This window comes from Alistipes intestinihominis, assembly GCF_040095975.1.
Taxonomy (GTDB): Bacteria; Bacteroidota; Bacteroidia; order Bacteroidales; family Rikenellaceae; genus Alistipes; species Alistipes senegalensis.
Map to the genome: position 1 here is coordinate 57,672 of NZ_JBBMFL010000005.1, position 57,671 is coordinate 115,342.

Below are 57,671 nucleotides of genomic sequence, written 5' to 3' on the forward strand. Positions count from 1 at the left end.
GCGCGGCAACACGACCATCCCCAAAGAGATCGCCTACGACCACTATTTCTTCGATCCGGAGAACCCCGCCGACCCGCGCACGAACCTCACGTCGAAGCACGGCCGCCTGACGATGAACTACGGCTCGGAGCAGAACGGCGGCTCGAACTACTCGACGCACTGGCTCTACAAGGGCGACTACCTGAAACTCAAGAACCTGACCGTCGGCTACACGCTGCCGAAAAAATGGCTGCGGAAAATCCGTCTGCAAGATGTCCGCATCTACCTCAGCGGCGAGAACCTCTGGACCATCACCGACTATCCGGGCATGGACCCCGAATTTTCGGACACGATGAACTACTACGCCAGCCTGAAACAATATTCGGTCGGCCTCAACATCAAATTCTAAATCCTCCAGTCCACTATGAAGCATTTACATAAGACACTCATCGGGTCGGCCCTGACACTCGCGCTCGCCGGTTGCAACGACTTCCTGGACCTCTCGTCCTACGACGAGGTCAGCTCCGGCACGGCGTTCTCGACCACCACGCTGGCCGAATCGGTCGTCGTCGGCGCTTACAGCAACATCCTCTACGACTATATCGACGGCACCCGCTCGCGCCTCAACTGGGACGCATTCTCGTCGGTCATGGACCCGTCGAACTCCATGATCTACCTCAACTACTCCTACCTCACGGGAACGATCCAGCCCAACGACGCTTCGTTCCTGACCTACTGGAAACGCTTCTACGAAGGCGTCAACCGCGCCAACGACGTGATCAACAACATCGCCTCGTGCCCCACGATGAGCGACGCCCTCAAACGCCAGCGCATCGCCGAGTGCAAGTTCCTGCGCGCCTTCCACTACTACCGTCTCAACTGTCTCTGGCGGGGCGTTCCGGTCTATCTGGAAAACCTCGCGCCCGGGGAGTACACCCGCGCCCGCTCGTCGGAGGAACAGGTGTGGGGCGTCATCATCGACGACCTGAACGACTGCATCGCCTGCGAGGAGCTGCCCGGCAAGTACAAGTCGAGCGACAGCGACTACGGCCGCGTGACCAAGGGAGCGGCCTACACGCTGCGCGGGAAAGTCTACCTGTGGCTGAAGAAATGGGAGGAGGCCGAAAAGGATTTTCTCGAAGTCGGCAAGCTGGGCTACGACCTCTATCGGGGCGACTATGCCGACCTCTTCAAGCTGGCCAACGAGAAGTGCGACGAGATGATTTTCAGCGCCCAGATGGAGGACATCGACGGTTTCGGCAACGTCTTCAGCTACACCTACGGCAACATGGTCACCAAAGGCAACGGCGACTCGAAGTTCTTCATGAACGCCCGCTTCGTTGACTCCTACGAGTGGGCCGACGGCAGGCCCTTCGATTGGGACGACGTGATCGAAGGCTACGACGCCATGCAGCCCAAGGCCCGCAGCGTCTATTTCCTGCGCGACAACATGACCGCAGCCGAGAGTTCGACGATGCAGACCTACGGAGCCGACCTCTCGAAATACCTCGAGACGGGCAACGAAGCGCGTATCCGCGCGGCCTACACCGGCCGCGATCCCCGTCTGGAGGCGACGGTCATCACCCCCTACTCGACCTACAAGGGCGGCGCGTCGGGCGCAGAGCTGACCTATACGCTGCGGTGGCCTTTCCGCTCCAGCGCGGCGCCGTCGCTCGACCTGGAGACCCGTGCGAACAGCTACATGCTCTACTCGATCCGCAAATTCGTGACCTCGGGCAACGAATATGCGCACATCCAGTACAACCCCGTCGATGTGCCGATCTTCCGTTATGCCGACGTGCTGCTGTGCCTCGCGGAGGCCGTCAACGAACAGGGACGCTACGGCGAAGCCGCAGGCTATGTGAACGAGGTCCGCAAGCGCGCGGGCGTCGCGGAACTCAACGCGCCGGGCAACTCCCACGTCGCCGTGACCAGCGCCGACGAACTGCGCCCGCGCATCCGCAACGAGAAGAAATGGGAGCTGGCCTGCGAAGAGCAGCTCTACTGCGACGAACTGCGCTGGGGAACGTGGCAGGCGGACAAGTTCGCCGCCGGAAACGGTCTGCAAGAGACCTGGGGCGCTCCCGTATACGAATACCGGTGGGGCGGACCGGCCTACCTCAAATGGCCCATCCCCTCGTCCGAACGGGAGAAGAATCCCGCCCTGGTCCAAAACGAAAACTGGCATTAGAAAACACCCAAACGAATATCCGATGAAACGAAAAATCCTGATGACGCTCTCCCTGCTCGCCGGCATTGCGGCCGGCGCCCGGGCCCAGCAAACCGCCGTCACGGCCCGGGAGGGAACGCTCGAACTCCCCACCTACGTCCTCAACGCAGCCGAAACGGCGCCCATCTTCGAACGCGACTGGTCCTACCAGCGGGCGCGCCGCTCGGTCTACCCCTATGCGCTCGACGACAACATGACGCGCGACAAAAAGACGGTGAGCTACAAGGCCCTCTACCTCGAAAACGAATACGTCGAACTGTGCGTCCTGCCGGAGATCGGCGGACGGCTGTTCTACGCCATCGACAAAACCAACGGCTACGACATCTTCTACCACCAGCACGTGGTCAAGCCGGCGAACGTCGGCATGACGGGAGCGTGGATTTCGGGCGGCGTCGAATGGAACGTCTTCCACCACCACCGCGCCACGTCGAACATCCCGTGCGACTACCGCATCGTCGAGAACGGGGACGGCAGCAAGACCATCTGGGTCGGCGAGACCGAACTCCGCCACCGCATGTCGTGGGCCATCGGCATCACGCTCCGTCCGGGCAAATCCTACATGGAGATCACCGGACGGCTGGTCAACTCGACCGAGAACGACAATTCGATGCTCTACTGGTCGAACGTCTCGACGCTCGTGGACGACAACTACCAGATCATCTTCCCCCAGAGCACCGAATTCGTGACCTTCCACTGCAAGAACTGGTTCGCGCACTGGCCCGTCACCCGCGAGCCGTTCAACGGCATCGACGAATACGCCGACGGCATCGACGCCTCGTGGTGGAAGAACCACTTCATGTCCAACTCGATGTTCGTGCACGACCTCAAGGAGGACTTCATCGCCGGATACGACCACGGCCGCAAGGCCGGCACGATGCTGGCGGGCAACCACCACATCGTCAAGGGCGGCAAATTCTGGCTCTGGGGCCCCAACTCGGAGTGGGACACCCGCATCCTGACCGACAGCGACGGCCACTACTGCGAACTGATGGTGGGCGCCTACTCGGACAACCAGCCCGACTACAACTGGAGCGCCCCCTACGAGGTGAAAGAGTTCACCCACTACTGGTACGGACTGCGCGACATCGGCGGCGTGAAGACCGGCAACCGTCAGGCGGCCCTGAACCTCGACCTCGTGGCCCCGGGCAAGGCGCTGATCGGCGTCAACGCCACGGAGAAACTCTCCGGAACGACCGTCGCGCTCACGGCCGGCGGGCGGACGCTCTTCACGCGGCGGACGGACCTCGCACCCGACGCGCCGTTCGTGGAGACCGTCGCCATCGACAAGACGATCCGGCCGACCGACCTGCGGATCACGCTCACCGACGCCGCAGGCAGGGAGCTGCTGGCCTACTCGCCCGTGGAGCGCGACCCGGACAAACCGCTGCCGGAGATCGTGAAGCGTCCGCTGCGTCCCGAACAGATCGAAAACACCGAGGAGTGCTATCTCGTCGGGATGCGCAACCTGCAATTCCACAACCCGTTCATCGACCCCACGGACTATTTCGAAGAGGTGCTGCGCCGCGATCCGGGCGACACGCGCGCCAACACGCAGATGGGCGTCTGGTGGCGTCAGCGCGGCGACAACGAGAAGGCCGCCCGCTACCTGCGCAAGGCGATCGAACGCCAGACCAAGGACTATACCCGTCCGAAGGACTGCGAGGCGATGTACAACCTGGGGCTGATCCTCAAACAGGAGGGCAAGGTCGAAGCGGCGATGGACACGCTCTACCGCGCCGTCTGGAACTACAACTACAATTCGGCGGGGAATTTCCAGCTGGCGCAGCTCTACGTGGCGCAGGGCGACATTCCGATGGCGCTCGAACGGCTGGACGAGGCCATCGCCCGCAACGCCGACAATTTCAGCGCCCTGAACCTGAAAGCCACCATCCTGCGCACACAGGGCGACAAGGCGGGCGCCTCGGCCTGCGTGAAGCGTGTATCGGAGACCGATCCCGTGAACGCCTACGCCGCCTATGAACAGCTGCTGCTGGGCGAGAGCGACTATTTCGAAACGCTGATGCGCGACGAACCGGAATCGTATCTCGAACTGGCCCTCGCCTACCTGCACAACGGATTTCCGGAAACGGCTGTGGAGCTGCTCGAACGGATCGACGCCCGAACGGCCTACCCCACCGTCAAGATGTGGCTGGGCTATCTGGCCGGCAAGGCCGGCGACAAGGCCGCGGAAAAGAAGTATTTCACGGCGGCGCTGGCGATCCCGACCGACCGCTGCAACCCGTTCCGGCTGGAAACGGTCGCCGTACTGGAACGGGCCAAGGAGCTCTGCCCGGAGAGTTACAAACCCTGCTACTACCTGGGAAACCTCTACTATAACAAACAGCCCGACCGCGCGATGGCCGAATGGGAGCAGTGCATCGCCAAAGAACCCTCGTTCGCCATGGCATGGCGCAACCTCGGATGGGCGCACTGGCTGCACACGAAGAACTACGGCGAGGCGGTGAAATACTACCGCAAGGCCATCGACCTGGCACCCGAAGAGGCGCTTTTCCTCGAAGAGATAGATCAGGTCTACGAAGCCAAGGGCGAGGACGTGCAGGTGCGCTACGACCTGCTGAAAAGCCGTCACGCCGTCTGCACGAAGCGCTACTCCCCGCTGGCCGGAGAGGTCACGGCGGGCATCTTCGTCGGGGATTACGACTATGTGCTCAAACTGCTGAAGGAGTGCTATTTCCCGACGCGCGAAGGCGTCGCCAATTTCCACGATGTCTATGTCGATGCCCTGCTGCTGGCCGGGGAGGAGAAATTCGCCGCAGGGCAGCGGAAAGAGGCCCTCGGGCTCTTCGAAAGCGCCTTCGACTATCCGGAGAACCACCAGGTGTTCCTCGTTGACAAACGCACGCCCCGCGACGCCCAGATCTACTGGTTCATCGGCAACGCTTACGAACGAATGGGCAACCGCTCCAAGGCCATGCTGAACTACAAAAAGGCCGCGGCGGTGAACGTCAAGAAGACCGACTACCGCTACTGGCAGGGCCTCGCGCTCGAAAAACTGGGCAAAAAGGCCGAGGCCGAAGCCCTGTTCGAAGCGCTCGTCGAGGCCGGAAAGGCCGCCGTCGTCGAGGACTACGTGAACTTCTACGGCGCCGAGGGCACCACGGGCAAGACCGTGGCGACGATCAACACCCGGGCCTGCTACACCCAGGGGCTCGGACAACTGGGACTCGGCAACCGGGACGAAGCCCGGAAATGCTTTGCGAAATCCGTGGAGCTGAAACCCGACAACCTCTGGTCGGCGGTGATGCTCCGGGAATTGAAACGATAAACGACTGCAAAAATGAATCTTCAACGAACACTGATGCTCGGAGGCTTCGCGGCCGCTGCCCTGACCGGGCAGCAGGCCGCAGCCCAGAAGCGGCCCAACATGGTCGTCATCCTCGCCGACGATTGCAGCTGGTATGACATCGGCTGCTACGGCGCGGTCAACAACCGCACGCCGCACATCGACTCGCTGGCCCGCGCAGGCATGCGCTTCACGAACACCTGGAACTCCGTATCGACGAGCGTGCCCACACGCCACTGCCTCTATACGGGCATGTACCCGATCCGCAACGGCGGGCACTACAACCTCAGCGCGATCCGCGAAGGGGTCGAGACCATGCCCGTACGCCTTGCGCGGCTCGGCTACCGGGTGGGGCTGGCGGGGAAATGGCACATCCACCCGAAAGAAGCCTTCCCGTTCGAACGGGTCCCCGGATTCGCGGTCAACTGCCTGACGAAAGACCCTTCGCACACGATGGAGGGGGTCGAGGAGTTCATTTCGCGCGACCGTGAAGAACCCTTCTGCCTGGTGGTGGCCTCGGTCAACCCGCACGTTCCGTGGACGGGCGGCGATCCTTCGAAATTCGACCTCGGGAAACTGGTTCTGCCGCCCCATTTCGTCGATACGCCGCAGACGCGCAAAAGCTATGCGGCCTATCTGGCCGAAATCGACCTGCTCGACCGGGAGGTGGGCGACGTAGTACGGGTACTGCGGGAACGGGAGCTGCTCGACGACACGCTGGTGATCTTCCTCTCGGAACAGGGGACGCAGCTCACGGGCGCCAAGTGGACCAACTGGAACGCCGGGGTGCACGCGGCGATGATCGCCCGCTGGGACGGCCGCATCCGCCCGGGCCGCACGACCGACGCCATCGTGCAGTACGAAGACATCCTGCCGACGCTCGTGGCGCTGGCAGGCGGAAGTCCCGACCGCGAGATGGACGGCCGCAGCATCGCGCCGCTCCTCGAAGGGCGCAGCGACCGCCACCGCAAATATGCCTTCCACCTCCACGACAACTACCCGTCGGGACCTCCCTATCCCATCCGCGCAGCGGGCGACGGCCGCTACCGGCTGATCTGGAACCTGACCCCCGATCAGAGGATGATCGCCAAAAACATGGAAAACGAGCTGTGGCTCAAATCGTGGAAAGCGACCGACACGGAACATGCGAAATTCATCGTCGGACGATGGTATCACCGTCCGGAGTTCGAGTTGTACGACACGGCGGCAGACCCCTGGGAACTGACCAACCTGGCCGGGAAAAAGGAGTATGCCCGCATACAGGCCCGGCTGTTCCGGGCACTGAAGAAATGGATGCGCGAGCAGGGCGATCCGGGCATCGGAGCCGATACAGAACAAAACAAACCGGCGAACCGCCCCGCACAAAAAACCGTTCAGCCATGAAACGAATCATCCTTGCGGCCGTTTGCGGCGCGACGGCGGTCCTGACCGCCTGCACCGCAGGCGCGCCCTCCGTGGAAACCGCCCCGTTCGGACGGCTCTCGTCCGGCGAGGAGGTCACCCTCTACCGGCTCCGTAGCGGCAACGGCGCCTCGATGGAGGTCATCGACTACGGCTGCCGCGTGGTACGGATCTGCGTTCCCGACCGCAACGGCGTAATCGCCGACATCGTGCCGGGATACGACGACATCCGCGACTTCGAGACCGGAAGCGAACGCTTCTTCGGGGCCCTGATCGGCCGCTACGGCAACCGCATCGCCAATGCCTCGTTCCCGCTCGACGGCGACACCGTGCGGCTCACCGCCAACGAGTGTCTGGCCGGATGTCCGGGCCACCTGCACGGCGGAACGAAGGGATTCGACCGCGTGATGTGGCAGGCCGAGCCGCTCGTGGAGGCGGACCGTGCGGGCGTACGCTTCACGCGCCTGAGCCCCGACGGCGAAGAAGGCTATCCGGGCAACCTCGCCTGCACGGTCACCTACTGGTTCACGAAGGACAATGTCTGGCGGGCCGAATACGAGGCCGCGACCGACCGTCCGACGATCGTCAACCTCTCGAACCACACCTATTTCAACCTCAAAGGCGTGGACGACGGCGGCTACGTGATGGATCACGTGATGCAGGTCGAGGCGGACCGCTACCTGCCCAACGACGCGCGCTTCGTGCCGCTGGGGCCGTCGGAACCCGTGGAGGGCACGCCCTTCGACCTGCGTGAGCCTCACCGCGTGGATTATGCCATCGACACCCCCAACGAACACCTGCGCACGATGCGCGGATTTTCGGTCTGCTGGATGCTCCGCAGCCAGACGGGCGAACTGGCCCGGGCCGCCGATCTCTGGGAGCCGCGCAGCGGCCGCGGGATCGAACTCTGGACCACGGAACCCGGCCTGCTGACCTACACCGGGCGGCTCTTCTCCCCGAAGGTCGTGGGCAAGGGCGGCCGGGCGGTCGAGAAGTTCGGCGGCATGCTGCTCGAAACACTCCGCTATCCCGACTCGCCGAACCACCCCGAATACCCGTCGGCCGTGCTCCGTCCCGGCGAAACCTATCATTCAACCACCGAGTTCCGGTTCTATGCCAGATAGCTCCGGACCCTCAATGAACCGAACGCCATGAAACAAACCATCACGAAATTCGCCCTGGCGGCGCTCAGCCTCGGCATCCTGGCCTGCAATGACCCGGACAACGCACCCGGACCGAACCGGGGAGGGGCCTCCGAATCGCAGGAACTGACCCTGACGCCCATCGGGCGGCTGAACCAGGGCGCGGACAAAATCAATTCCCACGCCGACATCACCGCACGGTCGTCGGTCAAGATGAACTACCGCAGCTACGTCAACCTCGGCCAAAGCGTCACGGGCAACGACAACCCGAACTACGCCCGCGTCAAAAAGCTGTCCGACGGTTCCTACATCCTGTTCAACCATTACGGCGGTCAGGGGAACGCGAACGGCTTCGACATCTATTATGCCACGAGTCCCGATCTGGAAAACTGGACCGGCCGGGGGCTGTTTCTCGAACGCTACGTCATCACCAATTCGCGCGGCAAGCAGGACAAGCGGGTCTTCACCAACCCCAATGCCCTCGTGCTGGCGAACGGCGACCTCGTGGCCTTCGCCTCCTACCGGGCCAACATGAGCGTCAAGTACGAAGAGTGCCAATACGACCACGGCATCGTCATGCTCCGCAGCACGGACAACGGCAGGACGTGGAGCGCCCCGCAGGAGATCTACCACGGCCTGAACTGGGAGCCGCACATGATCCAGCTCCCCTCGGGCGAACTGCAATGCTATTTCTCGGAGAGCCGGCAGTGGATTTCCGGCGGACACTCCGGCACCGCCATGATCGTATCGACGGACAACGGCGCGACCTGGAGCCCGGGGCTCGACCAAACCCCTTACCGGGTCATCCGCCAGCACTGGTACAACAGCGACAAGGACGCCACCCTCTACACCGACCAGATGCCGGTGGTCGTGCGCCTCAACGACGGCGACAGACTGGCCGCTGCGGTGGAGTCGTCCGTGAGCTGCGTCAACGGGAACACCTCCTACGCCATTTCGTTCGCCTATTCCGACAGCGAAGGGCAATGGCCCCGCCTCGAAGGGGACGAAACGGGCCCCGCCGACCGTCAGAACCACCTGTTCAACGGCGCGGGACCTTTCCTCGTGCAGTTTCCGTCGGGCGAAACCCTCGTGTCCTACGGACTTTCGAGCCATCTGAACATGCGTCTCGGCGACGCCGAGGCACGCACGTTCGGCGAACCGTTCGTCGCGCTGCCGGGCAGAGGCTCGTGGGGCTGCATGGAGCTGAACGGCAGCCACGAGGTGATCGCGGCGATGCGCAACAGCGAAAAGTCAGGCGACATCACGATCGCGCTGGCCCGTTTCGAACTCAACCACCGCATCACGGCGACCCGCCGCACGGTCAATATCGACGGCGACAACGCCGAGTGGGCGGCGACCGACGACGCGCTGTTCGTCGGAGAAAAGTCGCAGGCGCAAGCCACGCTCCGCTGCTCGTGCGACGACAGGAACGTCTATTTCCTCGTGGAGGTGCTCGACGAAGCCATCTCGCGCGACGACTACGTGAACATCCTGCTATCGCCCGCCAACGAAGGGAACAAACTCACCTCCGCGGCCCGGCGCATCAAGGTCTCGCACAGCGGACTGAAAAGCACGGATGTCTATGCCGGCGGCTGGCGCGAGACCGACATGGGCGTCACGGTGCAGGCCGCCTACGACGGCACGATCTCGGACAACGGCGACACGGACAACGGCTATCTGGTCGAGGTCGCCGTGCCGCGTTCGCAACTGGACCTCGCATCGGGGGAGATTCTCGTGAATCTCGTGCTGTTCGACAGCCAGGGCGGCGAGGACGCCATCAGCCCCACGTCATCGCGCAGCATCGCAGGCTGGGTGCCCGTTGCGGGACTGTAAAGACAACTGCGGGACAAAGGCGGCGCAGAACGGAAATCGTTCTGCGCCGCCGCCCTTTCGGAACGCCGCCGAACTATTTTTTACGATTTTCCTTCGTTATGTCTGAGGGAATTTCTACCTTTGCCCCGCAACTCGTTTCAAAAAGAGATGAAAGTATTTACAAGCGTCAAGGAGCTTCGCGCCGAGTTGGACCGGACGGAGCAATCGGGCATCGGATTCGTTCCCACGATGGGCGCCCTGCATGCGGGGCACCGTTCGCTCGTCGAGCACGCGCGGAAGGAGAACGCCACAGTCGTCGTGAGCGTCTTCGTGAATCCCACGCAGTTCAACGACAAGAACGACCTCCGTCACTACCCCCGCACCCCGGAGGCGGACCGGAAACTCCTGGAGGAGGCCGGCGCGGACCTCGTGCTGATGCCCTCGGTCGAGGAGATCTACCCCGAGGAGGACACCCGGGTCTTCGACTTCGGGCAGATCGACAAGGTGATGGAGGGCGCGACGCGTCCCGGCCATTTCAACGGCGTGGCGCAGGTCGTCAGCCGCCTGTTCGACATCGTGCGTCCGGCGCGCGCCTATTTCGGGGAAAAGGATTTCCAGCAGATCGCCGTCATCAAGGCGATGGTGGCCCAGCTGCGGCTGCCGGTCGAGATCGTGGAGTGCCCGATCGTCCGCGGCGACGACGGGCTGGCGCTCTCCTCGCGCAATCAGCTGCTCGACGCCCCGCACCGCGCCGCCGCACCGCACATCTACGCCGTGCTGCGCCGTGCCGCGGAGAAATCGCACGAACTGACGCCCGCCGGACTGAAAGCGTGGGTGACGGCCGAGGTGGAGAGCGATCCGCGGCTCAAAGTGATCTACTACCAGTCGGTCGATGCGCTGACGATGCAGGAGGTGCCGGCATGGGACGCCTCGGAACGCATTCAGGGCTGTATCGCCGTACAGGCGGGAGACATCCGTTTAATCGACAATATCCGAATCCGATAATGAAATTCCAGATTGAAGTCATCAAATCGAAGATCCACCGCGTAACGGTCACGCAGGCCGACCTGAACTACGTGGGGAGCATCACCATCGACGAGGCGCTCATGGAAGCCGCCAACATGATCGAAGGCGAGAAGGTCCAGATTATGGACATCAATAACGGAGAGCGTTTCGAGACCTACATCATCAAGGGCGAACGCGGCAGCGGCTGCATCTGCCTGAACGGCGCCGCAGCGCGCAAGGTACAGGTCGGCGATGTCATCATCATCGCCTCCTATGCGCTGATGGATTTCGAGGAGGCCAAGCAATTCCGGCCGTGGATCGTATTCCCCGACACGGCGACCAACCGGCTCGTCGAATAACGCCGCAGGCCGGCAGGCCCGGCCGCGGAAAAGCATGAAATCACCCGAAGCCTCTTCCGATGGACATCACGCTCTCCCTGCTCGCTTTCGCACTCTCGATACTGGGCATCATCGGTTGTATCGTGCCCGCCCTGCCGGGCGTGGTGCTGAGCTACGCGGGGCTTCTTTGCGCCTATTTCACCTCCTATTCCCAGATGAGCGCCTCGGCGCTGTGGCTGTGGCTCGGGGTGACCGTCGCCGTGAGCGTCGCCGACTATTTTCTCCCGGCGTGGATGACGCGCTGCTTCGGCGGTTCGCGCGCGGGCGCCATCGGCGCCACGGTGGGCGTCTTCGCAGGGTTCTTCCTTTTCCCGCCCGTGGGCATCTTTCTCGGTCCCTTTCTGGGCGCCGTGCTGGGCGAACTGCTCAACGACCGCAGCGACGTGCCGAAAGCCTTTCTGATAGGGTTCGGTTCGTTCCTCTCGTTCATCGTCGGCACGGGGATCAAGATCGCCGCCTCGGCGGGCATGCTGATCCACGTCGCGGCCGACACATGGCCCGCGCTGAGAGGCTGGTTCGCAGTGACCTTCTGAAAACAAAGAGGCGGCCCGACAAGAGCGCTTTCAACGATTTCACCCCTGTCGGAGCAAGCTCCGGCAGGGGTGATTTTCAATTCCGGGGACTTGAGAGTCCCTTTTCCCTACTCCGTAACGCCGTCAATAGCGGTAGTGCTCGGCCTTGTAGGGTCCCTCTTCGGGAACGCCGATGTAGGCGGCCTGCTTGGGAGTCAGGTGTGTCAGTTCGACGCCCAGATTGTCCAGATGCAGGCGTGCGACCTCCTCGTCGAGGTGCTTCGGCAGGCGGTAGACCCCCACTTCGAGATGCTTCTCCCACAACTCCATCTGCGCGAGGCACTGGTTGGTGAAGGAGTTCGACATCACGAACGAAGGGTGTCCCGTGGCGCATCCGAGGTTCACCAGACGCCCTTCCGCCAGAATGAAGATCGAATGTCCGTCGGGGAAGGTGAACTTATCGACCTGCGGCTTGATGTTCAGTTTCACGGCAGCCGATTTTTCGAGGCGCGCCATCTGAATCTCGTTGTCGAAATGGCCGATGTTGCAGACGATGGCCTGATCGCGCATCTTCTCCATGTGTTCCAGCGTGATGATGTCGCAGTTGCCGGTACAGGTGACGTAGATGTTGCCCTCGGCGAGCGCGCTCCCCACGGTCTTCACCTCGAAGCCCTCCATCGCAGCCTGCAAGGCGCAGATGGGGTCGATCTCCGTGACGATCACCCGGGCACCGTAGGAACGCATCGAGCGGGCGCATCCCTTGCCCACGTCGCCGTAACCGCACACGACGACCACCTTGCCGGCGATCATCACGTCCGTAGCGCGCTTGATGCCGTCGGCCAGCGACTCGCGGCAGCCGTAGAGGTTGTCGAACTTCGACTTGGTGCACGAATCGTTGACGTTGATGGCCGGAACGAGCAGCTCGCCGGCCTCCTGCATCTGGTAGAGGCGGTGTACGCCCGTGGTGGTCTCCTCGCTCACGCCCTTCCACTCGGCGACCGTGCGGTGCCATTTTTCGGGCTCCTCGGCCAAAATCCGCTTCAGCGTGTCGAGAATCACCTCCTCCTCGTAGGACGAAGGCTCGTAGTCGAGCGTCGAGGCGTCGTTTTCGGCCTTATAGCCCTTGTGAATCAGCAGCGTGGCGTCGCCGCCGTCGTCCACGATCAGCTGCGGCCCCTTGCCGCCGGGGAACGAGAGCGCCATGGCGGTGCACCACCAGTACTCGGGCAGCGTCTCGCCCTTCCACGCGAAGACCGGAACGCCCGCGGCGGCGATGGCCGCGGCGGCATGGTCCTGCGTCGAGAAGATGTTGCACGAGCACCAGCGCACGTCAGCGCCCAGCTCCACGAGGGTTTCGATCAGCACGGCGGTCTGGATGGTCATGTGCAGCGATCCCATCACGCGCACGCCCTTCAGCGGCTTCCGGGGCCCGTATTTGCGGCGCACGGCCATCAGTCCCGGCATTTCGTGCTCGGAGATCTCGATCTCCTTGCGGCCCCACTCGGCCAGCGACATATCGGCGACCTTGTAGGGAAGTGTCAAATCCAAATACATATTCCTATCTGTTTCTTAAAATATATTCCTTGTCCCGGGCGATCTGCTCCCGAAGCTCCTCCACCGTGGCGAACTTGCGTTCGTCGCGGATTTTTTCGAGCAGCTCGACGCGCAGCGGACGGCCGTACAGCTCGCCCCCGAAATCGAAAATATGGGTCTCCAGACGCCGTTCGACGCCTCCGACCGAGGGGTTGCGCCCCAAGTTCGACATCGCATCGTAAGTCCGTCCCCCGACCTCGGCCCGCGAACGGTAGACCCCGTCGTCGGCCGCGACCGTCTCCGGAACGGCCAGGTTGGCCGTCGGAAAACCCAACTCACGCCCCAACCGGCGTCCGTGCTCCACAACGCCCTCGATCAGAATCCGTTCCATCAGATTTTTTCAGTCAGTTTGCGCACCAGCCGGAACTGCGAGAAGAACTCCTTGGCAAAGACGCGGATCACCGTGTAGGACGGGATGGCCAGCAGCATGCCCAGAATCCCCGCCAGCGACCCGGCGATGAGGATCACGAGGAAAATCTCCAGCGGATGAGCCTTCACCCGCGCCGAATAGAGCGCCGGCTGGAGGATGAAATCGTCCATCCCCTTGATAATCAACAGCGACCCGACGATAATGAAGACCGTATGTCCCACGCCCATCCCCTCGATCGGCGAAACGATGCCCACGAAGACCGAGACGATGCCGCCGATCAGCGGCCCGGCATAGGGAACGACGTTCATCACCCCCATGATGAGGCCGATGAACGCAGCGTCGGCGGCCTTCATCCCGAAAGCCATCATCACCAGCGACACGGCGACCGTCAGCAACAGGCTCTCCGAGAGGATGCCCGTGAAATAGCGCGCCAGCAGCACCGTCACCGAATCCAGCGCCCGGGTGATGTTGTCGTGGTAGTGTTCCGGGAAGACCGCCGTGACCATCGCATAGAAGAGCCCCTCCTCCTTGAGGAAGAAGAAGGTGATGAATGAAATGGAGAAGACGGCGATCACCGACGACAGGACCACGTTGATGACCGACGAGAAGATCGTATTGAGCGAATTGATGTCGATGACCTGTTTGAGGGCCGAGGTCAGTTCATCCGAGAGCGAGAAGGTGCTTTCGGGCAGCGAAAAGAGCACCTGCAAATCGTGCTGCATCCGGGCGATGGGTTCGCCGATCCTCCCCACGACCGCGGCGAAATCGACATGGGCGAACTGGTTGATCTTGTTGAAGACCAGCGGCACGAACAGCGAGCACAACGTGGCCACCACCACCCAGATCACCGCGAGGGTCGCCAGCGCGGCCAGCCAGCGCGGCACCTGCCACCCTCTGAAATGCACGCCCGCAAGACGTTTGACCAACGGGCGCCCCATGACGGCCAGCACGGCCGAAACGAGGATGTAGACGACGATCGACGAGAAATACCAGACCAGAAAGAGCACGACCGCGGCGATTGCCGCGCCCGCGATGAACCGCAGGAAGGTCTGGGGCGTCGCCTTCATCGTCCTATGCGTTTTCTATGTTCTTGCGCAGCCGGGCGATCGGGGTCTGCGACCCCACGGTGGGATCGCCGATCTCCACCAGCAGTTCGCTGTCCTTCGGCACGAGCACATCGACGCGCGACCCGAACTTGATGAATCCGCAGACGCTGTTCTGCTCGACCTGATGGCCGACGGTCATGTACGAGATGATGCGCCGGGCGATCAGCCCCGCGATCTGGCGGAAGAGCACCTTTTGGCCCGAGGGCATCCGCACCACGGTGGTCGTGCGTTCGTTCTCGGTCGAGGACTTGGGGTGCCACGCCACCAGGAAACGCCCCGGATGGTATTTGAAATACTCCACCTCGCCGCCCACGGGAACCCAGTTCATGTGGACGTTGGTGATGGACATGAAGATCGAGATCTGCAACATCTCCTCTTTGAGGTATTCGTTCTCCGACACGACCTCCGTCACGACCACGCGGCCGTCGCAGGGGGCGAAGACCAGGTCGGCATCGTGGATGCGCACCCGGCGGGGCTCGCGGAAGAACGCCACGATGAAGAACCAGAACAGCAACAGCACGACGGCGCTGAACCACAGCAGCGAGATGTTCGCGTCGTGGACCAGCAGATGATAGAACAGCCACCACAGGAGCAGGCAGATAACTCCCGAAACGCCGATGATCTTATATCCTTCCTTATTGATTCTCATAAACGTTAAGGTTTGCAGTTACATCACAAAAAGCATATAGACGAAGACGAACGGCGCCGACAGCAGCATGGCGTCGAAACGGTCCAGCACTCCGCCGTGGCCGGGGATCAGCGCCCCGGAATCCTTCACGTCCGCGGCGCGCTTGAACATCGACTCCACCAGATCGCCCAGCACGCCCGAGACCGCCGCGACCAGCGCCAGCCCGGCCCACGCCACGTAGCCGCCGTCCAGCACCCGGGCTGCGACCAGCCCCATGACGACGGCCCCGGCGACGCCGCCGAAGAATCCCTCCCACGACTTTTTGGGCGAGAGGCGTTCGAACAGCCGGTGACGGCCGACCGACATGCCCACCAGATAGGCGAAAACGTCGTTGCACCAGATGATGAAGATGTAGAAAAGCATCACCCAAGGGTTCCAGACATCGCTGCCGATCATCGGGATATAGCACATCACCGAAAACGGCAGGGCCACGTAGACCACGCCCATCAGGGTCGTGCCGATATCGGCGGCGGGATTCCCCTGCCGGCGGTAGAGTTCGCAGATGAACATGGCGGGCAGCGACAGCAGCAGGAAGGCCAGTCCGCAGGCAAAAGCCTGCCGGGCGCTTTCGAGTATCTCGATGTCGTCCGAGACAAAGGCGAAATTGAGGGCGAACAACACCGCCCCGGCCACCAGTCCCACGATCCGCTGGGGATGGCTGCCCTGCTTCTCGGCCAGCGTGTAGAACTCCGACATGCCGACCACGAGCAACGCCATCAGCAGCAGGCCGAAGCTCCACTGCGACCAGATTACGGCCCCGAGCACCACCGCCGCGAGGACTGCCCCGCTCAGCGTGCGCACCCGGAGGTTCTTCATTTTTTCACTCATCTGTTTTCAAGGGTTGTAGAGGGTTCGACGGGGTTATTCGGCTTCGGGTGCAGCGACGGACGGGGCTGCGGGAGCCGCTTCGGGTTTGTCGGGCCCAGCCTCAGGGCCGGCGACCGCGGCAGCCTGCGTCCCGGCCCCGGGTTCCTCCCCGGCGGGAGTGCCGCCCCCGGCCTTGGCTTTCGCCTCGGCCTCCTTGCGCTCGCGCTCGATGTCCTTCTTGCGCTTGCCGAAGATGCGCTCGACATCCTCGGTGAAGACCACCTCGCGGGAGAGCAGCAGCTCGGCCAGCTCTTTCAGGCCGTCGGCGTGCTCGCGCAACACCTGCTCGGCCATCTTATAGGCTTGCTCGATCACCCGTTTGGCCTCGGTGTCGATCTGCTGGGCCGTCTGCTCCGAATAAGGCTTGGTGAAAGCCATGTCGCTCTGGCCCGTGGAATCGTAGTAGGAGAGCGTGCCGACGTTCTCGCTCATGCCGTAATAGGCCACCATAGCGTAAGCCTGCTTGGTGACGCGCTCCAGATCGTTCAGGGCGCCCGTCGAAACCTGCCCGAAGGTCAGCTGCTCCGACACGCGGCCGCCGAGCGTGGCGGCCAATTCGTCCATCATCTGCTCGCGCGTGGTGATCTGACGCTCCTCGGGCAGATACCAGGCGGCGCCCAGCGCCTTGCCGCGCGGGATGATCGTCACCTTGATCAGCGGGCTGGCGTTTTCGAGAATCCAGCTCACCGTGGCGTGTCCGGCCTCGTGGAAGGCGATCACGCGCTTCTCCTCGTCGGTGATGATCTTGTTCTTGCGCTCCAGACCGCCCACGATCCGGTCGATGGCGGCGAGGAAGTCCTCTTTCGAGATGAATTTCTTGTTGTGGCGGGCGGCGATCAGCGCAGCCTCATTGCAGACGTTGGCGATGTCGGCGCCCGAGAAACCCGGCGTCTGACGCGCCAGGAACGAACGGTCGAGCTGCGGATCGAGTTTCAGCGGACGCAGGTGGACGTTGAAAATCTCCTCGCGCTCCTTCACGTCGGGCAGCCCCACTTCGATCTGACGGTCGAAACGCCCGGCGCGCATCAGCGCCTTGTCGAGGATGTCGGCGCGGTTCGTGGCCGCGAGGACGATCACGCCCGTATTGGTCTGGAAACCGTCCATCTCCGTCAGCAGCTGGTTCAGCGTATTTTCACGCTCGTCGTTGCCCGAGAATCCGGCGTTCTTGCCGCGGGCCCGGCCGATGGCGTCGATCTCGTCGATGAAGACGATGCACGGAGCCTTCTGCTTGGCCTGCTCGAAGAGGTCGCGGACACGCGAGGCGCCCACGCCGACGAACATCTCCACGAAATCCGAACCCGAAATCGAGAGGAACGGCACGTTGGCCTCGCCCGCGACGGCCTTGGCCAGCAGGGTCTTGCCGGTTCCCGGAGGGCCTACCAGCAGCGCGCCCTTCGGAATCTTGGCGCCCAGCTCCTTGTATTTGTCGGCCTTTTTGAGGAAGTCCACGATCTCCATGATCTCGACCTTGGCCTCTTCCAGACCCGCCACGTCCTTGAACGTCACGCGCTTGGCGTTGTCCTTGTCGAAGACCTGCGCCTTGGCCTTGCCCACGTTCATAATGCCCCCGCCGCCTCCGGCGCCGGCGCCGCGCGACATGGAGCGCATGACGAAGAACCACGCCCCGATGATGACCACCCACGGCAGCAGGTTGATCAAAATGCTGGTCCAGTCATTGGCCTTGTTCTCATAGATCACCGGGACCGTCTGCCCCGAGGTCTCCTCGGCGACCTTCAGATCCTCGCGGAACGAATCGACCGACCCGATGGTGAAGATCAGCTGCACACCCGTATCGGGCAGGCGGCGGAAGCGTTTGTCCGTCGAGTCGCTGCGGTATTTTTCGGCGGCGTCCTTTTTCAGGAACACCTGCGCCTGGTCGCGGTTGACGACCTGAATCTTCTCCACGTCGCCTTTCTCGACCATCTCCCGGACGGTGGTCCAGTCGCTGGGCAGGGGCGTGTCGTTGACATCGCCGAAGACGTACCAGCCGATGATGAACGCGCCGATCAGGCCGTAGATCCACAGCATCGAGGGCCGCGGCATGTTCATATTCATTTTATTGTTGTTCTTGCGTTTCTGTGCCATAATGCCTTTCTACTCTTCGTATTCGTACTTCACCATCGGCGCGTCGGCCCACAGCTCCTCGAGCTTGTAGAAACCGCGCAGTTCGGTCTGGAAAATGTGGACCACGACATCCACATAGTCCATGGCGACCCACACGCCGTTCTGCTGGCCTTCGACGCGCCAGACCTTCTCGCCCAGCTTCTCGAGCACCCGTTCCTCGATTCCGTCGGCGATGGCGCACACCTGCGTCGTGGAATCCGCGTTGCAGACGATGAAATGTGAACAAATCGCCCCGTCGAATCCCGAGAGGTCCAACGATACAATATTCTTACCTTTTTTATCTTCAATCGCGCTGACGATCGTTTCGATCAGTTTATCCATAAATATGCAATAGGAGTCTATAACCTTGCAAAGGTACGAAAAGAGAATGAGATTTGAAAGCAACCGCCCAAAAATCGCGCGCCGTGCGGCATATTGCCCGGAGGGGTATTCATTATTTCGCTCTTTTTGTCGGCAGTTTCGTTTTTATCGTCCTATCCGGGCACTCGCCGGTCCGCCCGCCGCAGGGCTTTCCGACGAACAATACATCTCCGCCGGATGGAAAGGCGCGGCAAAAAAAGCGGAGATTTCCGAATAAACGCGGCCTGAAACAACGCGCCCGGCAGAAAAACTGCCGGGCGCGTTGTTATCGGTTGCGGAGGCTATGACTTCGCACCCGGGACATTGGCCAAAATGGTTTCGGTCAGGGCCCGGATGATCGAATTCTTGACGTAGGTGCGGCGCACGGCGACGGCGATCTTACGCGACGTAGCCCCCTTGGCGAGGGTTTTCAGCCGGTCGCGGCGGTCCGCAGGAATGTATTCGAGGGCCATCTCGGGAATGATCGTCAGACACGACGTGCAGTCCACGATGCGCATCAGCGTGTCCAGCGACCCCGATTCGAACGAATAACGCGAAGGCATGTTGCGGCGCGCCTGGCACAGCTCGATGATCTGGTCGCGCATGCAGTTGCCGGGGCTCAGGATCACGAGGTCCTTCAGGTCGATGTCCTCGATGCGGATGTTCTGCCGTTCGTAGAGCGGATTCTCAGGCGACACGTAGGCGTAGAAACGGTCGTTGAAAAGCTCCTGTTCGAGGATGCCCTCCCCGCAGGTGCCGCTGGCCACCAGCGCCGCGTCGATGCGGTCGCGCTTCAACGCATCGACGATGTCCGACGTGATCATCTCGGAGATCTCCAGCTCCACCTTCGGATAGTCGCGCACGAACGCCGGGATGAACTTGTGCAGCAGGTAGGGCGCGATGGTCGGAATGACCCCCAGCCGCAGTTTGCCCGCCGTCTCGCCCTTCAGCTCCGCGACGGCCTCCCGGATGTAATTGTAAGCCTTGATCGTCTCGCGCGCCTGCTCCAGCACCACTTCGCCCGCCTCGGTGGGGATGACGGGCTTTTTCGAGCGGTCGAGCAGCACCACGCCCAGCTCCTCTTCGAGCGACTTGACCTGCATGCTCAGCGAAGGCTGCGTCACGAAGCAATGTTCGGCAGCCAGCGAGAAACTGCCGCAGTTGGCCACGGCCAACAGATATTCGAGTTGGATTATCGTCATAGCAGAAGTCTATTTTACCCTGCGAATATATAAAAAAAATCTATATCGGACAACTTTTTCGCATTGCCGCATAGTTTTTCGTATCTTCGGGGTCGTAACGACCCTTTTAGGAAGTCGGAAAGTTTTGCCGCACCGGATGCAATTCGGTTTTGGCGTCGTCAGTTCTTTTTCGTATCTTCGCCCGCAAAATGTATTTTCTCTAAAAATATGGCAAAAATCATCCTCACCGGCGACCGTCCCACGGGCCGCCTTCATCTGGGTCATTTCGTAGGTTCGCTGCGCCGCCGCGTCGAACTGCAAAACTCGGGAGAATTCGACAAGATATTCATCATGATCGCCGACGCGCAGGCGCTCACCGACAACGCCGACAATCCGGAAAAGGTGCGTCAGAACATCATCGAAGTCGCGCTGGACTACCTCTCGGTGGGCCTCGACCCCGCACAATCGACGCTCTTCATCCAGTCGCAGGTCCCCGAACTGTGCGAGCTGGCGTTCTACTACATGAACCTGGTGACCGTGCAGCGTTTGCAGCGCAACCCGACCGTGAAGGCCGAAATCGCCCTGCGCGGATTCGCCGAGGGCGCCGCCGAGGGCGACACCGCGCAGCGTCAGGGCATCCCCGTCGGATTCTTCACCTACCCCATCTCGCAGGCGTCGGACATCACGGCCTTCAAGGCCACGACCGTCCCCGTCGGCGAGGATCAGGAGCCGATGATCGAGCAGACGCGCGAGATCGTCCACAAGTTCAACGCGGTCTACGGCGAAACGCTCGTCGAACCCGAAATCCTGTTGCCCGATAACGCCGCCTGCCTGCGTCTGCCGGGCACCGACGGCAAGGCCAAGATGTCCAAGTCGCTCAACAACTGCATCTATCTGTCGGACACGGCCGACGAGGTGAAAAAGAAGGTGATGGGCATGTACACCGATCCCGACCACCTGCGCGTGGAGGACCCGGGCAAGGTCGAGGGCAACACGGTCTTCACCTATCTCGACGCCTTCAGCCGTCCCGAACATTTTGCGAAATACCTGCCCGAATACTCCTCTTTGGAGGAGTTGAAAGCGCACTACCGCCGCGGCGGACTGGGCGACGTGAAGGTGAAAAAGCTGCTGATCGCCGTGCTCAACGAAACGCTCGATCCGATCCGCGAACGCCGCCGCTACTACGAGGGCCGCATCGGCGAGGTGTACGAAATCCTGCGCAAAGGCTCGGAAAAAGCCCGCGCAACGGCCGCCGCGACCCTCGCCGAAGTCCGCGCCGCCATGAAGATCGACTACTTCGACGACAAGGAGCTGATCGCCGGCCAGGCCGAACATTTTGCGAATACAGTTAAAAATTAAAGATCCCCATTCCGTCCGTTTTGCCGCACGCCCCGGACCTCAATGAAAATTCTTAATTTTTAGTTCTCAATCCTTAATTGCGCCGCATGTCTTTCCGCGCCGACCGCATCTACCTCGAATTCCTCCGGCTGACCCGGAGGCTGTCGAACAGCCAGATCATGATGCTTCTGGCCGTGGTGGTCGGCGTGCTCGCGGGGCTGGGGACCTATCTGTTCGAAATCCTGCTCCACTTCATCAAACAGGGGCTCATCAGCTGGTTCCCGGTGGACAGCGCCCATTTCCTGCTGCTGATCTACCCCGCCGTGGGCATCATTCTGGCGACGCTCTTCGTCAAATACATCGTCCGCGACAACATCTCCGAGGGCGTGACGCGCGTGCTGTACGCCATGTCGCGCCGCAACTCGCGCATCGCCGGCCACAACTGCTGGACCTCGGTCGTGGGCGGTGCCACGACCATCGGATTCGGCGGTTCGGTGGGTCCCGAGGCCCCGATCGTGCTGACGGGGGCCGCCATCGGGTCGAACATCGGACGGCTGGCGCGCCTCAACTACAAACACACGACGCTGCTGCTGTGCTGCGGCGCCGGAGCCGCCCTGGCGGCGATCTTCAAGGCCCCGATCACGGGCGTGGTCTTCGTGCTGGAGATCCTGATGCTCGACATCACCGCCGGCTCGGTCATCCCGCTGCTGATCGCCTCGATCACCGCCACGACGATGGCCTTCATGCTGCGCGGCTTCGACCCGATTCTGGCCATCACGCTGGCCCCCGAAGATGCGTTCGAACTGTGGCAGATACCGCTTTTCATCCTGCTGGGCGTGCTGAGCGGGCTGATGTCGTGGTATTTCACCTCGATGAACTCCCGCGTCGGGAACTTCTTCAAGGGCATCGACAAGCAGTACAAGAAGTGGATCTGGGGCGGCGTGGTCCTCGGCGTCCTGATCTTCATCTTCCCGCCGCTGTACGGCGAGGGCTACGAGGGCTTCACCTCGCTCATGCACGGCAACGCGCAGGAGCTGTTCAACAACTCGCTCTTCTACCGCTTCCGCGACATCGACTGGGTGGTCATCCTCTTCGTCATCGCCACGATGTTCTTCAAGGTCATCGCCATGGCTTCGACCAACGCCGCGGGCGGCGTGGGCGGAACTTTCGCCCCATCGCTTTTCGTCGGGGCGTTCACGGGCGCTTCGCTGGCGCTCGTCTGCAACACGCTGTTCGGCTGGGAGGTCTCGATCGTCTCGTTCACGCTGGTGGGCATGGCGGGCGTCATGTCGGGGGTGATGAAGGCCCCGCTCACGTCGATATTCCTCATCGCCGAACTCTCGAACGGCTACGGACTCTTCATCCCGCTGATGACCACGGCCTGCATCTCGTTCGCCGTGGGCTACTACCTCGACCCCGACTCGATCTACACCAAACAGCTGCGTCTGAACGGCGAACTGCTGACCCACGACAAGGACCAGTCGGTGTTCGTCTTCCTGAAGCTGGAGGAGCTGATGGAGACCGATTTCCTGCGCATCAAGGAGAACATGACCCTCGGGGACATCGTTCACATCATCTCGACGGCGCGCCGCAACATCTTCCCCGTGATCGACAACTTCGGACGGCTGATCGGCGTGGTCCAGCTCGACGACCTGCGCGAAGACATGTTCAAGCACGAACGCTACGGCCGTCCGATCTCGGACTACATGATCCCGCCCCCGGACAGGATCATCGAGCACGAAACGATCCTGAGCGTCATGGAGAAATTCGAGGACAAGCACACGTGGATGCTGCCCGTCGTGGACAAGCAGGGGCGCTACCTCGGGTTCATCTCCAAGTCGCGCATCCTGAACGCCTACCGCGAACAGTTAGTGAAAATCCAGCAATAGTCATGGAAAACCCCTACCCCTGGGCCGAGGAGGCCGGTTACGCCGTCACGGTGTGCGACACCGAGGGCACGATCCTCTACATGAACGAAAAGGCGCGGGCCGCTTTCGCCAAACACGGCGACCTGATCGGCCGGAACCTCTTCGACTGCCACAACGAACGTTCGCGCGGGATGATCCGCCGGATGCTCGCCACGGGAGGCACGAACGCCTACACGATCGAGAAGCAGGGCACGCGCAAGATGATCTACCAGACGGCCTGGAAAGAGCGCGGCGAGGTCCGCGGGCTGGTGGAAATCTCGATGGAGATACCCGCCGAGATGCCGCACTACATCCGGAAATAAAAAAGGAGGTTTTTCAAAACCTCCTTTCGTCTTACAGAAACGCCTCGAATCCGGGCAGGTGTTTCGTCGGCGAAAACTCGACGATCTCGTAGTCGGCGACGCCGTGGATGCGGAACGGATCGTCGCACGTCAGGGCCTCGACGGCCGCGCGGTCCGAGGCACGGCAGAGGATGATGCCTCCCGAGCGGGGATTCTGCGGCCCCGAGCAAAGGAACGCCCCGTCGGCATAGTGCCGGTCGAGGTATTCACGATGCGCCGCGAGGTGCCGCTCCACCTCGGCAAGCGGCTTCTTGTAGGTGAGTCGGACGATGAACATAAAGATGTTACAGTTTGATGTCGTAAATCTGAATCACGCCCGAGAGTTTGCCCGCATCGTCCGTCACGAGCAGCGAGGTGACCTTGTTGCGGGTCATCATCTTCTCGGCCTCGATCAGCTTCTCATCCGGCGCGATGGTCTTGGGATTGCGCGTGGCGATGTCTGCGGCTTTGATATTGAAGAACTCCCCGCGCAGGCGCTCCATCGCACGGCGCACGTCGCCGTCGGTGACGATGCCCTTGATGCGGTCGCCGTCGCAGATCACGATCAGCCCCAGCCCGCCTTTCGAAATGGCGTGGATCATCTCCGTCGCCGGGCAGTCGGGAGCCACCACCGGCAGGTCGTGGTCGCGCATGACGTTGCCCACGGTCATCAGCAGACGCCGCCCGAGGCTTCCGCCCGGATGCAGGCGCGCGAAATCGACGCTCGTGAACCCCCGCATCTGCATCAGCGACACGGCCAGCGCATCACCCATAGCGATCTGCGCCGTGGTTGACGAAGTGGGCGCGAGGTGCAGGATGCAAGCCTCCTCGCGGACCCCGACATCCAGATGCACGTCGGAATTCCGGGCCAGCGCCGACTCGGGATTGCCGGTCATCGAAATGAGCCGGTTGCCGTTGGAGTGGATGAAGGGAACGATTTTCAGAATCTCGTCCGTCTCGCCCGAATAAGAGAGCGCCACCACGATATCCTCCTTCGAAATCATGCCCAGGTCGCCGTGGAAAGCCTCTCCGGGATGCAGAAAAAAGCTCGGAGTGCCGGTCGAGGCGAGCGTCGCGGCGATCTTGCGCCCCACGAGGCCCGACTTGCCCATGCCCGTGATGATACACTTGCCGCGGCTTCCGAGAATCATCTCCACGGCCGCGGCGAACTCGTCGCCCAAAGTCTCTTCCAGATGTTTGAGCGTCAGCATCTCCGTATGGACCGCCTTGCGGGCCACCGCGAGAATCTGCGCCTTTGTCGTATCGGTCATTTACAGCAGGGATTTAATTAACGCTTCCAAATCATCGAGCCGCAGCATGTTCGCGGCGTCGCTCAGCCCCTTGTCGGGATCGGGATGCACCTCGAAGAAGAAGCCGTTGGCCCCGAACGCCTTGGCCGCAAGGGCCATAGCGGGCACGAACTCCCGGTTGCCGCCCGTCTTGCCGCCCGCCGCGCCGGGACGCTGCACCGAGTGGGTGCAGTCCATGACGACCGTGGGGGCGATCTTCAGCATGTCGGGGATGTTGCGGAAATCGACGACCAGATTGTTGTAACCGAACGAATTGCCGCGCTCGGTCAGCCAGATGTCGGAGGCTCCGGCCTCGCGGGCCTTTTCGTAGGGATATTGCATGTCGGGGCCCGAGAGGAACTGGGCCTTCTTGATGTTCACCGTCCGTCCGGTCTTCGCCGCGGCGACTACCAGATCGGTCTGGCGGCAGAGGAAAGCCGGAATCTGGATTACGTCGGCCACCTCGCCCACGGGCGCGGCCTGCGCCGGTTCGTGGATGTCCGTGAGGATTTTCAGCCCCCATTTGGCCCGCACGTCGGCAAGCATCTGCAACCCTTTTTCGAGCCCCGGGCCGCGGAACGACGCGATCGACGTGCGGTTGGCCTTGTCGAACGACGCCTTGAAGATGATGTCGGTGCCGAGCGTCCGGTTGATGGCCGTCAGCCGTTCGGCCACGGTGTCCAGCAGTTCGGCAGACTCGATCACGCACGGGCCCGCGATGAATTTTATTGCCATAAAATTTAATTAAAAATTAAGAATTAAGAATTAAGAATTTGCCGAACTCCCAATTTTTAATTCCATGCATAATATTTTGTCATTGCGAAGCCTCATCAGAGGCTGTTGCAATCCGCTTACGAATCCGTAACGTCGCAACGCTTCTCCGCAGATTGCCACGTCGCTTCGCTCCTCGCAATGACCTCGCTCATTAAGCGGAGGTTAAAGACAATTGCAGGATGTGAAACCCGAGTCCACACACCTAATTATTCATTTTTAATTGCAAAAAGCGTTCTGCTTTTTGCAGGTCTTCGGGGGTGTCGATACCGACGGTCTCGACCTCCGAAATCCCCACGCCGATCTTGTATCCGTTCTCCAGCCAGCGCAGCTGTTCGAGCGATTCGGCCTTTTCGAGCGCCGACTGCGGCAGGTCCGTCACCGCGCGCAGCACGTCGGTGCGGAAAGCGTAGAGCCCGATATGTTTATAAAAGGTGTGGCGCGCAAGCCACTCCTCGCGCGGAACGCCCCGCAGATAGGGGATCACCGAGCGAGAAAAATAGACGGCCCGCGACTGTGCGTCGAGGAGCACCTTGGGGGAGTTGGGATTTTCGAGGGCGGCGAGTCCGTCGGCCTCCGTGAAAGGTTTCACGAGCGTGGCGATGTCGGTCGCGGGGTCGTCGAAACACCGCTTCACGGCCTCCAGCTGCGAGGGCCGGATAAAAGGTTCGTCGCCCTGCACGTTCACGACCACGTCGTACTCCACGCCCAGCCGGTCATAGGCCTCCCGGCAGCGGTCGGTGCCGCTCCGATGATCCGGGGAGGTCATTTCGACCCGCCCTCCGAAAGCCCGCACGGCGTCGTAGATACGCTCGTCGTCGGTAGCCACCACGGCGTCGTCCAGCACGCCGGCGACCTGCTCGTAGACCCGCCGGATGACGGGTTTCCCGCCCAGCAGGGCCAGCGGCTTGCCGGGAAAGCGCGTCGAAGCGTAGCGCGCGGGAATGATCGCAATGAATTTCATAGCTGCTTATCTTTTTCGGCCAGTTCGGCCCGCTGCTTTTTCGTCAGATGCGCCGTCGCCAGTTCATACGACTGCCGGACCAGCTCCTTCAGAAGTTGCCCGGGCACGTCGCTGTCGAAGCGGACGCTGATCCAATGTTTTTTGTTCATGTGCCAGCCCGGGCCGATGCCCTCGTAACGCTCCCGCAGTTCCGGAATCCGCTCAGGAGCGCACCGCAGGTTGCAGAAATCCCACGCCACGGCGTTCACGAAGCAGAACCACTTGTCCAGCACGTAAAAGACGAGTATGTCCCGGTCGTAATCCGACGACGATTTGCCGAACGGGAAATCGTCGTGCGTCCCTGCGAACGAGAGGCAGTAGGTCCGGAACTCCTCGACATTCATCTACTCCAAAGCCAGTTTCAGCACCTCGTCGTTGGTCTTCACGTAGTGGAACGTCAGCCCGGCGATATAATCGGCCTTGATCTCGGCGATGTCCTTGCGGTTCTCCTCCGAGAGGATCAGCTCGGTGATGCCGGCGCGCTTGGCGGCCAAAATCTTCTCCTTCACGCCGCCCACGGGCATCACCCGTCCGCGGAGGGTCGTCTCGCCCGTCATGGCGATGCGCTCCTTCACCTTGCGGCCCGTGTAGGTCGAGACGATCGAGGTGACCATCGTGATGCCGGCCGAGGGACCGTCCTTCGGGATCGCACCCTCCGGCACGTGGATATTGATGTCGTTCTTCTCGAACATCTCCGGGTCGATGCCCAGCTCCTTGTGGTGGGCCATCACCCACTCGTGGGCGATCGTGGCCGACTCCTTCATCACCTCGCCCAGGTTGCCCGTGAGGCTCACCTTGCCCTTGCCGGGCGTCAGCACCGATTCGATGTAGAGGATGTCGCCGCCGACCTCGGTCCATGCGAGGCCCGTCACGACGCCCGTCATGCCGCCCACCTCGTACTCTTCGCGGAGGAATTTGGGCATGCCGAGGATCTTCTCGACCTCCCGGGCCGAAACCTCGGGCGCGAAAGCCTCGTCGAAGGCGATCTGCTTGGCGCGGGCTCGGGCGATCTTCGCCAGATTCTTGTCCAGCGAGCGGACGCCCGCCTCGCGCGTATAGCCCGAAACGATCCCTTCGACGGTCTCCGCCGACATCGTCATCTCCGGCTCCTTGATGCCGTGGGCCTCACGCTGCTTGGGCAGCAGGTGGTCCAGCGCGATGCGCACCTTCTCCTCCACGAGGTAGCCGGGGATGTTGATCATCTCCATGCGGTCGCGCAGTGCCGGGGCGATGTTGGCGATGTTGTTGGCCGTGGCGATGAACAGCACCTTCGACAGGTCGTATTCCATGTCGATGTAGTTGTCGTGGAAAGTGGTGTTCTGCTCCGGGTCGAGGACCTCCAGCAGGGCGCTCGACGGGTCGCCGTGGTTCGAGACCGTCACCTTGTCCACCTCGTCGAGAATAATCACGGGGTTGGACGATCCGCACCGTTTGATGGTCTGGATGATCCGGCCCGGCATGGCGCCGATGTAGGTGCGGCGGTGTCCGCGGATCTCCGACTCGTCGTGCAGTCCGCCCAGCGAGATGCGGCCGAACTTGCGGCCCAGCGCCGCGGCGACCGACTTGCCCAGCGAGGTTTTGCCCACGCCCGGAGGGCCGTAGAGGCAGAGGATCGGGGATTTGAGGTCGCCCTTGAGCTTGATGACCGCCAGGTGTTCCAGGATGCGTTCCTTCACCTCGTCGAGACCGAAGTGGTCGCGGTCGAGCTGTTCGCGGGCGCAGGTCAGGTCGAGATTGTCCTTCGTCACGTCGTTCCACGGCAGCTCCAGCAGCAGTTGCAGGTAGGTCATCTGCACCGAGTATTCGGCCACGGCGGGGTTCAGCCGCTCGACCTTCTGCAACTCCTTCTCGAAGGTTTCGCCCACCTCCTTGGGCCAGTTCTTCTTCTTGGCCGCCTCGCGCATCTTCTCGATGTCGGCGTCGGCGCCGTCGCCCAGCTCGTCCTGAATGGTGCGCATCTGCTGTTGCAGGTAGTAGTCGCGCTGCTGCTTGTCGATCTCCTGCTTGACGCGCTCCTGAATCTGGCTCTTCAGCTCGGCCAGCTGCTGTTCGCGGATGAGTATCTCCAGCAGCTTGCGGGCGCGGGCCAGCAGGCCGGGGGCCTCCAGCAGCGACTGGCGGTCTTCGTCCGTAAGCTCCATGTTGGAGCAGATGAAGTTGATGATGCCGCGCTTCGAGTCGATGTTCTTGATGGCGAAGGCCGCCTCCTTGGGCATCGACGGCGAAACGTTGATGATGTTCAGCGCCACGTCGCGGATCGAATCCACGAGGGCCTCGAACTCGATGCTCTTCAGATCGGGGGTCGAGTCGCGCAGGGCCGTCACCCGGGCCTTGAAATAGGGCTCGGTGGTGATGTACTCCGTGATCTCGATCTTCTCCAGACCGTTCAGGATCACCGTCAGGTTGCCGTTGGGCATCTCCAGTATCTTGATGATCCGCGCCGCGGTGCCGACCTTGTACATGTCGTCCGGCGCGGGGTCCTCGACATCGCTTTCGCGTTGCAGCACGGCACCCAGGATGCCGCCCTCGGCATTCACGGCGCGCACGAGGTTGATGCTCTTGTCGCGGCCCACCGTGATGGGGGTTATCGCTCCCGGGAAAAGCACCGAGGAGCGCAGCGTGAGGATGGGTATGATCTCGGGGACCTCGACCTCCTCCACGGGCTCGTCACCGCCGGTGACGATGGGAATCACGTGGTGTTTGCCGTCGAGCAGTTCGGGGACCAGGTTCATGTCGTCCACTTCGAAGGTTTCTATCTTTTTTTTGCTCATAGTATACAAATATATAATGTTGCAAAGGTAACGTTTTTTCAGGAATTTTATTTTATCTTTGACAGAATGTTAATAACTTTGCATCCCTGAAAACAAAGTAAAATCTACGCGCCATGCAAATCGCCGACAAATACGCACCGCAGCAGATCGAATCCAAGTGGTACGACTACTGGATCGACCGGGGCATCTTCCACTCGGAGCCCGACGAACGGGAACCCTACACGATCGTCATCCCGCCCCCCAACGTGACGGGCATGCTCCACATGGGGCACATGCTCAACAACACGCTGCAAGACGTGCTGGTGCGCCGCGCCCGCATGTCGGGAAAGAACGCCTGCTGGGTGCCGGGCATGGACCATGCGTCGATCGCCACCGAGGCCAAGGTGGTGGCGATGCTCCACGAAAAGGGCATCGAAAAGGCGTCACTCACGCGCGAGGAGTTCCTCCGCTACGCCTGGGAGTGGAAAGAGAAATACGGCGGCGTGATCCTCAAGCAGTTGCGCAAGCTGGGCGCCTCGTGCGACTGGGACCGCACGTGCTTCACGATGGACGAAGCCCGCACGGAGAGCGTCCTGCGCGTCTTCTGCGACCTCTATGAAAAGGGGAAAATCTACCGCGGCGTGCGGATGGTCAACTGGGACCCCGCGGCGCAGACGGCCCTTTCGGACGAGGAGGTGGTCTTCAAGGAGTCGCACGGCAAACTCTACTACCTGCGCTATGCGGTCGAGGGCACCGACCGGACGATCATCGTCGCCACGACGCGCCCCGAAACCATTCTGGGCGACACGGCGCTGTGCGTCAACCCCAACGACCCGCGCTACGAGTGGCTGGCCGAGGGGGCCCGCGTCATCGTGCCGCTGGTGGGCCGTTCGATCCCCGTGATCCGCGACGAATACGTGGACATCGAATTCGGAACGGGCGCCCTGAAGGTAACCCCGGCGCACGACGTGAACGACTACATGCTGGGCGAGAAATACGGGCTGGAGACCATCGACATCTTCAACGACGACGGCACGATCAACGACAAGGTGGGCCTCTACGTGGGTCAGGACCGTTTCGACGTGCGCCGGCAGATCGAGAAGGATCTCGACGCGGCGGGCCTGCTGGAAAAAACCGAGGAGTACACCAACAACGTGGGCTATTCGGAGCGCACGGGCGTGGCCATCGAACCGAAGCTCTCGATGCAATGGTTCCTCTCGATGCAGGAACTGGCCGTACCGGCGACGAAGGCCGTGATGGAGGACGCGATCCGCTTCGTGCCCGAGAAATACAAGAACACCTACCGTCACTGGATGGAGAACATCAAAGACTGGTGCATCTCGCGCCAGTTGTGGTGGGGCCAGCGCATTCCGGCCTACTACCTGCCCAAAGGCGGCTTCGTGGTGGCCCTGACGGCCGAAGAGGCGCTGGAAAAAGCCCGCGCGAAGAGCGGCGACGCATCTCTGCAACTGACGGACCTGCGACAGGACGAGGACGTGTTGGACACGTGGTTCTCGTCGTGGCTGTGGCCCATTTCGGTGTTCGACGGCATCCGTCACCCGGACAATAGGGAGATCAGTTACTACTACCCCACCGACGATCTGGTGACCGGCCCGGACATCATCTTCTTCTGGGTGGCCCGCATGATCATGGCCGGGTATGAATACCGCGGGGAAAAGCCCTTCGGAAACGTCTATTTCACGGGCATCGTGCGCGACAAGATCGGCCGCAAGATGTCGAAGCAGCTGGGCAACTCGCCCGACCCGCTGGACCTGATCGACAAGTTCGGCGCCGACGGCGTGCGCATGGCCATGCTCATCTCCTCGTCGGCCGGCAACGACGTGATGTTCGACGAGGCGCTGTGCGAGCAGGGCCGCAACTTCGGCAACAAGATATGGAATGCCTACCGGCTGGTGAACGGCTGGACGACGGACGCCGCGGCCGCGCAGAGCGAGAACAACCGGCTGGCCGTCGCATGGTTCGGGCAGGCTTTGGGCCGCTCGCTGCGGCAGATCGCCGAGGATTTCAGAAACTACCGCATCTCGGAAGCCTTCAAGGAGGCTTACCGGCTGTTCTGGGACGATTTCAGCGGCTTGTACCTCGAAATGGTGAAGCCCGCCTACGGACAGCCGATCGACGCCCCGACGATGGAGGCTACGAAGGGCTGGTTCGACGCCCTGATGCGCGTGCTGCACCCCTTCATGCCGTTCGTCACGGAGGAGATCTGGCAGGACCTCGCGCCGCGGGCCGAGGGAGCCTCGATCTGCGTGGCGCAGATGCCCGAACCCGCGGCCGAAGACGCCGCGATGCTGGCGCGCTTCGAACTCGCCCGGGAGATCATCACCTCAGTGCGCAGCATCCGCAACCAGAAGAACCTGCCCCAGAAAGAGGCGCTGACGCTGCGCGTGATCGCCGACGAGAACTATCCGGCGGAGTTCGCCCCCGTGATGATGAAGATGGCCAACCTCGCGGCCATCGAGCCCGTCGCGGAGAAGGACCCGGCAGCCGTGGCGTTCATCGTCAAGACGACGCAGTATTTCGTGCCGATGGCGGGCAAGATCGACGCCGAAGCCGAGCGCAAAAAACTCGCGGACGACCTGACTTACTACGAGGGATTCCTCGCCTCGGTGATGAAGAAGCTCTCGAACGAACGCTTCGTCGCCTCGGCGCCCGAAAAGGTCGTGGCCAACGAGCGCGCCAAGCAGGCCGACGCCGAAGCGAAGATCGCGGCGATCCGGGCACAGCTTTCCGCACTGAAATGAGTAAAAAGCGGAAAACTGAAAATCTGCTTCCCGTCATTGCGAGCGAACAAAAGTGAGCGTGGCAATCTGCGCCACAGCGTCGCCACTCCGGCGCAGATTGCCGCGTCGCTGCGCTCCTCGCAATGACATCGCCTGTCAATCTTACATTTTCGCTTTTTTAACCCTTCACCTCGAATTTGGCACAAATCACGATCTATACCGACGGTTCGGCCCTCGGAAACCCCGGCCCCGGGGGCTACGGCGCGGTGCTCCTCTCGGGGCATCACCGCAAGGAGCTGTCGCAGGGCTTCCGGCTGACGACCAACAACCGCATGGAGCTGATGGGCGTGTGCGTGGCGCTCGAAACCCTCAAATTCGAGGGTTCGGAGGTCGTGATCTACTCCGATTCGAAATACGTCGTCGATGCCGTCACCAAAGGCTGGGTCTTCGGCTGGGTGCGCAAGGGATTCGCGGGCAAGAAGAACCCCGACCTGTGGATGCGCTTCCTGCGCGCGTACAACCGCCACAACGTCCGGTTCGTCTGGGTCAAGGGCCACGCCGACACGGTGGAGAACAACCGCTGCGACAAGCTGGCCGTGGCGGCGGCCAACGACCGGACGCACTGGCTGGAAGATACGGGATACGATCCCACGGAGCGGTGACGGAAACGTCGCCGCTCTTTTTTTCTGCTCCTTCGGGCGCAAACTTTCGCCGAAATTTCCTGCGAGTCTCCCCCTGCCGGACCACCGTTTCCGGCCCCGGAGCCGCTGCGGCCGCCATACCCCGGACCGAGCCGCCCGCAGCCCGGTTTTGGTGCTGTCAATTCTTTTTCGTATCTTTGGCTGCGCCGAAGATACTTCCGCCCGGCAAAATGCAAGTAAACTTGCTTTTGCCCTCGCTTATTCGTATCTTTGTCCGATTATTGCGTAACCACCAAACCATACGCCCGGAATGTTCAAGACATACATGCGGCTGTTGGGCTTCGCCCGGCCGATCAAGAAATACGCGATCCCCTACTTTTTCTACTCCCTGTTCTACGCGCTGTTCAACTCGCTGACGTTCATGCTGATCATCCCGATCCTGAACACCATGTTCGACGCGAACTACTCGTTCGAATACGTCGAGAAACTGCCCCCCGTGGAGCTGAACAAGGAGTATCTGGCCACGCTCTTCAACTTCACCTATTCGCATATTTTCCAGGAATACTCCACGCAGAACGTCCTGATGCTGCTGGCCATAGTGGCCATCTGCATCAGCCTGCTGAGCAACCTGTTCCGCTATCTGGGCGCCTGGACCATGGAGAATATGCGCACCCGGACCCTGCAACGGATGCGCAACGAGATGTTCTCGCGCGTGATGGACATGAACGTGGGCTACTTCTCGGACCAGCGCAAGGGCGACATCATCTCGAAGATCACCTCCGACGTGGGCGTCGTGCAGTTCTGCATCACCAACACGCTCCAGGTGTCGTTCCGCGAACCGTTCCTCATCATCGGCTACATCGTGATGATGGTCTCCATTTCGTGGGAGCTGGCGATCTTCTCGGTGCTGTTCCTCCCGGTGGTCGCGCTGCTGATCGGCAGCATCGTCAAGAAACTCCGCCACCCGGCCCGCACCAACCAGCAGCGCATGGGCGAAATGGTCGCCACGCTCGACGAATCGCTCGCAGGCATCAAGGTCATCAAGAGCTACAACGCCGTCGAGTACATCAAGCAGAAATTCTACGCCATCAGCGCCGACCTCGCACGGCTGACCCTCTCGATGGCCCGCCGCCAGCAGCTGGCGTCGCCGATGAGCGAATTTCTCGGCATCACGGCCGTGGGCGTGATCCTCGTCTTCGGCGGATCGCTCGTCGCCAAGGGATCGCTCGACCCCGGCGGATTCATCGCCTTCGTGGCCATCTTCTCGCAGATCACGCGCCCCGTGCGCACCTTCATCGACCAGTTCGCCAACATCAACCAGGGCATCGCCGCCGGTGAACGCATCTTCTCGATCATCGACACGACGCCCGAAATCCAGGACGCCCCCGGCGCCAAGGAGCTGACGGGTCTGAAAGAGAAGATCGAGTTCCGCGACGTACACTTCTCCTACGACGGTTCGCGCGAGGTGATCGACGGCGTTTCGTTCGAGATCCTCCGCGGGCAGACCGTGGCGCTGGTGGGACCCTCGGGCGGCGGCAAATCGACCCTGAGCGAACTGCTGCCGCGGTTCTACGACCCCACGTCGGGCGACATCCGCATCGACGGCGTCTCGCTGCGCGACTACACGCAGGAGAGCCTGCGCGAACACATGAGCGTCGTGGCGCAGGACACCGTGCTATTCAACGACACCATCGAAGGCAATATCGCCATGGGCAAACGCGGCGCCACGCACGAAGAGGTGGTCGAGGCGGCGAAGGTCGCCAACGCCGACTGCTTCATCCGCGAGAGCCCCGAGGGTTACGAAACGAACATCGGCGACCGGGGCGTGAAGCTCTCCGGCGGACAGCGCCAGCGGCTCTCGATCGCCCGCGCGGTGCTGAAGAACCCCGACATCCTGATCCTCGACGAGGCGACCTCGGCCCTCGACACCGAGAGCGAGAAACTCGTTCAGGAAGCCCTCAACAACCTGCTCAAAGGCCGCACGTCGGTGGTCATCGCCCACCGGCTATCGACCATCCACAACGCCGACCAGATCATCGTCGTGGACCACGGACGCATCGCCGAGCAGGGTACGCACACCTCCCTGATGGAGCGCAACGGCATCTACGCCAAACTGATCGAAATGCAGTCTTTCGACTAAATGAAATTCGACTAAATATAAAAACGGCCGAATGGAAAAACAGTCCCTTTCCATGAACGCAAAAAATCCCGTATCCACTGAACTATTACAACAACTTCTCAACGCATCGGACATCGGATGGTGGCAGCTCGATTTCGGAAAACGCGAAATGACCTGCTCCCCGCTGGCAGCTGAACTCTTCGGCACGGATCGTACGCGCATCACGTTCGACGAAGTTTGCCTGCTTCCCAGAGAAGAACACCGCGCGCAGATCTACACCCGCTGCGCCGCACTCAAAGTCACCGACACGCTCGATGAGACATTCGTCACGACGAACGGCAACAAGTGTCTGCAAATCAAAGCCGTGAAAGTACGCACCGATCCGCGGACGAATACCTGCACGGCCTTCGGCAGCGTGCGCCGCGTCACGAGCGGCAACCCCGAGAGCGCGGAACTCGCCGCCATCAACCAGAACTACAAGGCGGCGCAGCGCAATTACAGCCATCTCGCGCAGCTGATCGAACATCTGCCGATCGGCTACCTGCGCATCAACATCCTGCGCGACAAAACCGACCGGGCCGTCGATTACCTGCTTTCGTACATCAACCAGCAGGCAGGCCGGATACTGGGCATCCGCACGCAGGACTTCACCGGAAAAACGGCCAGCGAAACGGGTGTGAATCCCCAAGAGAATATCCCGAAATTCATGCACATCCCCTCCGGAGACTCCCGGGAACACCTCTGGCAGGCTCCGGATTCGGGACGCTATTGCCGCAGCCTGATCTACAATACCCCGAACGACGACGACGAGCTGGTCATCCTGCTCGAAGACATCACCGAAGCCCGCCGCAGCGAGGAGCAGCTTCGGCGGGCCAAGGAGCGCGCCGAAGAGTCCAACCGCCTCAAATCGGCCTTCCTGGCCAACATGAGCCACGAGATACGCACGCCGCTGAACGCCATCGTCGGATTCTCGGAACTGCTCGCCAAAGAACCCAGGAGCAAGACCCGCAAGGAGTACAGCGACATCATCCGGCGCAACAACGAACTGCTGTTGCAGATCATCTCCGACGTGCTCGACCTCGCGCTCATCGAATCCGGACGGTCGGAGGTCGTCCGCACGACTTTCGACGCCCGGGAGTTCGTCCGCGAAACGGTCGAGGTGTTCCGGCCGCAGTGTCCCCCGGGCGTGGAGCTCCGCATGGAGGAGGAACTTCCGCCGCGCCCGATCCGGGCATACCGGCAGGGAGTCACCCGGATCATCGGCAACTACCTGCGCAACGCCCTGAAATTCACCAAGAAGGGGTCTATCACGGTGGGATTCTGCGAGATCCCCGGCTACGTCCGCTTCCACGTCCGGGACACGGGCATCGGCATCGCCCCCGAAGACCACGGGCGCATCTTCGAACGCTTCGTCAAACTCGACACCTTCACGCAGGGAACCGGACTCGGACTCTCGATCTGCAAATCGGTCGCCGAACAGCTGGGCGGCCGCGTCGGCGTCGATTCGGCCGTCGGACGGGGTTCGTGCTTCCGGCTCGACGTTCCCGTCCGGAAATAACGCCGGCGCGGTCCCGCTTCGCAACAATCGGGCTTGAAAAAGTCCGATTTATTAAATCTTTTTTATATCTTTGCTGCTTGTCAGAAAAACAGCGAAGAAATTTCTTACCGATATGAAGTTCAAGGAGTATAAAGGTCTCGATCTGGCCGGCGTAGCCGCCGAAGTGCTCGGCGAATGGGACGCCCGCGACACATTCCACAAAAGCATCGACACCCGCGAGGGACACCCCGCATTCGTATTCTACGAAGGCCCCCCCTCGGCAAACGGCATGCCGGGCATCCACCACGTCATGGCACGCACGATCAAGGACATCATCTGCCGCTACAAGACGCAGCAGGGCTATCTCGTGCACCGCAAGGCGGGATGGGACACCCACGGACTCCCCGTGGAGCTGGGCGTCGAGAAGAAACTCGGCATCACCAAGGAGGACATCGGCAAGAAGATCTCCATCGAGGAGTACAACCGCACGTGCCGCGAGGCGGTGATGGAGTTCACGGGCGTCTGGGAGAACCTCACGCGCAAGATGGGCTACTGGGTCAACATGGACGATCCGTACATCACCTACGACAACAAATACATCGAGACGCTGTGGTGGCTGCTGAAGCAGCTCTTCGACAAGGGCCTGCTCTACAAGGGCTACACCATCCAGCCCTACTCGCCGGCCGCCGGAACGGGCCTCTCGACCCACGAGCTGAACCAGCCGGGCTGCTACCGCGACGTGAAGGACACGACCTGCACGGCGCAGTTCCGGGTGATCCGCGACGCCAGGAGCGAGAAGCTCTTCGAAGGTGTCGAGGGCGACCTCTACTTCCTCGCCTGGACCACAACGCCGTGGACCCTGCCGTCGAACACCGCGCTGGCCGTGGGCCCCGCGATCGAATACGTGCAGGTCAAATGCCGCAATCCCTATACCGACCGGCCGCAGACGGTCATCCTGGCCAAGGAGCTGCTGGGTTCCTACTTCACCAAAAAGATGGAGGGTACCTACGAAATCATGGACAAGGTGTGGAAAGGCCCCGAACTGGAAGGCATCCGCTACGAGCAGCTGCTCCCGTGGGTGAAGCCGATGGGCGACGCATTCCGCGTGATCGTCGGCGACTACGTGACCACTTCGGACGGTACGGGCATCGTGCACATCGCCCCGACGTTCGGCGCCGACGACGACCGCGTGGCGAAAGCCGCAGGCATCGCGCCGCTCTTCATGGTTGACCGCGCCGGCAAGAACCAGCCGATGGTTGACAAGCAAGGCAAGTTCTTTCTCGTGGAGGACCTCGACCCGGAATTCGTGAAGACGAACATCGACGCCGAAAAATACGGGGAGTATGCGGGCCGCTACGTGAAGAACGCCTACGACGAACGGCTGAGCGACGCCGACACGACGCTCGACATCGACATCGCGGTGATGCTGAAAGCCGACAACAAGGCCTTCAAGATCGAGAAGCACACCCACTCCTACCCCCACTGCTGGCGCACGGACAAACCGGTGCTGTACTATCCGCTCGACTCGTGGTTCATCCGCACCACGGCGCTGCGCGACAAGATGATCGAACTGAACAAGACGATCCGCTGGAAACCCGAATCGACCGGCACGGGCCGCTTCGGCAAGTGGCTCGAAGGGCTGGTGGACTGGAACCTCTCGCGCTCACGCTTCTGGGGAACCCCGCTGCCGGTATGGGCCACGGAGGACTACTCGGAGGTGAAGTGCATCGGTTCGGTCGAGGAGCTGATGGCCGAGATCGAGAAGTCGATCGCCGCGGGCGTGATGAAGGAGAACCCCTACAAGAACTTCAAGGTCGGCGACATGTCGAAGGAGAACTATTCGACGGCGAACATCGACCTGCACCGCCCCTATGTGGATTCGATCGTGCTGGTTTCGTCGAAGGGCGAGCCGATGAAGCGCGAATCGGACCTGATCGACGTGTGGTTCGACTCGGGCGCCATGCCCTATGCGCAGGTGCACTATCCGTTCGAGAACAAGGAGGGCTTCGGCGAGGTCTACCCTGCCGACTTCATCGCCGAGGGCGTCGATCAGACGCGCGGCTGGTTCTTCACGCTGCACGCCATCGCCTCGATGCTGTTCGACTCGGTGGCGTTCAAGAACATCATTTCGAACGGACTGGTGCTCGACAAGAACGGCAACAAGATGTCCAAACGCCTGGGCAACGCCGTCGATCCGTTCGAGGTGCTCGACACCTACGGAGCCGACGCGACGCGCTGGTACATGATCTCCAACTCGCAGCCGTGGGACAACCTCAAATTCGACAGGGACGGCGTCGATGAAGTGCGCCGCAAGTTCTTCGGAACCCTCTACAACACCTATTCGTTCTTCGCCCTCTACGCCAACGTGGATTCGTTCACGGGCCGGGAGCCGGAGGTGCCGATGGAGAAGCGCCCCGAGATCGACCGCTGGATCATCTCGCTGCTGAATACGCTGGTCAAGAACGTGACCGAATCACTGGAAAACTACGACCCGACCCCGGCGGCCCGCGCCATCCAGGAGTTCGTGGGCGAGAACCTCTCGAACTGGTACGTGCGCCTCAACCGCAAGCGGTTCTGGGGCGGCGGCATGTCGGAGGACAAGCTGGCGGCCTATCAGACGTTATACACCTGTCTGGAAACCGTCTCGATGCTCGCGGCGCCCTTCGCGCCGTTCATCTCCGACCGCATCTTCACGGACCTCAACGCCGTGAGCGGCCGCCACACCGACGAGTCGGTGCACCTCTCGACCTTCCCGAAGGCCGACGAACGGCTGATCGACACGCGGCTGGAGGAGATGATGTCGCTGGCCCAGAAGGTCTCGTCGATGGTGCTGGCCCTGCGCCGCAAAGTCTCGATCAAGGTGCGCCAACCGCTGACCAAGATCCTGATTCCGGTGCTCGACCCGGCAACGGCGGAGCATATCTCGGCCGTGAAGAACCTCATCATGGGCGAAGTCAACGTCAAGGAGGTCGAATTGATCGAGAAGACGACCGGACTCATCACCAAGCGCATCAAACCCAACTTCAAGACCCTCGGGCCGCGCTACGGCAAGTACATGAAGCAGATCGCCGCGCTGGTGGCCGGATTCTCGCAGGAGCGCATCGCCGAAGTGGAGGCGGCGCCCGAGACGGTGCTCGACCTCGGCGGCGAGAAGATCGCCGTGACGCCGGCCGATTTCGAGATCACCTCGGAGGACATGCCCGGATGGCTGGTCGCCTCGGAGGGAAAACTCACCGTGGCGCTCGACATCACGGTCACCGAAGAGCTGAAAGCCGAAGGCGTGGCACGCGAGTTGATAAACCGCATCCAGAATATCCGCAAGGACTCCGGGTTCGAAGTCACGGACAAAATCCGCGTCGAAATCGAGTCGAAGCCCTGCGTGGCCGACGGCATCGCCCGCTTCGCCGACTACATCGCATCGCAGACCCTCGCCGTGGAGGTGAAAGCCGCGGCGGAGCCGGCCGGCGAGGCGGTCGTGGAGACCGATGTCGATGAAGAGCCCCTGCGCATCGCGGTAACGCGGATATAGCCCCGATATTCCTGTAAAATTTGGTAATATCGGAATTATTGCTTAATTTTACATGAAACCAAACAAGGAGGATACGACTATGGCAGACGAAAGAACACGGTACAGCGACGCGGAACTCGAAGAGTTCAAGCAGCTTATCCTGAAAAAGCTCGAAAACGCCCGTGCGGACTACGAGCTGCTGCGCGCCACGATCACCCATACGGCCGACAACGACACCGAGGATACGTCGCCGACGTTCAAGGTGCTGGAAGAGGGTGCCGCCACCCTCTCGAAAGAGGAAAGCGGCCGGCTGGCAGCCCATCAGATGAAGTTCATCCGCAACCTCGAAATGGCGCTCGTGCGCATCGAGAACAAGACCTACGGCATCTGCAAGACCACCGGCAAGCTCATCCCCAAGGAGCGCCTGATGAAGGTCCCCCACGCCACCGAATGTATCGAGGCCAAGGAAGGCCGCCGATAACCCGGGGGGGGGCAGGAGAGAGAGGAGGGCTGGGAAAAGCCCGGCGCCGAGTCCCCGTACGGTTCCGAAACACCCTGCCGAACGCCTCCGTCCGGCCGACGCAATAGAAAAAGGTTCACCTTCGGGTGGACCTTTTTTCGCATCCTGAGGGCCTCCGGATGCGATTTTCCATACTTAATACCGGAAAAAAACGTTATCTTTACCGAATGTATGCCCGGTTCTGCATATTGGTACTGACCCTGACTGCGGCGGCGACCGCCTCTTTCGCCCGCGTCGCAGGCCCCGGTGCGCATATGCCCGACCGTTTCACCCCCGACAGCGCCCGGGTGTCGAATCCCGACGCCTCGGCCCGCAACCAGCGTCTTTACGACAGCATCGAGTCGAAAACCAACCGCCGCGCCGTGCCGCGCATGCTCTACAAGATGCTTTTCGTGAAACCCGTCCTCGACACCACCATGAGCGGCCGCGTGACCGACGAAAGCCGCCTGCTGCAACCCTACTCCGGAAAAACCATCGGCGAAATCACCATCGACCGCCGGCAGGTCTTCGACCCCGGAGGCAACTGGCTCGAACGCACCGCCAACAAGACCCACCGCCTCACCCGCGAACGTGTCATCCGCCGCGACCTGCTCTTCGAACCGGGCGACACGCTCGATCCGGAACTGATAGTGCGCAACAAACAGCTGATCCGCTCACGCGGCTACATCGCCGACATCGACATCGCGGTGCTGCCCGACGCCTTCGACTCGACGCGCGTCAACCTGGCCATCACCACGCGCGACAGCTGGACCATCTCGGTTGACGGAGGATGGTATTCCGAAAGCCGGACGATGGTCGGGCTCTCCGACGCCAACATCCTCGGCTGGGGCAACAAGCTCAAACTCATGACCAACTTCAGCCGCAAGGACTTCTCCTACGGCGGCAACATGGTCGAATACGAAATCCCCAACGTACTGGGGAGCTTCTACACCGCGGAGTTCGCCGCCGGGCGCGACTTCTACAACTCGACGCTCGACATGGGGCTGCGCAAGGAGTTCATCAAGCCCACCGACTACGAGATCGGCCTCACGTACAGCGACATCAAATCCAAACGCTACATGGTCGAGCAGGACACCTCGCTGCTGGTCAAGGAGCGGAACCTCGACGCCTGGGGCGGCTACTCCCGCTACCTGCGGCGGATCGGTTCGAGCGTCTACCTCACGGGACGCTACAACTACCGCCGCGTCAGCCGGCGGCCCCTCGTGGGACCGCATTTCAACCCGGCGCTGCACGATCAGGACGCCCTGCTGGTCGGGGCGGGACTCTACCGCGAAAAATTCTACACGGCCAACATGATCTACGGATTCGGACGCCGCGAGTATCTGGCGACGGGCTACAAAGCCGAGCTGACGACGGGCTATTCGTGGGGCGAATTCAACGATGCCATGTACCTGGGAATGAGCTACGAGACCGGAGGCTTCCGCGGCGTGGGCTACATCATGGGCGGATTCACGCTGGGAAGCTACATCGACCTCAACGACGGCATGTGGCACCGCAGCGCCGTGGATGTCGATCTGCGGTGGTTCTCCAACCTGTTCCTCTTCCGGCGCAGCCGCATCCGCCAGTTCCTCGCCTTCAACTACACCCAAGGGTGGAACCGCGGCACGGGCAGCGACGAAAGCATCCGATTCACCCGCACCGACGGATTGCAGGCCCTCGAAGAGCATATCATCGGCACCAACCGCATGATCCTCAACACCGAAACGGTCGTTTTCACCCCCTATCAGCCGCTGGGATTCCGCATCGCCGTCTTCGGATTCGCCGACTTCGGGCTGATCGGCTATTCGCCCAACATCTTCAAAAACGACTTTTTCACCTCGCTCGGTCTGGGCGTGCGGCTGCGCAATGAACGGCTGGTATTCAACACGATCCAAATCCGGCTGGGCATCGCCTTCGGCAAAAACGGACTGGTCGAAAGCGAGTATTTCCGCCTCTCGAACTCCACGCGCATGGAGCAGTACCGCTATCGCCCGACACGTCCCGAGATCGTCGAATTCAAATAGGACGAAAAAGGGACGGAGTCCGAAACTCCGCCCCCGCTGAACTTTTTAATTTATCCGCTTACGGCACTTCCCCGAAGTGCTTTTACCTGCGGGCGCTGATCCCGGCCGCGCCGTCGCACCCCTTTTCGCCGCAGCGTCGCAAGAATCACGCCATTCCTGTTCTGCGGATAATTAGTCGGCGCGTTTTCTTCCGATTTTCCATATTAATACGTATATTTAACCCATGCTAATCATTGCCGACAGCGGATCGACCAAATGCACGTGGGTCGCGGACGACGGCGCGCGGACGACATCCGTACGCACGCGGGGAATCAACGCCGTGCAGCACTCCGCGGAACAAATCCGCGAAGCGCTCGCCGAACTGCCTCCGTACGGTGCGGTGACGGCCGTGCGGTTCTACGGCGCCGGAGGCGGCGCGAGTTTCCCCGAGGCGAGCGAAAAGCTGCGCCGGGAGCTGGCGGCGCATTTCGGAACGGAGGAGATCGTCGTCGAATCGGACCTGCTGGGTGCGGCGCGCGCCCTCTTCGGCCGCGGCGAAGGCATCGCCTGCATCCTCGGCACCGGCTCCAACTCGTGCTGGTGCCGCGGCGGCGAGATCCTGACAAACGTGCCCCCGCTGGGCTATGTGCTGGGCGACGAGGGCGGCGGCGTGCATCTGGGGCGCAATTTTCTGAACGGCATCTTCAAGGGGCACATTCCGCTGAAAGAGGAATTTTTGGCGGCGACCGGACTCAGCTACGAGGAGATCATCCGCCGCGTCTACCGTGAACCCTACGCCAACCGTTTCCTGGCGTCGTTCGCCCCCTTCATCCTCGCGCACACCGATTGTCCCGAGGTGCGCGAAATGGTCCGCCGCTCGTTCGGCGAATTCGCCTCCCGCAATCTGAGCCGCTATCCGCAGGGGCTTCCCGTTTCGTTCGTGGGCGGCATCGCGGCCCGCTTCGGGGAGCTGCTGCGCGAAACGCTGGAGGCGGAGGGCTACCGCATCGGAACCATCGTCGAATCCCCCGCCGAGGGGCTTTTGAAATACCATCATGGAAGATAGAATCACCGAACAGGCTTCGCACTACGACAATCTGCAACAGATGTCGGTGCACGACATACTAACGGGCATCAACCGCGAGGACGCCCGCGTGCACGAGGCCGTGCGGGCAACCATTCCCGTCATGGAACGGCTCGTCGAACGCATCGTCGAACGCATGCGGCGCGGCGGGCGGATGTTCTACATCGGCGCCGGGACGAGCGGCCGTCTGGGCGTCACCGACGCTTCGGAGCTGCCCCCGACCTACGGCGTGCCGCACGAGCTGGTGATCGGACTGATCGCCGGAGGCGACGGGGCCCTGCGCCGGGCCGTGGAACACGCCGAGGACGACACCAAGGGAGCCTGGCGCGACATGGCGCCCTACCGCCCCACGGCCAACGACACGCTGATCGGCATCGCGGCGTCGGGAACCACGCCCTATGTCGTCGGCGGACTGCGCACGGCACGCCGTCACGGACTGCTGACCGCCTCGATCACCTGCAACCCCGCGTCGCCCGTAGCGGCCGAAGCGGAGTATGCCCTCGAAGCCGTCGTGGGGCCCGAGTTCGTGACCGGATCGACGCGCATGAAGGCCGGAACGGCCCAGAAATTGATGCTCAACATGCTCTCCACGGCCGTGATGATCCGCCTGGGACGCGTCGAGGGCAACCGCATGGTCAACATGCAGCTCACCAACGACAAACTCGTGGCCCGCGGAACGCGCATGGTCGCCGAAGCGTCGGGACTCTCCGAAGCCGAAGCCCGGCAGTCGCTGCTGCGCTGGGGCTCGGTGAAACGGGCGCTGGAAGAGATCGAAAAACAGCGGAAAGATGGCTAAATTCTTTTCAGACCGCGAGATACGCGCCGTTGCGATATTCCTGCCGCTGGCCGGACTGCTCATCACGGCGCTGGTGCTGGTGCGCCCGTCGGCCGACCCCGAAGCGGCCCGGCGGGCCGAAGCCGCGATGGAGACACGCCGGGACAGCGTGGTGCTCAGACACTTCGACCCCAACACGGCGACGCTGGACGAACTGCTGGCGCTGGGGCTTTCGAAACACGAAGCCGTGAGCCTGCTGAAATACCGCGCCGCAGGCAAGGTATTCCGCATTCCCGAGGACCTGGCGCTCTGCTACGGCATCGGCGACTCGCTCTACCGCCGGCTGGCGCCGTGGGTCCGCATCGGCCGCAAATACGCCATCGCCCCGGAGGAGTACCGCACGGGGCGCATCCTCCCCGAACCGCTGGCGCCCCAGCCGTTCCGCATCGACACCGTGAGCGTCCGCTACCTGCGGGCCATCGGGGCCCTGTCGAAACGGCAGGCCGAGGCTTTCATCCGCTGGCGCGACCTGAGCGGCATCTACGACATGGAGGAACTGCGCGACTGCTACGTCGTGAGCGACTCGGTGGCCTCCGCGCTCGAACCCTACGTCATCTTCCCCGAGCGGAAGCCCCGTCCGATCGAGGAGCCCGTCGAGCTGAACACGGCCGATTCGGCCGCCCTGCGTTCGGTTTCGGGCATCGGCCCCAAGACCGTGGTGTCGATCCTCGTCTACCGCGAACGGCTCGGAGGATTCCTCCGCGCGGAGCAACTCGCAGAGGTTCCGGGAGTCACGGAACGCAATTATGAGAAAATTTTGAAACAAATTTACTGCGATAGTTGCAAAATTCGGAAAATTGATATTAACTTTGCAAGTCCGAAAGTGTTGGGGAGACATCCCTACATAGCACCGCGGACATTACGAAAATTACTGAAAGCAAGACAGTTGAAAGGAGGTTGGAGCACCGCTGAAGAATTAGTCGAAGAGAACATATTGACCCGCGAGGAGGCAGCACGGCTGGCTCCCTATCTGCGATTCGGGTCTGTCAGCGGACCTGCCGACGAGTAAACGGAGCATTTCCGGGGAGAGGGCATCGAGGATGCACGCCCCGCCAAAAAGGAGAGAGAACGAAATTAAAAAACAACAAAAAACTGAGAATATTATGATTATCATGCCGGTAAAAGAGGGCGAAAACATCGAGCGCGCCCTGAAAAAGTTCAAACGTAAATACGAGCGTACGGGCGTCCTGAAGGAGCTTCGCCGCCGCCAGTACTTCACCAAGCCTTCGATTGCGAAGCGCGAGGCGATGCAGCACGCCATCTACGTGGAACACATGTACCGCGACGAGGAATAGACCCTGCAAGGTCGAACGAAAACCGGGAACATCTTTCGAAGATGTTCCCGGTTTTGATTTGATGAAACCGGTTCATGCCTCCTCCGGACACAGGGGGGGGGCGTCAGCAACTGCCTGACACGGGGTATCGTAAAATAAGCCGGAGCAGGAAATACATCCGTATTACCCACTCCGGCTCGTTCGGAATGTACCGCAAAGCGGCTTATCACAGAGAATCAGCGGAGGAACAGCAGTTCGCGGTACTTCGGCAACGGCCAAATCTGGTCATCGACGATCTCCTCCAACTTGTCGATGTGGCGGCGGATCTCGTCGAAGCAGACGGCGACGGTGTCGTGGTAGGCGATCGCTTTCGCACGCGGCTCCTCGATCTTGTTGGCGACCTTGCGGGCGTCGATCATCTCGCCCGTGAGCCGCTGTATCTCGGCCGTATGGTTCTGGATCTTCTTGATGAGCCGGATGTCCGACGAAGCGTCCAGCCCCCCGATCTGCGACATCTTGTAAACCTTGTCGAGCAGCTGCGCTTCGTATTTCGATGCGATCGGCACGATGTGATTCATCGCCAGGTCGCCCAGCACGCGTCCCTCGATCTGGATCTTCTTGGTGTAGGTCTCCCACTTCACCTCGGTGCGGGCTTCGAGCTCGACCTTCGTAAAGACGCCCATATCGCTGAACAGCTTCACGCTCTCCTTGTCGATGTAACGGTCGAAGATCAGCGGCGTCGAAGTCTCGCAGTCCAGCCCGCGCCTCTTCGCCTCGGCCTTCCACTCTTCGGAATAACCGTTGCCGTCGAAGCGGATGGCCTTGCAAGCCTTGATCATCTGTTTGAGCACCTCGTAGATAGCCTTCTCCTTCTTGATTCCGCTCTCGATCTTGGCGTCCACGGCCTTCCGGAACTCCGTGAGCTCGCTGGCCATCGCCGTGTTGAGCGCGATCATCGCCTCGGCGCAGTTGTCCGACGAACCCACGGCGCGGAACTCGAAGCGGTTGCCCGTGAAGGCGAACGGCGAGGTGCGGTTGCGGTCGGTGTTGTCGAGCAGCAGCGTCGGGATGTGCGAGATGCCGCTCATCTTGAAGACGTTCTTGGCGTCGAAACGGATGGCGTCGTCGCCCTTCGAAGCGGCCAGTTTGTCCAGCACGGCCGACACCTGCGTACCGAGGAAGGTCGAGATGATGGCCGGGGGCGCCTCGTTGGCTCCCAGACGGTGAGCGTTCGTGGCGCTCATGATCGACGCTTTCAGCAGACCGTTGTGCTTGTACACGGCCGAAATGGCGTTGACCAGGAACGTGATGAACTGCAAGTTCTCCGAAGCGGTCTTGCCCGGACCCAGCAGGTTCACGCCCGTATCGGTGCCCAGCGACCAGTTGTTGTGCTTGCCCGAGCCGTTGATGCCCTTGAAAGGCTTCTCGTGGAGCAGCACCCGGAACTGATGGCGGCGGGCGATCTTGTCCATGACGGTCATCAGCAGCTGGTTGTGGTCGTTGGCCAGGTTGGCTTCTTCGTAGACCGGAGCCAGCTCGAACTGATTGGGCGCCACCTCGTTGTGGCGGGTCTTGACGGGAATGCCCAGTTTCAGACACTCGTATTCGAGGTCCTTCATGAAAGACATCACCCGGCTCGGAATGGCCCCGAAATAGTGGTCCTCCAGCTGCTGATTCTTGGCCGACTCGTGTCCCATGAGCGTACGGCCCGTGAGCATCAGGTCGGGACGCACGGCCCAAAGGCTCTCATCGACAAGGAAATACTCCTGCTCCCAGCCCAGGTAGCAGAAGACCTTCTGGACGTTCTTGTCGAAATAGCGGCACACCTCCGTGGCGGCCTTGTCCACGGCCGTCAGCGAGCGCAGCAGGGGCACCTTGTAATCGAGGGCCTCGCCCGTGTAGGCGATGAAGACGGTCGGGATGCAGAGCGTCGTATCGACGATGAAGGCCGGCGACGCGGGGTCCCAGGCCGAGTAACCGCGCGCCTCGAAGGTGTTGCGGATACCGCCGTTGGGGAACGACGAGGCGTCGGGCTCCTGCTGCACGAGCAGCTTGCCGGAGAACTCCTCCAAAACGCCCCCGAATCCGTCGGGTTCGGCAAAGGCGTCGTGCTTCTCGGCCGTGCCGCCCGTCAGGGGTTGGAACCAGTGGGTGTAGTGGTCGGCACCGTGCTCCAGCGCCCATTGGCGCATGCCCGCGGCAATGCTGTCGGCAACTTCGCGCGTGAGCGGCGTACGGTTGTCCATCGTGTCGAGCAGCGCCGCGTAAGTCTTCTTGTCGAGATACTTACGCATGGCGGCGCGTCCGAATACCTTCTCTCCGAAATAGTCCGAAGGACGACCTTCGGGAGCCTTGACCTCCACGGCGTTGTGATTTATCGCCGCATCGACCATCTTGAACCTGAGTAATGACATAGTTTAGAGGAATTTGTGGGGTTCGAAAAAAACCGCGCGGGGAAGTTTCCAAAAAATTGCAAACTAAAACCTAACCTAAAAATTCAAGCGGATGGCTGCCTCCCGGCAGGGGCCGCCGACCTAACTAACCCTGGGATCGCTTCCCCGCGTCGGCATGTTTTCTGTTCTGGTTGCAAATGTATGAATTTTATCGTTACGTTGTTTTTACAAAATCACTATTTTTTCGAAAAGCAGTCGATTTTTTCAGCATTTTCCCGAAAAGCAGGGTCATTTTTTCGAGAACACCCCGATTTTTTCAGCGTTTTTCCGAAAAATAGCCCCATTTTTTCACCGAATGCCGAAAAATCGCAAATTTCGATTTTCCCGAATTTTAAGGGTATTTCAGCCTAATTTTCAACCATAATTCCACAACCGACGGATTCCCGGCACCGGAGCGCCGAAAACGCCGCCGCCGGCAAAATCCACAAAATCCCCGGAATACTGTTATTTTTCTAACAATTTCTTGTTACAATTCGGTAATTAATTTGTACCTTTATGCGCTATTTCGAAACAAAAAGAAACATCACTCATACTAATCTCTAAATAATCATGGCAATTACCAAACGTGAAAAGCTGTTCACCGAATTCCCGCCGGTCCCGACCGAGAAGTGGGAGGAGGTCATAACAGCCGACCTGAAAGGTGCCGACTACGAGCGCAAACTGGTGTGGCGCACGGGCGAAGGCTTCAATGTCCGCCCCTACTACCGCGCCGAGAACCTCGAAGGCATTCAGTTCCTGGGCTCGCAGGCAGGCGAGTTCCCGTTCGTGAGAGGTACGCGCACCCACAACCGCTGGCACGTACATCAGACCGTAGCGGTCGAGTGCCCGAAGGAGGCCAACGCCGAGGCGTTGAAACTCCTCAACTCGGGCGTCGATTCGCTGGGCTTCTCGATCGCCAAGGAGGGCTTCACGGCCGCCGACCTCGACGAACTGCTCCGCGAAATCTCGATCCCGGCCGTCGAACTGACCTTCTGCGGCGTGCAGACGGGCAACGTCGCCGGACTGGTGCTCGACAAACTCGAAAAAGAGGGCCTCATGGCCGATGCGCACGTTGCGTTCTGCATCGACCCGCTGGTGAAGGGCCTCTCGCAGAAGGGCGACTTCTGCTCGCCCGACGGCGAAAAGTGCTTTGCGAAGATCGTGTCGCTGATCGAACGGACCCGCGAGTACAAACACATCCGCATCGTGACCGTCTCGGCCGGCATCTTCTCGAACGCCGGATCGACCATCGTCGAGGAGCTGGCATTCGCCCTCTCGGCCGGTAACGACTACCTCGCGCGCCTGACCGACGCCGGCGTCGATGCCGACACGGCAGCCCGCAAACTGCGCTTCTCGTTCTCGGTGACCTCCAACTACTTCATGGAGATCGCCAAGTTCCGCGCCGCGCGCATGCTCTGGGCCAACATCGTCAAGGGCTACGCCCCCGCGAAAAACTGCGCCTGCAAGATGATGATCCACGCCCGCACCGCGGACTGGAACCAGACCGTATACGACCCCTATGTGAACATGCTCCGCGGCACGACCGAGGCCATGTCGGCCACGATCGCCGGCGTGCACTCGTTGGAAGTGACGCCGTTCGACGCCGCATTCGAAAACCCCACGGAGTTCTCGAAGCGCATCGCCCGCAACGTCGAGCTGCTGCTCAAGAACGAGTCGCACTTCGACCAGGTGGTAGACCCCGCCGGCGGTTCGTACTACGTCGAAAACCTCACGCAGTCGATCGCCGCCGAGGCGTGGAAGCTCTTCCTCGAAATCGAGGAGAAAGGCGGCTACACCGCGGCTTACAAGGCCGGCTTCGTCAAGGAGCGCATCGCCGCGTCGGCCGCCGCCAAGGACAAAGCCATTGCGACGCGCCGCCAAACGCTGCTCGGCGCCAACCAATATCCCAACTTCACGGAAGTCGCCGACAAGGCGATCACCGCCGAGGCCGTGACGCGCAAGCAGGCCGAGGGCAACACGCTGGCACCCTACCGCGGCGCCATGGCCTTCGAAGAGATGCGTTTGCACGTGGATCGCTCGGGCAAGCAGCCCAAAGCGTTCATGCTCACCTGCGGAAGCCTGGCAATGGCCCGCGCCCGCGCCCAGTTCTCGTGCAACTTCTTCGGCTGCGCCGGCATCCGCGTGCAGGACAACACCTTCTTCAAGTCGATCGAGGAGGGTGCGAAAGCCGCCCTCGAATCGAAAGCCGAGATCGTGGTGGTATGCGCCGCCGACGACGACTACGCCGAGGCCGCTCCGAAGGTCAAGGAGCTGCTCGGAGGCAAGGCGATCCTCGTGGTCGCCGGAGCTCCCGCCTGCATGCCCGAACTGGAGGCACAGGGCATCACGAACTTCATCAACGTGAAATCGAATGTCCTGGAAACCCTGAAGTTTTACCTTAAAGAGATGGGAATCTAAGCACTGAGTGCTTTTTATGGGCATGAGCGTTATCCGATAGGGGAACTTTCCGAAGTGAGCTAATGCCCTAACAATCTTATCGCACTACAATTATGAGACCGAATTTTTCTGAATTGAAATACGAAGCGGGCGCACAGAAAAGCTGCTGCGCCTCGAAGGGCTGCGGCCAGGTAGAACCGTGGCTGACGGCCGAGGGAATTCCCGTCAAGGGCTCCTATACGGCCGAGGATCTCGAAGGCATGGAGCACCTGAACTATGCGGCGGGTATCGCCCCGTTCCTGCGCGGCCCCTATTCGACGATGTACGTGATGCGTCCGTGGACCATCCGCCAGTATGCCGGCTTCTCGACCGCCGAGGAGTCCAACGCCTTTTACCGCCGCAACCTCGCGGCCGGACAGAAGGGTCTGTCGGTGGCCTTCGACCTCGCCACACACCGCGGCTACGACGCCGACCACCCGCGCGTGGTGGGCGACGTGGGCAAGGCCGGCGTGTCGATCTGCTCGGTGGAGGACATGAAGGTCCTCTTCAACGGCATTCCCCTCGACAAGATGTCGGTGTCGATGACCATGAACGGAGCCGTGCTGCCCGTGCTGGCCTTCTACATCGTAGCCGGTCTGGAGCAGGGCTGCACGCTCGACCAGCTGGCAGGTACGATCCAGAACGACATCCTCAAGGAGTTCATGGTGCGCAACACCTATATCTATCCCCCCGAGTTCTCGATGCGCATCATCGCCGACATCTTCGAGTACACCTCGAAGAACATGCCCAAATTCAACTCGATCTCGATTTCGGGTTACCACATGCAGGAGGCGGGCGCCACGGCCGACATCGAGCTGGCCTACACGCTGGCCGACGGTCTGGAGTACCTGCGTGCGGGTATCAACGCCGGCATGTCGGTGGATGCTTTCGCGCCGCGTCTGTCGTTCTTCTGGGCGATCGGCATGAACCACTTCATGGAGATCGCCAAGATGCGCGCCGCGCGTATGCTGTGGGCCAAGATCGTGAAGCAGTTCGACCCCAAGAACCCCAAATCGCTGGCCCTGCGCACCCACTCGCAGACCTCGGGATGGTCGCTCACCGAGCAGGACCCGTTCAACAACGTGGCCCGCACGGCCATCGAGGCCATGGGCGCCGCCCTGGGACACACCCAGTCGCTGCACACCAACGCGCTGGACGAGGCTATCGCCCTGCCGACGGACTTCTCGGCGCGTATTGCGCGTAACACGCAGATCTACATTCAGGAGGAGACCAACGTCTGCCGCGAGGTCGATCCGTGGGCAGGCTCCTACTACGTGGAGACGCTGACCAACGAGATCGCACACAAAGCCTGGGAGCGTATTCAGGAGGTCGAGAAGCTGGGCGGTATGGCCAAGGCCATCGAGACCGGCATTCCGAAGATGCGTATCGAGGAGGCCGCGGCCCGCAAGCAGGCCCGCATCGACTCCGGCGAGGAGAAGATCATCGGCGTGAACGAATACCGTCTGGAAAAGGAGGCCCCGATCGACATCCTCGCCGTGGACAACACGGCCGTGCGCGAGAGCCAGATCAAGCGTCTGAAGGAGCTGCGCGCCAACCGCGACGAAGCAGCCGTGCAGAAAGCGCTGGCCGCCATCACCGAGTGCGTGAAGACCAAGCAGGGCAACCTGCTGGAGCTGGCCGTCGAGGCCGCCAAGGTCCGCGCATCGCTGGGTGAGATCTCCGACGCCTGCGAGGTCGTCGTAGGCCGCTACAAAGCAGTTATCCGTTCCATTTCAGGTGTATACTCTTCAGAAGTGAAAAACGACAAATCCTTCGAGCGCGCCAAGGAGCTGTGCGCCGAATTCGCCAAGAAAGAGGGCCGTCAGCCGCGGGTCATGATCGCCAAGCTGGGTCAGGACGGACACGACCGCGGTGCCAAGGTGGTCGCCACGGGTTACGCCGACATCGGCTTCGACGTTGATATGGGCCCGCTGTTCCAGACCCCCGAGGAGGCCGCCAAGCAGGCCGTCGAGAACGACGTGCACGTGGTCGGCGTATCGTCGCTGGCCGCCGGTCACCTGACGCTCGTGCCGCAGATCATCGCCGAGCTGAAAAAGCTCGGCCGCGAGGACATCATCGTCATCGTGGGCGGCGTGATTCCCCATCAGGACTACGACGAGTTGTACCGCGACGGCGCCGCCGCCATCTTCGGCCCCGGCACGCCGATCGCCACGGCAGCCATCAAGATCCTCGAAATCCTGCTCGCCGACTAATTTCCGGCGACAAATCGGAAAAGCCTCTGCAAATGCAGAGGCTTTTTTATTCCAAAAAGGCTCCGATCGGCGAAAAAATCCGTATATTTGGCAAAACCTCACCCCTCTCTTAAAAATCATTCGCATGAAAACATTTTTGAAGATCGCTTTATGCCTGCTGCTGGCCGCAGGATTTGCCGCCTGCGATAAAGATGAAACACCCGTTATCGGTCGACTGGAAGTCGAATATAAAGGGGCGAAAGCAAATTTGGTCAGCATTGATACAGAAGCCGGAAATGAAATCTATTCACAACTCAATCCCAGAAGTAAGTTTTCGATCGATCTGAATCCCGGCAACTACGCCATTTTTTCAGGGGGATTCAATAATAGCCGTAGCAAATATTTTCAGATTCAGGCCGGACGCATGACACACGTTACCTATGACAATTCCGGAGATCCAGCTATAAAATACGAATAACTTCATCCTCAAGGTCTCCTGGCCGGATAGCCGGGAGACTTTTTTTGCGTATTTAGTCCGAAAAATTGTCGAAAAAGTTGTCATAAAAACAGGCAATTTTTATATTTGCAAGACTAAACGCCTTTTTTATATGAAAAAACTTTTCTGCACGGCCCTTTTCGGGCTCTTCGTCGGCGGCGCTTTCGCGCAAACGCCTCAAATCCCCGAACCCGATTTCATCGGAGAGGTCGTCACCGTCCTGCCCGACGGCAAAACGTCCAAACTCGAAAAGGAGACCGTCCTGCTGCGTACGCGTGCAAACGCCAGCGCCCAAATCTTCGGCATCGGCAAGGCCAAGACGAAACTCATCATCGACACACCCGAAGCCGCCGTCCGCCTAAGGCGATGATGACATCCGCTTTATCGTCAAGGCCGTAGACAATGCCACCGACCCGATCTCAATCATCAACATTTTTCGGTTCGAAACCAACAAAAAGAAACGCCTTGCCGAACTCGCCTCGGTCAGCACTTTCGGCAGTGTAAAGTCCAACAAACTGGAACGTCTCCGCTTTTCGGCTGAGAAATACGGCGAGAAATCCTATCTGCTGACACTGATAGACAAACCCGCCGGGGAATACGGCATCACAGTCAGCAACCCGAACAGTCTCGACGAAAAAGGGACTATCGTCTCGACCTTCGCCATCGAATAAACATTCCGTCCCGCATAAGAAAATCCCCACGGCCTCATCGACCGCGGGGATTTTTCAGACAAAGCCGATCCCGTCAGAGGCAGGCTTCGAGAATCCGCCGGGCCATGACGCCATCGACATTCCCCTCCTCGCCGTATTTCCAGCCCCCGGCGTTGAAGCGCCGTTCGATCTCGGCAACGGTCTCCTCGCCGATGCCCTCCTCCGAAAGCCGCGTCGAAAGCCCCAGCGAACGGAAAAACGCCTCGTTGGCCGCGATCGTACGGTCGATGCGCTCCTCCTCCGTGCCCCCGGCGATGCCCCAGATACGCTCGCCGTATTGCAGCAGCTTGCCGCGCTTCTGCTCCCGCAGGACGCGCAGCGTACCGTTAATGACGATAGCCAGCGTCGCACCGTGCGTCAGCCCGTGCAATGCCGTGATTTCGTGACCGATCATGTGCGTCGCCCAGTCCTCCCGGACGCCCATGCGGATCATGTCGTTCAGCGCCAGCGTCGCCGAAAGCATATATTCCGACATCACGTCGTAATCGGGATTGTCGGAGAGCGCCTCGGGCGCGATCTCGCTCACCGTATGCAGGATGCCCTCGGCCCAGCGGTCCATCAGGCGCGACTGCCCGGGCGCGGTGAGGTACTGCTCCAGCACATGCACGAAGGTATCCGCAAGCCCGCAGGCGATCTGCCGCTTCGGAAGCGAATAGAGCACCCCGGGATCGAGGATCGAGAAGAGCGGGTAATCGCCCGAAAAGGGATATTTCTCCTTGGTTTCATAACGCGAGATCACAGCTCCGGAGTTCATCTCGGAGCCCGTCGCCGAAATGGTCAGCACCGTCGCCAGAGGCACGCTCTTTTCGGCACGTCCCCGAAGCACGATCTCCCAGGCGTCGCCGTCGTAGAGCAGTCCCGCAGCGATGAGTTTCGTGCCGTCGATCACCGAACCGCCGCCCACGGCCAGCAGGAAATCGACCTTCCGCTCCTTGCCCAGCGCGATGGCCTTGCGCAGGGTCTCGACCGAGGGATTCGCCTCGATGCCCCAGAACTCGATGAAATCGCGTCCTTCGAGCGCCCGGACCACCTGGTCGTAGACGCCGTTGCGTTTGACGCTGCCGCCGCCGAAAGTGACCATGATCCGCTTGTCGGCGGGAATGAGTTTCGGCAGGCGGGCGATCTGCCCCTTGCCGAAAACCAGCTCGGTAGGATTGTGATAGATGAAATTGTTCATGGCGAATATCTGTTTTATTCCATACAAAGATAATCAATAACCGGTTTCGGTTTCAGAAAAACAGGTTTTGTTCCAACGAAGTTCGCCCCGGATGGGATATACCGGCGTATTCCCATTCGGGGCGAACAAGGGGCAGAGCGAAAGCCCTGTAAAATCGGAAATTTAGAAATAACGGCCGCGCAGGTCCTGAATCTTGGCCATCTGCTGAATGGCCGGGATCGAGAACTGCTGGGCCATACCCTCGGCCATAGCCTGCGCACGGACCTTTTCGCCCTCGGAATTCTGCTTGTCGGCGGTCTGAACGTCCTCCACTTCGAAGACATAGACGCCCGACATGCCCTTCACGGGAGCGGAGAGCGCACCCTTCTCAGCCGATGCGATGGCACCGACCAGACGGGGTTCGACACCCACGCCGTTCACATAGAACGACCCGAAAGTCACATCGGAGAACTCCTCCACCTCCGAACCGAGGCTGGCGGCCTGCTCGGCAAGCGTTGCGCCCGAAAGTTCCTTGACGATATAGTCGTATTTCTTGTCGCGGAGCACCTGCGAGCGAACCTGCGCCGAAACCTTCTCCAGCGAAGCGTACTCGTTGTCGTCGATCTCGGTCACCATCGCAATCACATAGTCCTTGCCCACGTTGAAGATGTCCGAAACGTCGCCCTTCTCCGCACCGTAAGCCCAGCGGGCCACCTCGCGCGAATCGTCCAGACCGCGGACTGTGCGGTCCCCCTGCGCGATACCAGCCACACGAGGCGTCACGGCAGCAGCCGAAGCGGCGTCGGCAAAGGCGCCCGTCGAACCGCCCTTGGCAGCCACCATGAAGGAGCCGGCCTGGTTGTGCACATCGCGGCGCGTAGCGGCCGAAGCCTCCACGGGATAGGTGATCGAGGCGATCTGAATGTGCTTCGAGGGTTTGTCGGCACGGTACACCTGCATGAGCTGGATGGCGTCGCCTGCGGAGATCTTCACGATGTCGCCCTTCTTGGCGTCGGCAAGCGCTGCGGCGAACTCACCCGAGAAGGCCGAGAAAGGCATCACGCCCACCTCGCCGCCATTGGCAGCCGTAGCGTCGTAAACCGAGTAGTTGCGGGCGGTCTGTGCGAAATCGGCGCCGTTGCGCAGCGTCGTCAGCAGGCTGTCGGCCAGCGCCTCCTGCGTATAGGGCAGCACGATGTGACGAATGCCCACCGAGTCGGGAGCCATCTTCGAATCGAGCACACGGGCCATCGTCCACTCGTTGTTTTTCAGCACGGGACCGTACATCTCGCCGGCCATCAGCGCCTTGGCCTCCTCGTCGGGAAGCTGTGCGGCCGAAACGAAGCTGTCGGCGATCTTGCCGTTGCGGTTGCCGCGCACGAAGCTCTTCACCTCGCCGGCGGCAGCGAACTCGCGGCCCACCTCGGCGACGCTCTTTTCGAGCGCCAGCAGGTCGTCGTCCGTGGGAGCCACCTCGAACACGACATAGGAGATCGTGCGCGACGGGCTCTGCTTGAACATATCCTTGTGGCTGTTGTAATAGGCTTTCAGGTCGCTCGACGACACTTTGAAGAGCGAATCGGGAACGGCCGAATATTTCTTGCCGGCCCATTTGCCTGCGAAGGTGTTGTTGGCGGCCTTGACACCCTCGGCGACCTCCAGCGAGTTGACGTAGACGCCGCCCTTCACCAGACCGAGGTATTTCTGCACTTCACGTTCCAGACGGGCCTGTTCGTTGATCTGCGCCCAGGCGTCTGCGGCCTGGGGATTGGTCTCGGCATGCGCGAGGAACTGGCTGACGGCCGCCACGTCGTAGTGACCCGTGCGGGGATCGGCGAAAGCATTGTAGAAAGCCTGCGAGGGCGTCTGTCCGCTGACCATCGCCAGACGCTCGGGCTCCGTGACGCGGAGACCCATCCGGTCGAAACCGGGCGTCATCACGTACTTGGCGATCAGCGTCTGCCAGACGGCGTTGGCCAGCATGGCCGACTGCTGCTCGTCGTTCTCCTGCACGTTGTTCTGCTGCTTGATCTGCTCGTACTGGTCGTAGTATTCCGAATAGTTGATCTTCTTGCCGTCGATCACGCCGACACGGGGATCGTTGCCCGAAAAGCCCATTTCGGTCTTCAGAGAGAGGATGAATGCCAAGAGGGCCAGTGCGATAATGATCGAAAGCACGATGCCGAACTTGGTTCGTAAAGTGTTTAGACTTGCCATATAAATTGTTAATTATTCGTTTGTTTCGAATTATCAGCCAAAGGTAGTAAAATTATTGTAAAAATAACAGAATAATAATAAAAAATACTCACGGCGTGCCACCGTGTTTACACATCTGACCCACCCCCAAATCCCCGCCCCGGCAGGGACTTTCAGCGTGGAACCCGGAATGCCCCGAGGTCTGGCTGCCGCTATAATTTTTTCACCCGCGCCAGTTCGATGCGCGAGCGCGTCGTGCGGAGAATCCGGAGTTGCAGGCCGTCGATGAAAATCGTCTCCCCGGCGGTGGGGATGCCTTCGTAGTTGAAGATGATCAGCCCGGCCAGCGTGTCGTACTCCTT

General features: G+C 61.1%; 44 protein-coding genes and 1 pseudogene (2 of these 45 cut by a window edge). 27 read left to right on the plus strand and 18 right to left on the minus strand.

Translation table 11 applies throughout. The features are described 5' to 3' along the window. The 9 genes from WMO46_RS05870 to WMO46_RS05910 form a co-directional block, all read left to right on the plus strand. Positions 1-388 carry the 3' portion of a SusC/RagA family TonB-linked outer membrane protein gene (locus WMO46_RS05870; RefSeq protein ID WP_349093997.1) on the plus strand. The gene continues 2,882 nt to the left of window position 1, outside the view, so only the last 388 of its 3,270 coding nucleotides appear in the window; its start codon lies beyond the left edge, outside the window; its stop codon occupies positions 386-388. 15 nt (positions 389-403) lie between these two features. Then, complete coding sequence (locus WMO46_RS05875; protein WP_276761163.1) at positions 404-2,170, plus strand: RagB/SusD family nutrient uptake outer membrane protein; 1,767 nt, start codon at positions 404-406, stop codon at positions 2,168-2,170. A 22-nt stretch (positions 2,171-2,192) separates the two neighbouring features. After that, on the plus strand, positions 2,193-5,495 hold the full coding sequence (locus WMO46_RS05880; protein WP_349093998.1) for a DUF5107 domain-containing protein: 3,303 nt from the start codon (positions 2,193-2,195) through the stop codon (positions 5,493-5,495). 12 nt (positions 5,496-5,507) lie between these two features. Further along, positions 5,508-6,896, plus strand: a complete 1,389-nt coding sequence (locus WMO46_RS05885) for a sulfatase family protein (RefSeq protein WP_302589559.1) — start codon at positions 5,508-5,510, stop codon at positions 6,894-6,896. Further along, positions 6,893-8,038: an aldose epimerase family protein gene (locus WMO46_RS05890; protein WP_302589561.1), complete on the plus strand. Its 1,146-nt coding sequence runs from the start codon at positions 6,893-6,895 to the stop codon at positions 8,036-8,038. The genes WMO46_RS05885 and WMO46_RS05890 overlap by 4 nt, the downstream gene beginning before the upstream one ends. 27 nt (positions 8,039-8,065) lie before the next feature. Further along, entirely contained in the window at positions 8,066-9,889 is a 1,824-nt protein-coding gene (locus WMO46_RS05895; protein WP_349093999.1) for a hypothetical protein, read from the plus strand. A 147-nt stretch (positions 9,890-10,036) separates the two neighbouring features. Next, a complete protein-coding gene (panC, locus tag WMO46_RS05900; protein ID WP_019149714.1) occupies positions 10,037-10,873 on the plus strand; it encodes a pantoate--beta-alanine ligase in 837 nt (278 codons plus the stop codon). After that, positions 10,873-11,232: an aspartate 1-decarboxylase gene (gene panD, locus WMO46_RS05905; protein ID WP_019149713.1), complete on the plus strand. Its 360-nt coding sequence runs from the start codon at positions 10,873-10,875 to the stop codon at positions 11,230-11,232. The genes panC and panD overlap by 1 nt, the downstream gene beginning before the upstream one ends. Before the next feature lie 59 nt (positions 11,233-11,291). Further along, positions 11,292-11,804: a DUF456 domain-containing protein gene (locus tag WMO46_RS05910; protein ID WP_349094000.1), complete on the plus strand. Its 513-nt coding sequence runs from the start codon at positions 11,292-11,294 to the stop codon at positions 11,802-11,804. A 123-nt stretch (positions 11,805-11,927) separates the two neighbouring features. Here the strand turns inward: WMO46_RS05910 and ahcY are convergent, their stop codons facing one another. From ahcY to WMO46_RS05950, 8 genes are all read right to left on the minus strand, one after another. Continuing rightward, positions 11,928-13,337 (minus strand): adenosylhomocysteinase, encoded by a 1,410-nt coding sequence (gene ahcY / locus WMO46_RS05915; protein WP_349094001.1) that lies wholly within the window; start codon positions 13,335-13,337, stop codon positions 11,928-11,930. 4 nt (positions 13,338-13,341) lie between these two features. After that, positions 13,342-13,707, minus strand: a complete 366-nt coding sequence (locus WMO46_RS05920; protein WP_129650516.1) for a riboflavin kinase — start codon at positions 13,705-13,707, stop codon at positions 13,342-13,344. Beyond that, positions 13,707-14,813, minus strand: a complete 1,107-nt coding sequence (locus WMO46_RS05925; protein ID WP_196016548.1) for an AI-2E family transporter — start codon at positions 14,811-14,813, stop codon at positions 13,707-13,709. Before WMO46_RS05925 ends, WMO46_RS05920 begins: the two co-directional genes overlap by 1 nt. Positions 14,814-14,817: 4 nt before the next feature. After that, entirely contained in the window at positions 14,818-15,501 is a 684-nt protein-coding gene (locus tag WMO46_RS05930) for a phosphatidylserine decarboxylase family protein (protein ID WP_019149707.1), read from the minus strand. Between the two features lie 18 nt (positions 15,502-15,519). Next, positions 15,520-16,368, minus strand: a complete 849-nt coding sequence (locus WMO46_RS05935; protein WP_349094002.1) for a phosphatidate cytidylyltransferase — start codon at positions 16,366-16,368, stop codon at positions 15,520-15,522. Between the two features lie 33 nt (positions 16,369-16,401). Further along, the gene (gene ftsH, locus WMO46_RS05940) at positions 16,402-18,492 is read right to left on the minus strand and encodes an ATP-dependent zinc metalloprotease FtsH (protein WP_278966424.1); all 2,091 of its coding nucleotides are present in this window, start codon (positions 18,490-18,492) and stop codon (positions 16,402-16,404) included. Positions 18,493-18,501: 9 nt separating this feature from the next. Continuing rightward, on the minus strand, positions 18,502-18,852 hold the full coding sequence (gene rsfS / locus WMO46_RS05945; RefSeq protein ID WP_019149704.1) for a ribosome silencing factor: 351 nt from the start codon (positions 18,850-18,852) through the stop codon (positions 18,502-18,504). Between the two features lie 320 nt (positions 18,853-19,172). Further along, positions 19,173-20,072: a hydrogen peroxide-inducible genes activator gene (locus WMO46_RS05950; protein ID WP_019149703.1), complete on the minus strand. Its 900-nt coding sequence runs from the start codon at positions 20,070-20,072 to the stop codon at positions 19,173-19,175. Positions 20,073-20,279: 207 nt separating this feature from the next. Here WMO46_RS05950 and trpS point away from each other — a divergent pair, with 207 nt between their 5' ends. The 3 genes from trpS (at position 20,280) to WMO46_RS05965 (ending at position 23,619) form a co-directional block, all read left to right on the plus strand. Next, positions 20,280-21,410 (plus strand): tryptophan--tRNA ligase, encoded by a 1,131-nt coding sequence (trpS, locus tag WMO46_RS05955; RefSeq protein ID WP_195496662.1) that lies wholly within the window; start codon positions 20,280-20,282, stop codon positions 21,408-21,410. Between the two features lie 86 nt (positions 21,411-21,496). Next, a complete protein-coding gene (locus WMO46_RS05960) occupies positions 21,497-23,278 on the plus strand; it encodes a chloride channel protein (RefSeq protein ID WP_019149701.1) in 1,782 nt (593 codons plus the stop codon). A gap of 2 nt (positions 23,279-23,280) precedes the next feature. Continuing rightward, positions 23,281-23,619 (plus strand): PAS domain-containing protein, encoded by a 339-nt coding sequence (locus WMO46_RS05965; protein WP_349094003.1) that lies wholly within the window; start codon positions 23,281-23,283, stop codon positions 23,617-23,619. A gap of 31 nt (positions 23,620-23,650) precedes the next feature. Here WMO46_RS05965 and WMO46_RS05970 read toward each other — a convergent pair whose 3' ends face one another. The 6 genes from WMO46_RS05970 to lon all read right to left on the minus strand — a co-directional run bounded on the left by WMO46_RS05970 (position 23,651) and on the right by lon (position 29,471). Continuing rightward, the gene (locus tag WMO46_RS05970; protein ID WP_195496660.1) at positions 23,651-23,935 is read right to left on the minus strand and encodes a YciI family protein; all 285 of its coding nucleotides are present in this window, start codon (positions 23,933-23,935) and stop codon (positions 23,651-23,653) included. Positions 23,936-23,942: 7 nt separating this feature from the next. Next, positions 23,943-24,908, minus strand: a complete 966-nt coding sequence (locus tag WMO46_RS05975) for a KpsF/GutQ family sugar-phosphate isomerase (RefSeq protein ID WP_349094004.1) — start codon at positions 24,906-24,908, stop codon at positions 23,943-23,945. Further along, entirely contained in the window at positions 24,909-25,661 is a 753-nt protein-coding gene (kdsA, locus tag WMO46_RS05980) for a 3-deoxy-8-phosphooctulonate synthase (RefSeq protein WP_129650523.1), read from the minus strand. A gap of 241 nt (positions 25,662-25,902) precedes the next feature. Then, entirely contained in the window at positions 25,903-26,661 is a 759-nt protein-coding gene (gene kdsB, locus WMO46_RS05985; protein ID WP_349094005.1) for a 3-deoxy-manno-octulosonate cytidylyltransferase, read from the minus strand. Continuing rightward, entirely contained in the window at positions 26,658-27,044 is a 387-nt protein-coding gene (locus tag WMO46_RS05990) for an MmcQ/YjbR family DNA-binding protein (RefSeq protein ID WP_129650525.1), read from the minus strand. Before WMO46_RS05990 ends, kdsB begins: the two co-directional genes overlap by 4 nt. Continuing rightward, positions 27,045-29,471 (minus strand): endopeptidase La, encoded by a 2,427-nt coding sequence (gene lon, locus WMO46_RS05995; protein WP_019149694.1) that lies wholly within the window; start codon positions 29,469-29,471, stop codon positions 27,045-27,047. It abuts the gene before it with no gap. Positions 29,472-29,584: 113 nt separating this feature from the next. On the opposite strand from lon, the gene WMO46_RS06000 reads away from it, so the two are divergent. The 11 genes from WMO46_RS06000 to rpsU all read left to right on the plus strand — a co-directional run bounded on the left by WMO46_RS06000 (position 29,585) and on the right by rpsU (position 45,712). Then, complete coding sequence (locus WMO46_RS06000; RefSeq protein ID WP_349094006.1) at positions 29,585-32,212, plus strand: valine--tRNA ligase; 2,628 nt, start codon at positions 29,585-29,587, stop codon at positions 32,210-32,212. 176 nt (positions 32,213-32,388) lie between these two features. Then, a complete protein-coding gene (gene rnhA / locus WMO46_RS06005; protein ID WP_196016553.1) occupies positions 32,389-32,853 on the plus strand; it encodes a ribonuclease HI in 465 nt (154 codons plus the stop codon). A 289-nt stretch (positions 32,854-33,142) separates the two neighbouring features. Further along, complete coding sequence (locus tag WMO46_RS06010) at positions 33,143-34,972, plus strand: ABC transporter ATP-binding protein (protein WP_019149691.1); 1,830 nt, start codon at positions 33,143-33,145, stop codon at positions 34,970-34,972. A 52-nt stretch (positions 34,973-35,024) separates the two neighbouring features. Then, a complete protein-coding gene (locus WMO46_RS06015; protein ID WP_349094007.1) occupies positions 35,025-36,509 on the plus strand; it encodes a PAS domain-containing sensor histidine kinase in 1,485 nt (494 codons plus the stop codon). A 112-nt stretch (positions 36,510-36,621) separates the two neighbouring features. Then, positions 36,622-40,017, plus strand: a complete 3,396-nt coding sequence (ileS, locus tag WMO46_RS06020; RefSeq protein ID WP_349094008.1) for an isoleucine--tRNA ligase — start codon at positions 36,622-36,624, stop codon at positions 40,015-40,017. Between the two features lie 79 nt (positions 40,018-40,096). Beyond that, positions 40,097-40,477 carry a TraR/DksA family transcriptional regulator gene (locus tag WMO46_RS06025; RefSeq protein ID WP_009598700.1) on the plus strand — a complete coding sequence of 127 codons (381 nt, stop codon included), beginning with the start codon at positions 40,097-40,099 and terminating at the stop codon, positions 40,475-40,477. A 206-nt stretch (positions 40,478-40,683) separates the two neighbouring features. Further along, positions 40,684-42,519, plus strand: a complete 1,836-nt coding sequence (locus WMO46_RS06030) for a BamA/TamA family outer membrane protein (protein WP_196017901.1) — start codon at positions 40,684-40,686, stop codon at positions 42,517-42,519. 223 nt (positions 42,520-42,742) lie between these two features. After that, positions 42,743-43,564 carry an ATPase gene (locus WMO46_RS06035; protein WP_349094009.1) on the plus strand — a complete coding sequence of 274 codons (822 nt, stop codon included), beginning with the start codon at positions 42,743-42,745 and terminating at the stop codon, positions 43,562-43,564. Then, positions 43,554-44,378 (plus strand): N-acetylmuramic acid 6-phosphate etherase, encoded by an 825-nt coding sequence (murQ, locus tag WMO46_RS06040; protein ID WP_349094010.1) that lies wholly within the window; start codon positions 43,554-43,556, stop codon positions 44,376-44,378. Before WMO46_RS06035 ends, murQ begins: the two co-directional genes overlap by 11 nt. After that, a complete protein-coding gene (locus WMO46_RS06045; protein WP_019149685.1) occupies positions 44,371-45,426 on the plus strand; it encodes a helix-hairpin-helix domain-containing protein in 1,056 nt (351 codons plus the stop codon). Before murQ ends, WMO46_RS06045 begins: the two co-directional genes overlap by 8 nt. 94 nt (positions 45,427-45,520) lie before the next feature. Continuing rightward, a complete protein-coding gene (gene rpsU, locus WMO46_RS06050; protein WP_019149684.1) occupies positions 45,521-45,712 on the plus strand; it encodes a 30S ribosomal protein S21 in 192 nt (63 codons plus the stop codon). 215 nt (positions 45,713-45,927) lie between these two features. Here rpsU and WMO46_RS06055 read toward each other — a convergent pair whose 3' ends face one another. Beyond that, positions 45,928-48,105, minus strand: a complete 2,178-nt coding sequence (locus WMO46_RS06055; RefSeq protein WP_227901045.1) for a glutamine synthetase III family protein — start codon at positions 48,103-48,105, stop codon at positions 45,928-45,930. Positions 48,106-48,693: 588 nt separating this feature from the next. On the opposite strand from WMO46_RS06055, the gene WMO46_RS06060 reads away from it, so the two are divergent. The 4 genes and pseudogenes from WMO46_RS06060 (at position 48,694) to WMO46_RS15630 (ending at position 53,918) form a co-directional block, all read left to right on the plus strand. Beyond that, a complete protein-coding gene (locus tag WMO46_RS06060) occupies positions 48,694-50,541 on the plus strand; it encodes a methylmalonyl-CoA mutase family protein (RefSeq protein WP_129650535.1) in 1,848 nt (615 codons plus the stop codon). 92 nt (positions 50,542-50,633) lie between these two features. Then, a complete protein-coding gene (gene scpA, locus WMO46_RS06065) occupies positions 50,634-52,772 on the plus strand; it encodes a methylmalonyl-CoA mutase (protein WP_026076323.1) in 2,139 nt (712 codons plus the stop codon). Between the two features lie 124 nt (positions 52,773-52,896). After that, positions 52,897-53,229, plus strand: coding sequence for a hypothetical protein (locus WMO46_RS06070; RefSeq protein ID WP_302588239.1), 333 nt, complete (start codon positions 52,897-52,899; stop codon positions 53,227-53,229). Between the two features lie 130 nt (positions 53,230-53,359). Continuing rightward, positions 53,360-53,918, plus strand: a pseudogene (locus WMO46_RS15630) (hypothetical protein). A 73-nt stretch (positions 53,919-53,991) separates the two neighbouring features. On the opposite strand, the gene WMO46_RS06080 reads toward WMO46_RS15630, so the two are convergent. From WMO46_RS06080 to WMO46_RS06090, 3 genes are all read right to left on the minus strand, one after another. Further along, a complete protein-coding gene (locus WMO46_RS06080) occupies positions 53,992-55,134 on the minus strand; it encodes an iron-containing alcohol dehydrogenase (RefSeq protein ID WP_129650536.1) in 1,143 nt (380 codons plus the stop codon). A 162-nt stretch (positions 55,135-55,296) separates the two neighbouring features. Then, positions 55,297-57,330, minus strand: coding sequence for a peptidylprolyl isomerase (locus tag WMO46_RS06085; protein ID WP_129650537.1), 2,034 nt, complete (start codon positions 57,328-57,330; stop codon positions 55,297-55,299). 191 nt (positions 57,331-57,521) lie between these two features. Then, positions 57,522-57,671 carry the 3' portion of a hemolysin family protein gene (locus tag WMO46_RS06090; RefSeq protein WP_026076322.1) on the minus strand. Its footprint extends 1,113 nt past the window's final position, so 150 of the gene's 1,263 nt are visible here — the last part of the coding sequence; the start codon falls outside the window, past its right edge — the gene reads right to left on this strand; the stop codon is at positions 57,522-57,524.

Excerpts from the sequence above, each read along its gene's own strand:
- WMO46_RS05885 (WP_302589559.1), top strand. The coding sequence starts at position 5,508 with ATGAATCTTCAACGAACACTGATGCTCGGAGGCTTCGCGGCCGCTGCC.
- WMO46_RS05935 (WP_349094002.1), bottom strand. The coding sequence starts at position 16,368 with ATGAGTGAAAAAATGAAGAACCTCCGGGTGCGCACGCTGAGCGGGGCA.
- WMO46_RS06030 (WP_196017901.1), top strand. The coding sequence starts at position 40,684 with ATGTATGCCCGGTTCTGCATATTGGTACTGACCCTGACTGCGGCGGCG.
- WMO46_RS06085 (WP_129650537.1), bottom strand. The coding sequence starts at position 57,330 with ATGGCAAGTCTAAACACTTTACGAACCAAGTTCGGCATCGTGCTTTCG.
- WMO46_RS05920 (WP_129650516.1), bottom strand. The coding sequence starts at position 13,707 with ATGGAACGGATTCTGATCGAGGGCGTTGTGGAGCACGGACGCCGGTTG.
- WMO46_RS06035 (WP_349094009.1), top strand. The coding sequence starts at position 42,743 with ATGCTAATCATTGCCGACAGCGGATCGACCAAATGCACGTGGGTCGCG.
- WMO46_RS05875 (WP_276761163.1), top strand. The coding sequence starts at position 404 with ATGAAGCATTTACATAAGACACTCATCGGGTCGGCCCTGACACTCGCG.
- scpA (WP_026076323.1), top strand. The coding sequence starts at position 50,634 with ATGAGACCGAATTTTTCTGAATTGAAATACGAAGCGGGCGCACAGAAA.
- panC (WP_019149714.1), top strand. The coding sequence starts at position 10,037 with ATGAAAGTATTTACAAGCGTCAAGGAGCTTCGCGCCGAGTTGGACCGG.
- rpsU (WP_019149684.1), top strand. The coding sequence starts at position 45,521 with ATGATTATCATGCCGGTAAAAGAGGGCGAAAACATCGAGCGCGCCCTG.
- WMO46_RS06060 (WP_129650535.1), top strand. The coding sequence starts at position 48,694 with ATGGCAATTACCAAACGTGAAAAGCTGTTCACCGAATTCCCGCCGGTC.
- rsfS (WP_019149704.1), bottom strand. The coding sequence starts at position 18,852 with ATGGATAAACTGATCGAAACGATCGTCAGCGCGATTGAAGATAAAAAA.
- murQ (WP_349094010.1), top strand. The coding sequence starts at position 43,554 with ATGGAAGATAGAATCACCGAACAGGCTTCGCACTACGACAATCTGCAA.
- kdsB (WP_349094005.1), bottom strand. The coding sequence starts at position 26,661 with ATGAAATTCATTGCGATCATTCCCGCGCGCTACGCTTCGACGCGCTTT.
- WMO46_RS05925 (WP_196016548.1), bottom strand. The coding sequence starts at position 14,813 with ATGAAGGCGACGCCCCAGACCTTCCTGCGGTTCATCGCGGGCGCGGCA.
- ileS (WP_349094008.1), top strand. The coding sequence starts at position 36,622 with ATGAAGTTCAAGGAGTATAAAGGTCTCGATCTGGCCGGCGTAGCCGCC.
- WMO46_RS05965 (WP_349094003.1), top strand. The coding sequence starts at position 23,281 with ATGGAAAACCCCTACCCCTGGGCCGAGGAGGCCGGTTACGCCGTCACG.
- WMO46_RS05880 (WP_349093998.1), top strand. The coding sequence starts at position 2,193 with ATGAAACGAAAAATCCTGATGACGCTCTCCCTGCTCGCCGGCATTGCG.
- WMO46_RS05970 (WP_195496660.1), bottom strand. The coding sequence starts at position 23,935 with ATGTTCATCGTCCGACTCACCTACAAGAAGCCGCTTGCCGAGGTGGAG.
- WMO46_RS05895 (WP_349093999.1), top strand. The coding sequence starts at position 8,066 with ATGAAACAAACCATCACGAAATTCGCCCTGGCGGCGCTCAGCCTCGGC.
- WMO46_RS05890 (WP_302589561.1), top strand. The coding sequence starts at position 6,893 with ATGAAACGAATCATCCTTGCGGCCGTTTGCGGCGCGACGGCGGTCCTG.
- WMO46_RS06010 (WP_019149691.1), top strand. The coding sequence starts at position 33,143 with ATGTTCAAGACATACATGCGGCTGTTGGGCTTCGCCCGGCCGATCAAG.
- WMO46_RS06045 (WP_019149685.1), top strand. The coding sequence starts at position 44,371 with ATGGCTAAATTCTTTTCAGACCGCGAGATACGCGCCGTTGCGATATTC.
- WMO46_RS05930 (WP_019149707.1), bottom strand. The coding sequence starts at position 15,501 with ATGAGAATCAATAAGGAAGGATATAAGATCATCGGCGTTTCGGGAGTT.
- WMO46_RS06015 (WP_349094007.1), top strand. The coding sequence starts at position 35,025 with ATGAACGCAAAAAATCCCGTATCCACTGAACTATTACAACAACTTCTC.
- WMO46_RS06000 (WP_349094006.1), top strand. The coding sequence starts at position 29,585 with ATGCAAATCGCCGACAAATACGCACCGCAGCAGATCGAATCCAAGTGG.
- WMO46_RS05910 (WP_349094000.1), top strand. The coding sequence starts at position 11,292 with ATGGACATCACGCTCTCCCTGCTCGCTTTCGCACTCTCGATACTGGGC.
- WMO46_RS05975 (WP_349094004.1), bottom strand. The coding sequence starts at position 24,908 with ATGACCGATACGACAAAGGCGCAGATTCTCGCGGTGGCCCGCAAGGCG.
- ahcY (WP_349094001.1), bottom strand. The coding sequence starts at position 13,337 with ATGTATTTGGATTTGACACTTCCCTACAAGGTCGCCGATATGTCGCTG.
- lon (WP_019149694.1), bottom strand. The coding sequence starts at position 29,471 with ATGAGCAAAAAAAAGATAGAAACCTTCGAAGTGGACGACATGAACCTG.
- kdsA (WP_129650523.1), bottom strand. The coding sequence starts at position 25,661 with ATGGCAATAAAATTCATCGCGGGCCCGTGCGTGATCGAGTCTGCCGAA.
- WMO46_RS05960 (WP_019149701.1), top strand. The coding sequence starts at position 21,497 with ATGTCTTTCCGCGCCGACCGCATCTACCTCGAATTCCTCCGGCTGACC.
- ftsH (WP_278966424.1), bottom strand. The coding sequence starts at position 18,492 with ATGGCACAGAAACGCAAGAACAACAATAAAATGAATATGAACATGCCG.
- WMO46_RS06025 (WP_009598700.1), top strand. The coding sequence starts at position 40,097 with ATGGCAGACGAAAGAACACGGTACAGCGACGCGGAACTCGAAGAGTTC.
- WMO46_RS06070 (WP_302588239.1), top strand. The coding sequence starts at position 52,897 with ATGAAAACATTTTTGAAGATCGCTTTATGCCTGCTGCTGGCCGCAGGA.
- WMO46_RS05950 (WP_019149703.1), bottom strand. The coding sequence starts at position 20,072 with ATGACGATAATCCAACTCGAATATCTGTTGGCCGTGGCCAACTGCGGC.
- WMO46_RS06080 (WP_129650536.1), bottom strand. The coding sequence starts at position 55,134 with ATGAACAATTTCATCTATCACAATCCTACCGAGCTGGTTTTCGGCAAG.
- WMO46_RS05990 (WP_129650525.1), bottom strand. The coding sequence starts at position 27,044 with ATGAATGTCGAGGAGTTCCGGACCTACTGCCTCTCGTTCGCAGGGACG.
- panD (WP_019149713.1), top strand. The coding sequence starts at position 10,873 with ATGAAATTCCAGATTGAAGTCATCAAATCGAAGATCCACCGCGTAACG.
- trpS (WP_195496662.1), top strand. The coding sequence starts at position 20,280 with ATGGCAAAAATCATCCTCACCGGCGACCGTCCCACGGGCCGCCTTCAT.
- WMO46_RS06055 (WP_227901045.1), bottom strand. The coding sequence starts at position 48,105 with ATGTCATTACTCAGGTTCAAGATGGTCGATGCGGCGATAAATCACAAC.